39 protein-coding genes and 1 rRNA gene (1 of these 40 running past the window's edge) are annotated in these 40645 nt (G+C 71.9%); 12 read left to right on the top strand and 28 right to left on the bottom strand.

The window, feature by feature from the left end; genetic code table 11:
- Positions 1-148: 148 nt before the first annotated feature.
- A 5S ribosomal RNA gene (gene rrf, locus ACFYXU_RS06770) occupies positions 149-265 on the top strand.
- A gap of 88 nt (positions 266-353) precedes the next feature.
- Complete coding sequence (locus ACFYXU_RS06765; RefSeq protein WP_389456712.1) at positions 354-2336, top strand: pentapeptide repeat-containing protein; 1983 nt, start codon at positions 354-356, stop codon at positions 2334-2336.
- A 6-nt stretch (positions 2337-2342) separates the two neighbouring features.
- On the opposite strand, the gene ACFYXU_RS06760 is transcribed toward ACFYXU_RS06765, so the two are convergent.
- Genes ACFYXU_RS06760 through ACFYXU_RS06745 form a run of 4 tightly spaced genes read right to left on the bottom strand, consistent with a single transcriptional unit; the run spans position 2343 to position 5901 of the window.
- Positions 2343-3011 (bottom strand): response regulator, encoded by a 669-nt coding sequence (locus ACFYXU_RS06760; RefSeq protein ID WP_389456710.1) that lies wholly within the window; start codon positions 3009-3011, stop codon positions 2343-2345.
- The gene (locus ACFYXU_RS06755) at positions 3008-4180 is read right to left on the bottom strand and encodes a sensor histidine kinase (protein ID WP_389456708.1); all 1173 of its coding nucleotides are present in this window, start codon (positions 4178-4180) and stop codon (positions 3008-3010) included. Before ACFYXU_RS06755 ends, ACFYXU_RS06760 begins: the two co-directional genes overlap by 4 nt.
- Positions 4181-4228: 48 nt before the next feature.
- Positions 4229-5002 carry an ABC transporter permease gene (locus ACFYXU_RS06750; protein ID WP_384562382.1) on the bottom strand — a complete coding sequence of 258 codons (774 nt, stop codon included), beginning with the start codon at positions 5000-5002 and terminating at the stop codon, positions 4229-4231.
- Positions 4999-5901, bottom strand: coding sequence for an ABC transporter ATP-binding protein (locus ACFYXU_RS06745; RefSeq protein WP_389456706.1), 903 nt, complete (start codon positions 5899-5901; stop codon positions 4999-5001). Before ACFYXU_RS06745 ends, ACFYXU_RS06750 begins: the two co-directional genes overlap by 4 nt.
- A gap of 143 nt (positions 5902-6044) precedes the next feature.
- Between ACFYXU_RS06745 and ACFYXU_RS06740 the strand changes: the two genes are divergently transcribed.
- Positions 6045-6632 carry a GNAT family N-acetyltransferase gene (locus ACFYXU_RS06740; RefSeq protein WP_389456704.1) on the top strand — a complete coding sequence of 196 codons (588 nt, stop codon included), beginning with the start codon at positions 6045-6047 and terminating at the stop codon, positions 6630-6632.
- Here ACFYXU_RS06740 and ACFYXU_RS06735 read toward each other — a convergent pair.
- From ACFYXU_RS06735 to ACFYXU_RS06710, 6 genes are all read right to left on the bottom strand, one after another.
- The gene (locus ACFYXU_RS06735) at positions 6615-8198 is read right to left on the bottom strand and encodes a type VI secretion protein (protein ID WP_389456702.1); all 1584 of its coding nucleotides are present in this window, start codon (positions 8196-8198) and stop codon (positions 6615-6617) included. The genes ACFYXU_RS06740 and ACFYXU_RS06735 overlap by 18 nt on opposite strands.
- Positions 8199-9593 (bottom strand): ATP-binding protein, encoded by a 1395-nt coding sequence (locus ACFYXU_RS06730; protein ID WP_329849754.1) that lies wholly within the window; start codon positions 9591-9593, stop codon positions 8199-8201.
- A 20-nt stretch (positions 9594-9613) separates the two neighbouring features.
- Entirely contained in the window at positions 9614-11167 is a 1554-nt protein-coding gene (locus tag ACFYXU_RS06725; RefSeq protein WP_361392591.1) for an SCO6880 family protein, read from the bottom strand.
- Complete coding sequence (locus ACFYXU_RS06720) at positions 11164-12495, bottom strand: hypothetical protein (protein ID WP_389407634.1); 1332 nt, start codon at positions 12493-12495, stop codon at positions 11164-11166. Before ACFYXU_RS06720 ends, ACFYXU_RS06725 begins: the two co-directional genes overlap by 4 nt.
- On the bottom strand, positions 12485-13324 hold the full coding sequence (locus tag ACFYXU_RS06715) for a hypothetical protein (RefSeq protein ID WP_389407633.1): 840 nt from the start codon (positions 13322-13324) through the stop codon (positions 12485-12487). Before ACFYXU_RS06715 ends, ACFYXU_RS06720 begins: the two co-directional genes overlap by 11 nt.
- A gap of 99 nt (positions 13325-13423) precedes the next feature.
- Positions 13424-13732, bottom strand: a complete 309-nt coding sequence (locus ACFYXU_RS06710) for a hypothetical protein (protein ID WP_024757447.1) — start codon at positions 13730-13732, stop codon at positions 13424-13426.
- 349 nt (positions 13733-14081) lie between these two features.
- Here ACFYXU_RS06710 and ACFYXU_RS06705 point away from each other — a divergent pair, with 349 nt between their 5' ends.
- Both ACFYXU_RS06705 and ACFYXU_RS06700 read left to right on the top strand, forming a co-directional pair.
- On the top strand, positions 14082-15080 hold the full coding sequence (locus ACFYXU_RS06705) for an NlpC/P60 family protein (protein WP_389407632.1): 999 nt from the start codon (positions 14082-14084) through the stop codon (positions 15078-15080).
- Positions 15081-15304: 224 nt separating this feature from the next.
- Positions 15305-16027 (top strand): phosphatase PAP2 family protein, encoded by a 723-nt coding sequence (locus ACFYXU_RS06700; protein ID WP_376509783.1) that lies wholly within the window; start codon positions 15305-15307, stop codon positions 16025-16027.
- Between the two features lie 106 nt (positions 16028-16133).
- Here ACFYXU_RS06700 and ACFYXU_RS06695 read toward each other — a convergent pair whose 3' ends face one another.
- Positions 16134-16289: a hypothetical protein gene (locus ACFYXU_RS06695; RefSeq protein ID WP_361392601.1), complete on the bottom strand. Its 156-nt coding sequence runs from the start codon at positions 16287-16289 to the stop codon at positions 16134-16136.
- Between the two features lie 130 nt (positions 16290-16419).
- On the opposite strand from ACFYXU_RS06695, the gene ACFYXU_RS06690 reads away from it, so the two are divergent.
- Positions 16420-17268, top strand: coding sequence for a hypothetical protein (locus tag ACFYXU_RS06690; protein ID WP_376509781.1), 849 nt, complete (start codon positions 16420-16422; stop codon positions 17266-17268).
- Between the two features lie 118 nt (positions 17269-17386).
- Positions 17387-17572 (top strand): hypothetical protein, encoded by a 186-nt coding sequence (locus ACFYXU_RS06685; RefSeq protein WP_329849766.1) that lies wholly within the window; start codon positions 17387-17389, stop codon positions 17570-17572.
- A gap of 24 nt (positions 17573-17596) precedes the next feature.
- On the opposite strand, the gene ACFYXU_RS06680 is transcribed toward ACFYXU_RS06685, so the two are convergent.
- On the bottom strand, positions 17597-17950 hold the full coding sequence (locus ACFYXU_RS06680; protein ID WP_229844235.1) for a metal-sensitive transcriptional regulator: 354 nt from the start codon (positions 17948-17950) through the stop codon (positions 17597-17599).
- 193 nt (positions 17951-18143) lie between these two features.
- On the opposite strand from ACFYXU_RS06680, the gene ACFYXU_RS06675 reads away from it, so the two are divergent.
- Together ACFYXU_RS06675 and ACFYXU_RS06670 are read left to right on the top strand one after the other, a co-directional pair.
- Positions 18144-18764 (top strand): DUF47 domain-containing protein, encoded by a 621-nt coding sequence (locus ACFYXU_RS06675; protein ID WP_015035093.1) that lies wholly within the window; start codon positions 18144-18146, stop codon positions 18762-18764.
- 5 nt (positions 18765-18769) lie between these two features.
- A complete protein-coding gene (locus ACFYXU_RS06670; protein WP_329849770.1) occupies positions 18770-19768 on the top strand; it encodes an inorganic phosphate transporter in 999 nt (332 codons plus the stop codon).
- A 108-nt stretch (positions 19769-19876) separates the two neighbouring features.
- On the opposite strand, the gene pstB is transcribed toward ACFYXU_RS06670, so the two are convergent.
- From pstB to mshD, 11 genes are all read right to left on the bottom strand, one after another.
- On the bottom strand, positions 19877-20653 hold the full coding sequence (pstB, locus tag ACFYXU_RS06665; RefSeq protein WP_329849772.1) for a phosphate ABC transporter ATP-binding protein PstB: 777 nt from the start codon (positions 20651-20653) through the stop codon (positions 19877-19879).
- A 25-nt stretch (positions 20654-20678) separates the two neighbouring features.
- A complete protein-coding gene (gene pstA, locus ACFYXU_RS06660; RefSeq protein WP_389456700.1) occupies positions 20679-21752 on the bottom strand; it encodes a phosphate ABC transporter permease PstA in 1074 nt (357 codons plus the stop codon).
- Positions 21749-22723, bottom strand: a complete 975-nt coding sequence (gene pstC / locus ACFYXU_RS06655; RefSeq protein WP_329849774.1) for a phosphate ABC transporter permease subunit PstC — start codon at positions 22721-22723, stop codon at positions 21749-21751. Before pstC ends, pstA begins: the two co-directional genes overlap by 4 nt.
- Positions 22724-22849: 126 nt before the next feature.
- On the bottom strand, positions 22850-23992 hold the full coding sequence (gene pstS / locus ACFYXU_RS06650; protein ID WP_376509773.1) for a phosphate ABC transporter substrate-binding protein PstS: 1143 nt from the start codon (positions 23990-23992) through the stop codon (positions 22850-22852).
- A gap of 613 nt (positions 23993-24605) precedes the next feature.
- On the bottom strand, positions 24606-25013 hold the full coding sequence (locus ACFYXU_RS06645; RefSeq protein WP_389407630.1) for an NUDIX hydrolase: 408 nt from the start codon (positions 25011-25013) through the stop codon (positions 24606-24608).
- Positions 25010-25996: a CHAD domain-containing protein gene (locus ACFYXU_RS06640; protein WP_329849778.1), complete on the bottom strand. Its 987-nt coding sequence runs from the start codon at positions 25994-25996 to the stop codon at positions 25010-25012. The genes ACFYXU_RS06645 and ACFYXU_RS06640 overlap by 4 nt, the downstream gene beginning before the upstream one ends.
- Positions 25983-28238 (bottom strand): RNA degradosome polyphosphate kinase, encoded by a 2256-nt coding sequence (locus ACFYXU_RS06635; protein WP_389407629.1) that lies wholly within the window; start codon positions 28236-28238, stop codon positions 25983-25985. Before ACFYXU_RS06635 ends, ACFYXU_RS06640 begins: the two co-directional genes overlap by 14 nt.
- Before the next feature lie 211 nt (positions 28239-28449).
- Positions 28450-29418 (bottom strand): hypothetical protein, encoded by a 969-nt coding sequence (locus tag ACFYXU_RS06630; RefSeq protein ID WP_389407628.1) that lies wholly within the window; start codon positions 29416-29418, stop codon positions 28450-28452.
- Positions 29415-30263 (bottom strand): ABC transporter ATP-binding protein, encoded by an 849-nt coding sequence (locus ACFYXU_RS06625; RefSeq protein WP_376509767.1) that lies wholly within the window; start codon positions 30261-30263, stop codon positions 29415-29417. Before ACFYXU_RS06625 ends, ACFYXU_RS06630 begins: the two co-directional genes overlap by 4 nt.
- Positions 30260-30643, bottom strand: a complete 384-nt coding sequence (locus tag ACFYXU_RS06620; RefSeq protein WP_376509806.1) for a GntR family transcriptional regulator — start codon at positions 30641-30643, stop codon at positions 30260-30262. Before ACFYXU_RS06620 ends, ACFYXU_RS06625 begins: the two co-directional genes overlap by 4 nt.
- A 168-nt stretch (positions 30644-30811) precedes the next feature.
- Entirely contained in the window at positions 30812-31738 is a 927-nt protein-coding gene (mshD, locus tag ACFYXU_RS06615; protein ID WP_361392630.1) for a mycothiol synthase, read from the bottom strand.
- Positions 31739-31890: 152 nt separating this feature from the next.
- Between mshD and ACFYXU_RS06610 the strand changes: the two genes are divergently transcribed.
- Both ACFYXU_RS06610 and ACFYXU_RS06605 read left to right on the top strand, forming a co-directional pair.
- A complete protein-coding gene (locus ACFYXU_RS06610) occupies positions 31891-33720 on the top strand; it encodes a bifunctional metallophosphatase/5'-nucleotidase (RefSeq protein WP_389407627.1) in 1830 nt (609 codons plus the stop codon).
- A 111-nt stretch (positions 33721-33831) separates the two neighbouring features.
- Positions 33832-34695, top strand: a complete 864-nt coding sequence (locus ACFYXU_RS06605; protein WP_389407626.1) for a phosphatidylinositol-specific phospholipase C — start codon at positions 33832-33834, stop codon at positions 34693-34695.
- A gap of 7 nt (positions 34696-34702) precedes the next feature.
- Here ACFYXU_RS06605 and ACFYXU_RS06600 read toward each other — a convergent pair whose 3' ends face one another.
- The 5 genes from ACFYXU_RS06600 to ACFYXU_RS06580 form a co-directional block, all read right to left on the bottom strand.
- Positions 34703-36088 (bottom strand): sensor histidine kinase, encoded by a 1386-nt coding sequence (locus ACFYXU_RS06600; RefSeq protein WP_389407625.1) that lies wholly within the window; start codon positions 36086-36088, stop codon positions 34703-34705.
- 8 nt (positions 36089-36096) lie between these two features.
- Complete coding sequence (locus tag ACFYXU_RS06595) at positions 36097-36822, bottom strand: response regulator transcription factor (protein WP_361392642.1); 726 nt, start codon at positions 36820-36822, stop codon at positions 36097-36099.
- A 32-nt stretch (positions 36823-36854) separates the two neighbouring features.
- Positions 36855-37949, bottom strand: a complete 1095-nt coding sequence (locus tag ACFYXU_RS06590) for a S1C family serine protease (RefSeq protein WP_389456696.1) — start codon at positions 37947-37949, stop codon at positions 36855-36857.
- 149 nt (positions 37950-38098) lie between these two features.
- Positions 38099-39127, bottom strand: coding sequence for a LacI family DNA-binding transcriptional regulator (locus ACFYXU_RS06585; protein WP_329849791.1), 1029 nt, complete (start codon positions 39125-39127; stop codon positions 38099-38101).
- 24 nt (positions 39128-39151) lie between these two features.
- Entirely contained in the window at positions 39152-39961 is an 810-nt protein-coding gene (locus tag ACFYXU_RS06580) for a response regulator transcription factor (RefSeq protein ID WP_361392648.1), read from the bottom strand.
- Positions 39962-40198: 237 nt separating this feature from the next.
- On the opposite strand from ACFYXU_RS06580, the gene ACFYXU_RS06575 reads away from it, so the two are divergent.
- Positions 40199-40645, top strand: partial view of an alpha/beta fold hydrolase gene (locus ACFYXU_RS06575; RefSeq protein WP_361392651.1) — the 5' portion only. The gene runs 372 nt beyond the window's last position; the window shows 447 of its 819 coding nt (coding positions 1-447); its start codon is at positions 40199-40201; its stop codon lies beyond the right edge, outside the window.

Below are 40645 nucleotides of genomic sequence, written 5' to 3'. Positions count from 1 at the left end.
CGGATGTGGAAGCCCAGTAATGGGTGGAGCTGACCGGTACTAATAGGCCGAGGGCTTGTCCTCAGTTGCTCGCGTCCACTGTGTTAGTTCTGAAGTAACGAACACGCCCCCCTTTCGGGTGGTGCGGCGGTTCATATCTTCATAGAGTTTCGGTGGTCATAGCGTTAGGGAAACGCCCGGTTACATTCCGAACCCGGAAGCTAAGCCTTTCAGCGCCGATGGTACTGCAGGGGGGACCCTGTGGGAGAGTAGGACGCCGCCGAACAATTTTTAGCCTCAACCCCTGGACCTTGTCCGGGGGTTGAGGCATTTTTGCGTTCTGGGACAGATGCGAGAGCAGGGGGCACGCAGACGTGGATTTCGCGTCCTGGAGTGACTGGGTCCGGGCCGTGCTGGGGGTGTGCGTCACCGGTCTGGTGATCGTGCTGCTCTGGCGGGGCGTCACGTGGGGGGCCGGCTACCGGGATCCGCACCGGAGGACCGGCCAGCGGATCCTTCTGGTGCCCCGCCGGCTGGTGCGGGGGAGAGTGGAGGCGCTGCGGCCCTCCGTACGGGCCGTCGTGGCCCTGCGGCGACACCAGGGCGTGCCGAGTGCCCTGCCGCTGAACGAGCTGCTCGTGCGCCTGGTCGAAGCCGACCGTGCGGCGAGGGTGCTGCGGTGGGGCCGACGCGTGTGGGCCGCGGTCGTGCCCGGGCTGCTGCTGGTCGGAGGGCTCGTACTGGGTGCCTGGGTGGTGGCGTACGCGGACGTCGCCGCCGGTCGCGGCCTGTGGTTCCTCGCCCCCGACAACGTCTTCGGCTCGCTCTTCGGTGAGCGGGGGCTCACCGAGGGAAGCGAGGAGTGCACCGGCTGGTCCCTCCTGCTCGGCTGCGAACCGGAGGTCGTCCCCTGGTGGTCCGGAGCGGAGTCCGGCTTCGTCTTCGGGGTCGCCGTGGGGCTCGTCGTCGGCGCCTGGTGGATCCGGCGGGCCGCCATGCGCGACTTCACCCGCTGGGCACGGCAGGAACCGCCCCTGTCCGCCTGCCTGGTGGCACTCGGCGCGTGCCGCGCGGCGCTTCGCACGCCCGCACCCGAGGCGTCCGTCCTCGACGAGGCGGTCGCCGAACTACGGGCGGCAATCCAGGATTTCGCTCGGTGGGGGCCGCCCGCGGACGCCGAGCGGCGGCGCGAGCTGGAGGAGCACGCCGGGCGGGTCGCCGCGACGCTGCACGAGGCCTCGGGGCGGGTGCTGCGGGAAGGGGTGCCGGTGGCGCTGCCCGCGCTCGTACGGCTGCTGGCGCAGCTCCAGGACCGGCTGCACGCCTCCCGGTGGCTCGCGTTGCTCGACGCCTCGCTCCTCGTCGCGGCGCCGGCTCCGCCACCCGGGCCCGTCCCGGGTGCGGCGGCCTCCGCGGAGGGCGGGCGCTGGCAGCGGTACATGGCCCTGGCGACGGCCCTTCCGGCGATCCCAGCGCTGCTGGCCCTGGCGTTCACGGCGGTGACGATCACTCAGGCGCGGGACACCCTGCGGATCACCGAGCGGGGGCAGATCGCGTCGAGCTACAACGACACCGTGGCCAATCTGGGCGACGACTCGGTCGACGTCCGGACCAGCAGCATCTTCGCCCTGAAGCGGATCATGGAGGAGTCGCCCCGTGAGCAGCCGGCGATCGTGGAGATCCTGTCCGCCTATGTGCGGGACAAGGCCAAGATGCCGTCGAAGGCCAAGGCGGAGGCCCTGCGTCGACAGCCCGGTACGCGGCCGCCCGAGGACGTCCAGGCGGCTCTGAAGGTGCTGGGAACCCGTCCGCAGGGGGTGGAGGGGGAGGGCGTTGTGGACCTGCGGCGGACCTTTCTGGTGGGTGCGGATCTCACCGACGGGGAGTTCGCCACGGCGGACTTCCGCGGGGCGGATCTGACGTTCGCCCTCCTTCACGGGGGGTTCCAGGGCGCTCCGTTCGTCGGTGCGAGGCTGCGTGGAGCGGGGCTGAGCGACGGGCGTTTCTCGCAGGCTGACTTCAGTGGCGCCGACATGGTCGGTGTCGTCTGGGACGGTGCCGACTTCGAGGGCGCGAACCTGGAGGGTGCCGACCTCACGAGGGCTTCGTACGACCCCGCCGTCGGAGAGTCGTCCGTCGACCTCTCCGAGGTGGTCCTCTCCGGGGCGAACCTCACGGACGCCGATCTGACCGGCGCGCGGCTCGTGGATGCCGACCTCGGTGAGGACAGGGAGAACAAGCTGCCCGCGGCGAACCTGACCCGGACGGACTTCACCCGTGCCGATCTGAGGGACGCGCGTCTCGACGGTGCGGACCGCAGGACCGCCGTGTGGACGGACGCCAGGACGGGGAGCTGAGGCGGGTCAGGTCGCCGGGGTCACCAGGCCCGTGTCGTACGCGAGGATCACCGCCTGCACCCGGTCGCGGGTGGCGGTCTTCGCGAGGACGCGGCCCACGTGGGTCTTCACCGTGGACTCCGCGAGGTGCAGGCGTTCGGCGATCTCCGTGTTGCTCCAGCCCCTCCCGATGACCGTGAGGATCTCGCGTTCCCGGTCGGTGAGGGTGGCGAGGCGGGGGTCCTCGGCCGGGGGCGTGGCGTTCGGACGCGGGAGGTGCTGGACGTAGGCGTCCAGGAGGCGGCGGGTGAGGCTCGGGGCGACGACCGCGTCGCCGGCGGCCACCGCCCGGATGCCCGCGAGGAGTTCCTCGGGCTCGGCGTCCTTCACCAGGAAGCCGCTCGCGCCGGCGCGCAGCCCGTCGTACGCGTACGCGTCGAGGTCGAAGGTCGTGACGATCAGGATCCGGGTGCGGGCGCCGGTGGCGACGACGCGGCGCGTGGCCTCGATGCCGTCGAGGCCGGGCATCCTGACGTCCATCAGGACCACGTCGGGGTGGTGCCGGTCGACCAGGCGGATCGCCTCGGTGCCGTTCGACGCCTCGGCGACGACCGTCATGTCGTCCTGGCTCTCCAGCAGCATGCGGACGCCGAAGCGCTGCATCGGCTGGTCGTCGGCGATGAGAACGGTCGTCACGAGGGGGATTCCTCCAGGGGGATGCGGAGCCGTACGCGCCAGCCGTCGCCCGTGGGCAGGGGGCCGGTGTCGAGTGTGCCGTCGTAGCGGGCCGCGCGCTCGCGCATGCCGGTGAGGCCGTGGCCCCGGCCCGGTGCGCGCGACGGCGTGCCCGTGTCGGTGACGAGCAGTTCCAGGGCGCCGGAGCCGTACGACAGGCGGACGGTCGCCGTGGCGTCCGGGCCCGCGTGCTTCAGGGTGTTGGTGAGGGCTTCCTGGAGGACGCGGTGGACCGTGAGCTGGGCGCCCGCGGAGAGCGCGGGGGCCGCCGGGGGGAGGTCGGCGTGGACGAGCAGGCCCGCTCTCCGTACCCCCGCGATGAGGGGTTCCAGGTCGGTCAGGGTCGGCTGGGGGGTCCGGGCCGCGGTCTCGTCGTCCTCGTGCAGGACGCTCAGGAGGCGGCGGAGTTCGGCGAGGGCCTGGCGGCTGGTCGTGCCGATGGCGTCGAGGGCCTGGGCGGCGCGCTCCGGGTTCTTCGGCGCCGCGTACCTTCCGCCGTCCGCGAGGCTCGTGATGACGGAGAGGTTGTGGCCGATGATGTCGTGCATCTCGCGGGCGATCCGGGTGCGTTCGGCGGTGGCGGCGAGGCGGACCTCGTGGGTGCGTTCGTCCCTGCGGGCGCGGAGCGCGATGCCGAGCAGCGCCACGATCGCGTACGCCCACAGGGCGGGGACGACGCGCTGGTCCCAGGACTCCGACGGGAAGCGGACGGCGCCCGTGACGAGGGGCGGGGCGATGAGGGCCAGGGCCCAGAGGAGGGCGCGCGGCGGCCGGCCGAGCGCGATGTGGAAGAGCGGGAGCATCTGGAGGTAGGCGGCCTGGAGGAAGGCGCCCGAGCCGTCGCCGATCAGGGCCGCGCAGGCCATCACCGCGAGGGCCGTGAGCGGGCGGCGGCGGCGCCAGTGGAGCGGGAGGGCGAGGAGCAGGCTCAGGGTGACCACGAGCCAGACCGGGACGGACGGGTCGCGGGCGGTGTTCCGCCAGCCGCCGGCCGCGTCCACGAGGGCGGCCACCGTCCAGGTGGCGGTGACCGCCGCGTCCCACACCCAGGGGCGCCGGGCGTCCAGGGCCCGGACCCGGCTCCCGAGCCGCTGGGCGTACCGGCTCGGGCCGGTCGTCTCCGTCGTCATCCCGCCCCCACCTCTGTCGTCATCCCCGCCGTCGGCCCGTCACCATCCTCATACGTCGCGGCGCTTGAGGAACAGCGCGGGTACGGCGAGGGCCGCGGCCGCCCACAGCAGGAGGGCGAGGAGCGCGGCGCCGGGCGAGGCGGCGCCGGGGAGCGGGGTCGCGGAGCCGAGGGCGCCGGCCGCCTGGGTGGGGAAGTACCGCACGGCCGTGTCCATCGCCTCGTACGGGAGCATCCCGAGGATCTCCGGGACGATCAGGACCCCGCCGACGAAGGCGCCGATGGCGCCCGGCACCGAGCGGAGGGCGGCGCCGAGGCCGAGGGCGATCACGCCGAGGAGGGTGACGCCGGTGGCGTTGCCCGCGACGGCGGCGAGGACTCCGTCGTCGGTGAGGGAGGCGGCCTGGTCGGTGTCGGAGAGGAAGACCTGGGCGGTGAGGAAGGTCAGGAGGGCCGTGAGCAGGGAGAGGGTGAGGACGGTGGCCGTGTAGACCGCGGCCTTCGCCCACAGGACGGGCAGGCGGCGGGGGACGGCGGTCAGGGAGGCGCGGACCATGCCGGTCGCGTACTCGCCCGCGGTGACGAGGATGCCGAGGACGGCGAGGGCGATGGCGCCGAGCTGGGAGCCGTACAGGGTGAGGACGACGGTGTCGACGTCGGAGTCGCCGCCGCCGGAGGTGTACGTGGCGCCCATCAGGATGCCGACGCCGAGGAGGAGGGCGGCGGAGGTGAGGGCGGTGATCCAGGTGGAGCGTACGGTCCACAGTTTGTGCCACTCCGAGCGGAGCACGCGCGCGGGGGTGAGGGACGGGGTGGTGGTCATGCGGGGGCTCCCTGGTACTCGACGGCGTCGCGGGTGAGGTCCATGAACGCCTGCTCCAGCGAGGGCGCCTGCGGGGTGAGTTCGTGGAGGGGGACGGCGTGGGCGGCGGCCGTGCGGCCGATCTCCGGTGCCTCCAGGCCGGTGACGAGGAGGGTGTCCGGGGTGTCCGAGGTGATGCGGGCGCCGGGGAGCAGCGTGCGCAGGCGGTCCGCCTCGGGGGTGACGACCTTGACGCCCGCGCCGCCCGAGGACCGTACGAGCTGCTCGACGGTGGTGTCGGCGAGGAGCCTGCCCCTGCCGATGACGATCAGGTGGTCGGCGGTGAGCGCCATCTCGCTCATGAGGTGGGAGGAGACGAGGACGGTGCGGCCCTCGGCCGCCAGGTTCCTGAGGAGGGTCCGGATCCAGAGCACGCCTTCCGGGTCGAGGCCGTTGACCGGCTCGTCGAGGATGACGGTGGACGGGTCGCCGAGGAGCGCGGCGGCGATGCCGAGGCGCTGTCCCATGCCGAGCGAGAAGCCCTTGACGCGTCGGTGGGCGACGTGGGTGAGGCCCGCGAGGGCGAGGACCCGCTCCACGCGCGTGCGGGGGATGCCGTGCGTGTGGGCGAGTGCCATGAGGTGGTGGTGGGCGGAGCGGCCGGGGTGGACGGAGCGGGCTTCCAGGAGGGCGCCGACGTGGGTGAGCGGGTCGCGGTGGGCGGCGTAGGGGCGGCCGTCGACGGTGGCGTGGCCGCGGGTGGGGGCGTCGAGGCCGAGGATCATGCGGAGGGTGGTCGACTTGCCGGCGCCGTTGGGGCCGAGGAAGCCGGTGACGGAGCCGGGGTGGACGGTGAAGCTGAGGTCCTGGACGACGGTGGTGTCCCCGTACCGCTTGGTGAGGTTCTCTGCGCGGATCATGTCGTCGACGCTACGGAGCGGGCGGTGCCCGGGCGTCGGACCGGGGGCGGGTGCGCGGGGTGCGGCGTAGTACCCCGGTACGACGGGGGTGGTGTGGGGAAAAGGCCTTGTCCGGGGGTGCGGGGCTCGTCAGGATCTGTCGCATGGACTATTCGATACGCGTGATCCGCGCCGCGGAGTGGGAGAAGACCCGGGAGATCCGCCTGGCGGCTCTGCGGGACCCGATCGCCCATCTCGCCTTCCTCGACACCTACGAGGCCGCCGTCGAGCGGCCCGACGCCTTCTGGCGGGAGCGGGCGGAGGGGGCGTCCGAGAGCGGGGACGGGAGCGTGCGGCAGCTCGTCGCCGAGGGGACGGACGGCAGTTGGGCGGGCACGATCTCGCTGCTCGTGGAGCGGCCCTCGGACGAGGTGCGCTTCGGTGACGCGCCGAAGGTCGACCAGACGCACATCGTCGCCGTGTACGTGCGGCCCGAGGCGCGCGGGACCGGTGTGATCGACGCGCTGTTCCGGGCGGGGGTGGAGTGGTCCTGGACGCTCACCGAGCCGGAGGTGGCGCGGGTGCGGTTGTACGTGCACGAGGAGAACGCGCGGGCCGCGGCCTTCTACCGGCGGTTCGGGTTCGTCGCCACCGGGGAGCGGGTGCCGGTGCCGGGGCACGACACGGCGATGGAGGACGAGTACGAGCTCCTGCGGCCGGGGTCGGCCGTCGGTTCAGGCGCGGGAGCCTAGCCCCTGCGACGGGCGCCGTCCGGTGTGCGGGGCGCCGGCCCAGGCGGTGTCGGGCCAGCGGGTCATCGCCTGCTGCTCGGAGCGCATCAGGGCGACGGTCGGGAGGCCCTGGGTGGGGCCGGCGGCGAGGAGGTCCGGGAGCTGGGGGAGCGGGGCCACGGCGGCCACGTCGTCCAGGACGAGGGTCAGTGGTGGGTCGAGCCGACCGTCGGATGACCGTGCGGCCATGCGGCGGCCGTGCTCGACCACGCTTGCGGCGAGGGCCGTGAGGAGCGGCATCGCGCCGGGGTGGGTGCGGGGATCCTCGATCGCCTCGCCCACCACGTAGAGGGTGCCCCCTTCGGCGACGAAAGATGCCAGCGCCAGCGAATCCGTTCGATTCGGTGTGCACGCTTCCCTGATGTGGATCGAGGAGAGGGCGGCCAGGGCACGGGCCGTCAGTTCCTGGGCGAGGCGGCGGCTTTCCGGGTGTGCGGTGAGGGCCGACTCCAGGAGGCCCGCCAGGCCGGACGCGGCCTTCGGGTGGCTGCGGAGGATCCGTACGGGCTCGTGGGCGCCGGCTCCCTGCGCCCAGCGGTGGACCTGCCGGAAGGGGCGGCCGTCGACGGCGGCGGCGTGCAGCCAGCAGCGCAGGAGGGTCTCCGCGGTGTCGGCGGTGGCGGCGTCGAGGCGGGAGTGGGGGCGTACGGGGGCGAGCAGGGCGGTCGCGCGGTCCTGCGCCACGGCCGGGTCCTCGCAGTGCTCGGAGGGCGACCAGTGGAGCCGGGCCGGGGTGTCGCAGAGGTGGCCGGTGTCGTGGACCAGGACCGGGCCGAGCTTGCCGCGGGCGTCCTTGGTGGCGGACCAGACGGCGGGGTCGGAGGTGACGACGAGGGCCGGTCCCTCCGCGTCCAGGATCGCCTGGACCGCGACGGGGCGGCGGGTCTCCGGGGGGCCGTAGACGGTACGGGGGGTGGCTATGGGGGCCGGTGGGGCGGTCAGGGGCGCGGGGGCGGGTTCCGGTGTCGGTACGGGCGCGGTCGCCGGTACGGGTGCGGGTTCGGGTGCTGGTACGGGCGCCGGAGCCGGTGCCGGTGTCTCGTGTGCGCCGGGCGGTTCCGGTGCGGGCTTCTCCGACGGGTGGCGGGGGGCCGGGGGCGCGGTGGGCTCTTCCCGTCCCCGGGCGGGTTCCTCGCGTACGGGGGTGGGCGTCGTGCCGTACGTGCCCGCCTTGCGGTGCGCACGGACGGCGCGCCAGCGGGTCACCGTGCCCAGGACGAAGATCGCGAGGACCATGAGGATCATCGCCTCGCCGATCAGCAGGCCCCAGAAGAGGCCGTACCCCGACAGCTGGCCCGGCGGGGTCGCCGGCCAGGCGGCCGCGAGGTCCGTCGGGGCCGTCGCCAGGGAGCGCAGGGCGGTCGGGGTGCCGGTGAAGTCGACCCCGTCCGGCCAGGCTCCGTGGGCGAAGACGCCCGAGAGTCCGGTCGCCGTCCACGCCAGGACGGTGAGGCAGAGGAGGAGGGCGAACAGGCTGAGGAGCAGCCCGTCGGAGACTCCTCCGCCTCCCTTCCGCGCCTGTTCCATCTAGGCCACCGTCGACTGCGAAGTGCCGTTCATCTGCTGCTCGATGAGGATCGCGCGCTGTTCGGTCTCCCACTCCAGCTCCGGGTCCGTGGCGGAGGACTCGGTCATGGCGCGGTCGGTGTAGACGAGCGGGCGTTCCTTCTCGGTGATGAGGTGTTTGACCACCTGCACGTTGCCGTTGACGTCCCAGACCGCGATGCCGGGGGTGAGGGTCGGGATGATCTCGACCGCCCAGCGGGGCAGGCCGAGGACCCGGCCCGTGTTGCGTGCCTCGTCGGCCTTCTGGGCGTAGATGGTCCGGGTGGAGGCCATCTTGAGGATCGCCGAGGCCTCCTTGGCCGCCGCTCCGTCGACGACGTCGGAGAGGTGGTGGACGACGGCGACGAAGCTCAGGCCGAGGCGGCGGCCGAACTTCAGCAGGCGCTGGAACAGCTGGGCCACGAACGGGCTGTTGATGATGTGCCAGGCCTCCTCGACGAGGAAGATGCGCTTCTTCCGGTCGGGGCGGATCCAGGTGTGCTCCAGCCAGACGCCGACGATCGCCATGAGGATGGGCATGGCGATGGAGTTGCGGTCGATGTGGGAGAGGTCGAAGACGATCAGGGGCGCGTCGAGGTCGATGCCGACCGTGGTCGGGCCGTCGAACATGCCGCGCAGGTCGCCGTCGACGAGGCGGTCGAGGACGAGCGCGACGTCCAGGCCCCAGGCCCGTACGTCGTCTATGTCGACGTTCATCGCCTCGGCGGATTCGGCCTCCGGGTGGCGGAGCCGCTCGACGATGTCGGTGAGGATCGGCTGCCGGTCGGTGGTGTGCTCGGTGACGTACGCGTGGGCGACCTTGAGCGCGAAGCCGGAGCGCTCGTCGAGGCCGTGGCCCATCGCCACCTCGATGATGGTGCGGAGCAGCGCGAGCTGGCCCGTGGTGGTGATCGAGGGGTCGAGGGGGTTGAGGCGGATCCCGGAGTCGTTGGCGACCATGGGGTCCAGGCGGATGGGGGTTATCCCCAGCTCCTGGGCGATGAGGTTCCATTCGCCGACGCCGTCCTCGCCCTGGGCGTCGAGGACGACGACCTGCCGGTCGCGGAAGCGGAGCTGGCGGAGCACGTACGTCTTCTCCAGGGCCGACTTTCCGTTGCCGGACTCGCCCAGGACCAGCCAGTGGGGGGCCGGGAGCTGCTGGCCGTACAGCTGGAAGGGGTCGTAGATGTAGCCCTTGCCGCTGTAGACCTCGCGGCCGATGATGACGCCGGAGTCGCCGAGGCCGGGTGCGGCGGTCGGCAGGTAGACGGCCTGGGCCTGGCCGGTGGAGGTGCGGACGGGCAGGCGGGTCGTCTCGACCTTCCCGAAGAGGAAGGCGGTGAAGGCTTCGGTGAGGACGGACAGCGGATCTCGCATGGCTCTGTGCCCCTTCGGCCCTAGCGGCGGATGCCGGTCGCGAACGGCAGGGTGTTCACGAAGGCCCGGTGGTGCTCGCGGTCGCACCACTCCAGCTTCAGGTACGACTTGCCGGCGGAGGCCCTGATCGTGCGCTTGTCCCGGGCGAGGGCCTCGGGCGAACGCGACGACACCGTGATGTACCCGACGAGGTTCACTCCTGCCGCGCCGCTGGCGAGATCTTCACCCCGCTGGTCGAGCCGGCCGTGGGCGGCGATGTCGCGGGGGTCGACCGTGCGGTTCATCTTGGCGGCGCGGCTGGCGTCGGCCTGGTCGTTGGTCTTCTCGGTGAGCATCCGCTCGATGGCGACCTCGGTGGGCTCCAGGTCCATGGTGACGGCGACCGTGCGGATGACGTCGGGGGTGTGGACGAGGAGCGGGGCGAGGAAGTTGACGCCGACCGGGGTCATCGGCCATTCCTTCACCCAGGCGGTGGCGTGGCACCAGGGGGCGCGGGTGGAGGACTCGCGGGTCTTGGCCTGGAGGTAGGTCGGTTCCATGGCGTCGAGCTCGGCGGGCCAGGCGTTGCGTTTCGTCATGGCCTGGATGTGGTCGATCGGGTGGTCCGGGTCGTACATGGAGTGCACGAGGGAGGAGAGCCGGGACTGGCCGAGGGGCTGGCGGACGCGGATGTCGGCCTCGGCGAGGCGGGCGCAGATGTCGGTGAGCTCGCGGGCCATGACGACGGCGAGGCCGGCGTCGCGGTCGAGCTTGCGGGCGCCGGAGGCGTGGCGGGCGGCGCGGGCCATGGCGTTGGCCTCGGCGGCGAGCTCGCGGGTGTAGTGCATGCAGGCGACGAGGTAGGCGCGGTGCTGCTCGCTGGAGGTGGAGACCATCGACTGGAGCTGGTCGTAGGACTCCTGGAGCCACGGGGGCGCGTTCTGGTCGCCACGCTGGCCGACGTCCTTGGCGTGTGCGTCGGGGTCGGCGGGGAGGGTGCGGGCGAGCATCTGGAGGCGGGTGACGAAGCCGTCGCCGTTGGCGACGTGCTTGAGGAGGGTGCCGAAGCGGTCGACGAGGGCCTCCTGGTCCTCGCTGTCGCGCAGGCCGACGCCGGGGCCCTCGATCTCGATGGCGGCGGTGACGGTGCGGCGGTCGGCGTGCAGGAGGACGGCGATCTCGTCCGGGCCGAAGGGGGCGGCGAGCCAGCCGACGCGGCCGATGCCGGGGGGCGGGCCGACCTCGACCTCGCGGCCGTCGAGGCGGGTGCCGGCCTCGTTGGCGACGGAGCGGTAGGCGGTGCCGCGCTTGAGCATCCGCTTGTAGCTGCGGTTGATCTCGAACCACTTGTAGAAGGTGCGGTGCTTGTACGGGAGGTACACGGCGGCGATCGCGAGCATGGGCAGGCCGGCGAGGAGGGCGATCCGCAGGGGGAGGGCGGGGACGAGGAGGCCGCTCATCATGCCGAGGAAGGCGCCGACGATGATCAGGGCGATCTCGCCGGTCTCGCGGTTCTTGCCGACGATCGCGTTGGGCCGGGCGCGGCCGACGAGATACGTGCGGCGGGGCGCGACCGGCTGGGACTGGGTCGTCAACGCCCTGCACCTCCAGAGTTCTTGCGGTTGCCGTGCGGGGTACCCGCGGTGGGACTGCTGCTACGGGGCGGGGGCGTGGCGCCGCCGCCGGTGCCGCCACCGCCGCCTCCGCCGCGGCTGCTGTGGGCGGCCATGCCGCCGGAGAGCGGGTTGGCGGGGCGGGGGCCGGAGCCCTGGGAGCCGCCGCCTCCGCCGCTGTCGCGGGTGCTGTGGGTCTTGATGCCCTGGGAGACGAGGGAGGCGGGGGAGGAGATGACGGCGGCGGCCGTGTTCTCGCCGGCGCGGTGGAGGCGGTTGTCGCGGGAGGCGGCGATCTCGTCGCCGAAGCCGGGGACGAAGCGGTAGATCATCGCGGAGGCGAAGATGGCGAGCAGGATGATCGAGAGGCCGGAGACCACGGCGGAGACGGAGTCGGGGCCGGAGCCGGAGGAGAGGGCGCCGGCGAGGCCGAGGACGATCACGATGACCGGCTTGACCAGGATGATCGCGATCATGATGCCGGCCCAGCGGCGGACGTGGCCCCACATGTTCTTGTCGACGAGGCCGGAGTAGACGACGACGCCGAGGAGGGCGCCGACGTACAGCAGGACGGCGCGGAGGAACAGTTCCAGGTAGAGCACGCCGGCGGCGAGGACGGTCACCAGGGACACGATGATCAGCATGATGGGGCCGCCACCGATGCTGTCGCCCTTCTGGAGGGCCTCCTTGAAGCTGCCGAAGAAGATGTCGGTCTGCTGGCCGGTGCCGGAGGCGATGACCTCGGTGATGGCGTCGGTGGCGTTGACGACGGTGTACAGGATCAGGGGCGTGAACGCGGAGGCGAGGACCGTCAGCCAGAGGAAGCCGATGGCTTCGGAGAGGGCGGTGGTGAGGGGGACGCCGCGGACGGCCCGCTTGGCGACGGCGAGGAGCCAGAGGAGGAGGGTGAGGAAGGTGGAGGCGGCGAAGACGATGGCGTAGCGGCCGAGGAACTGCATGTTCGTGAAATCGACGTCGGCGGTCTCCTTGACGGCCTTGGAGAGGTAGTCGACGGTGGCGACGGCGGCGTCGGCGAAGCCGCGGGCGAGGGAGGAGAGGGGGTCGAGGGAGGCGGGGTCGGTGACGGTGGTCTTGTCGGCGCCACCGCCGGATCCGGCACGGCCGTTCTCGCAGTAGTCCCGCGCGGGGCCGCGGATCAGGTCGCAGGGGTTGTTCCGGCCGCTCGGGCTCGGTGTGGGAGTGGGCGTCGGCGCGGCGAACGCGCGGCCGGCGAAGAGCACGACGGCCGTCTGCGCCGCGCCGAGGGCGGCGGCGATCCTGGTCCCGCGGGGAAGGCGCTTACCGGGCATAGGTGAAGCCTCCGAACTGACCGACCGCGTCGCTCATCTCCTCCGCCGTGGAGGCGCGCTGATCCCGGCCGACGGGCACCGGGCCGTCCTTCTGGCTGAAACCGGTGACCTTCCAGTCGCCGTCGACCCACTGCAGCTCGTACGAGCCGGTGTACCAGGCTTCGGAGACGGGGTTCTTGGAGCCGTCACCGGCCATGCCGAACAGGGACGAGAACCACACCGACACGGTGGCCTTGGCGTCCGAGTAGTTCTCGACCTTCGATCCCACCGGGACGATGCGGGAGATGAACGTCAGGCCCTGCGGGGTGGTGCCGTCCTCGTGGAGACCGATCCGGCCGAGGAAGCCCTTGTCCGCGTAGACCTTGTCGAGGTCGGCCTGACGCGCCGCGGCGACGGCGGGGGCGTACACGGTGCGGACGATCTCGCTCCGTGCCGGGCCGGAGAACATCTCCGCCGAACCCAGCGCCACCGCGTAGTTCGTCGCCGCGCTCTGGGCGCCCTGGTCGTCGTGGGCGTAGCCGGTGGGGATCTGGCCGTTCTTGCCGGTGACCGGGCGGACGCCGGTCGCCGAGGTGGGGGCCGTGCTGCCCGGGGTGCCCGCGCGGGGGCCCGCCGTGTCCGTCGGTTCGGTCTCGCCGCGGTTGGCGAAGGCGATCGCGGCGACGAGGAGGACCACCACGCCCACGACCGTGATGAGGGATCGGGAGCTGCGGACGGGGCGGCGGGCGCCGCCGTAGACGTCGCCGCTGTTGCCTTCGGGCAGGCGGGTCCGGGTCTGGCCCGAGCCGCCCGCGCCGCCGAAGCTGTCGTGCTCGTCGCCGGGACTCATGCCGGGTGCGCCCCCTCACTCGTTCGCGGGTACGGCCGTGCTTCAACATGACTGGGCATCAGGGAACGCATTCTCAGGAGGGTCGGGTCCGACGGGAGATCAGACGGCCATCCCGTACACGATGGTGAACAGCGTCCCCAGTGATCCGATGATGAAGACGCCGGTCAGACCGGCGACGATCAGGCCCTTGCCCTGTTCCGCGCTGAACGTGTCGCGGAGGGCGGTGGCGCCGATGCGCTGCTTGGCCGCTCCCCAGATGGCGATGCCGAGGCAGAGCAGGATGGCCACGGCCATCACGACCTCGATCATCACCTTGGCCTCGTTGCCCAGGCTCCCGAAAGGTCCCCAGTTGGGGGCGATTCCACCGATGATGGTGGTGATGTCGCCCTTCTCGGCCGCCAGGTACATGTAACTCACCGCCCCTGTTGGGTACTTGGTCGCCCCTGCCGGACGGCATGGGTCATCGCCCTATCTTCGCTGATGAAACCGCCCACGTGCGACGGCTTGGCGGCTCTCTTTACCCGATCCCCGCACACTTGACCGATCTGACCGTCTTGACCTGCGGTGGTGTGGCCGGTTTCCATGCGAAGAAGCGTATGGTCACTCTGTGTATCACGGAGAGTGACTCCGGGCAATGATTGTCGTTGTTGCACTCTTGGGGCGGTGTCGGACGGCGTCCGCCTAGACTGGCTCGCGGGGCGTACTGCCATGAGCCGAGGGGTGGTTGACGGTGCGTAGGGCTGGCAAGGCGTGGCTGATGGCCGGCGGGGCCCTGGGGGTCTGCCTCGGCTTCGTCGCGCTGCTCGTGGTCGGTACGTACTCCGCGGCCGCCGGGATCGCCGGCGGCGCGGCCGGCAAGGGCGGCTCCGTGGCGCTCGCCAAGGGGGCCGTGCCCGAGCTGTACCAGGGGCTGGTGCAGCGGTGGGGGAACCTGTGTCCGGCCATCAATCCGGCGCTGCTCGCCGCCCAGCTCTACCAGGAGAGCGGCTGGAACCCCCGGGCCGTCTCCCCGGCCGACGCGCGCGGCATCGCCCAGTTCATCCCCGGCACCTGGGCCGGGCACGGCATCGACGGCGACGGGGACGGCGACCGGGACATCTGGGACCCGAAGGACGCGATCGCGTCGGCCGCCTCGTACGACTGCGAGATCGCCGGCTACGTCAAGGACGTGCCCGGCGACCCGGCGGACAACATGCTGGCCGCCTACAACGCGGGCGCGTACCGGGTCATCCGGCACGGCGGGGTGCCGCCCATCAGCGAGACCCAGAACTACGTGCGCATCATCCGGTCGCTCGAGAAGAGCTTCGCCCGCCCGGTCGGCCGCGTCGCCCCCTCGCAGCAGGCCGCGGCCGCGATCTCCTACGCGCAGGAGAAGCTGGGCACGCCCTACCTCTGGGGCGGTACGGGCACGGCCGCGCAGAACGGGCGCTTCGACTGCTCCGGCCTCACGCAGGCCGCGTACGAGACCGTCGGCGTGACGCTGCCGCGCGTCGCCAACGACCAGTACAACGCCGGGCCGCACCCCGCCCGGGACGAGCTCCTCCCGGGCGACCTGGTGTTCTTCTCGGACGACCTGACGAACTCCCGGGCCATCCGGCACGTCGGCATCTACGTGGGCGGTGGCTACATGATCGACGCCCCGCGCACGGGCGCGGTGATCCGGTTCGACCGGATCGACACCCCGGACTACTTCGGGGCCACCCGCGTCACCCGCGAGGGCGCGGCGGCGCTGCCCACCCATCTGCCGCAGGCCTAGCGGCAGGAGACGGACCGTCGGGCGTTCTTCGGGGCTTATCGGGCATGGCTGGAACTCTCCGTCATGCACAGGCCCTGAGCTGCGGTGCACCGTCACTCTTCGATAACGTCAGCATGATCCACCGGAGAGAGCGGAACGTACGCCTCAGGCGGTTCGTTCCCCCGATCCGACCGCTCTGACCACGGGGGTTGGAAACCAGACACGAGAGCAAGGGGCCGCAGCAGATGGCTGGACTCGCATCGGACGGCTCGAACCCCGATGTCGGCCTGCTCTACGACATCAACGGACTGGCCAAGGCCGCTCCGCCGTGGTTCGACCGCGTCATGGAGTTCGTCGGCGAGTACGGGATCGTGCTCGCGATGGTCCTCGTCGTGCTCTGGTGCTGGTGGAGCGTCCGCCGGCGCGGCACCGCCACCGACTCCGTCGCGGCCGTCGCCGGGCTCGTCTGGGCCCCGCTGGCGGCCGGCATCGCCCTCCTGGTCAACATCCCCATCCGCGACTTCGTCGAGCGCCCCAGACCCTTCAGGGACCACCAGGGCCTGGAGGTCCTGGTCGACGGGAAGACCGACTTCTCCTTCGTCAGCGACCACGCCACGCTGGCGATGGCGCTCGGCGTCGGCGTCTTCGTCGCGCACCGCCGCTTCGGCCTCGCCGCCATCGGCCTGGCGCTCGCCGAGGGCTTCGCGCGCGTCTACATGGGCGTCCACTACCCCACGGACGTGATCGGCGGCTTCGCGCTGGGCACGGCCGTGGCCCTGCTGCTCGCCCCGGTCGCGCTCGCCCTGCTCACGCCCGTCGTCTCCGCCGTCGCCGGATCCGGCCGCGGCGCCCGGCTCGTCCGCTCCCGCCGGGCCGACGCGGCACGCCGCCCGGAGGCCTTCGGCATCGCCGAACCCCGCCTCGGCGGCCCCGCCCCGACTACCGGCCAGAAGGACCTCGCCGCCTAGGGCGTGCCGTCACACTCTCGTCTGCCCCCCGGGCGGCGACGGGACTTTGATGACACGCCCCGGGCCTGCCTCGCCCGGTGCGTGGCACGTCCGGCGGGAGCGCCCCCTAGGAGCCGTTCGCGCGGAGGTGTTCCGTCGCGTCCGAGCGGGCCTTGTCGCGGGATCTGCGGGCCGGGCCCGTCCAGCCGCAGCTGCACCGTGCCAGCGCGAACGAGCCGCGCTCCGTCGTCGTCGTGGTGTGGGCGGAAGCCTGCGCGTGCACCCCACCACGGTACTGCGCGTGACGCGACGCCCCGCCCGTCGTTATGCGGATCGGGTGTCCCCGGGACCCGAGGGTCCCGGGAAGGGCGGGTCCCGGGCGAACAGCGGTGAGGCGTTGGGGGTTGGCGGCGATGGTGGAGCACCGGTACGGGCGTCCGCACGGACGGGGCGGAGGGGCGTTCGCCGTCACCGCCGTCCTGGTCGGCTCCCTCGTCGGGACCGTCACGGTCACGGGCTGCGCGGCCCCCGACGACCCGAAGGCGGCGGCGGCCACCGACCCCGCCCTGGCCGTACGGGACGCCGCCGACGCGCTGGCGAGGGCCGGCACCTCCAAGGCGGGCACCTCCATGGAGATGGCCTCCGGCGGGACCCGGGTCACCATCCGGGGCGAGGGAAGCTACGACTTCCGGCGCCGCACCGGACGGCTCCAGGTGCTGCTGCCGAGGGACCCGGCCGGGACGAGCGAGCACCGGCCGATCACCGAGCTCCTCACCCCCGGCGCGCTCTACATGAAGAACCGGGGCGCCGGGGTGCCCGCCGACAAGTGGGTCCGGGTCGACACCACGACCCTCGACGACGGCAACCTCGTCACCGGCGGCGCCACCGACCCGGCGGCTGCCGCCGAGCTGCTGCGGGGCGCCCGCGAGGTCGTCTACGTCGGCGAGGTCGAACTGGCAGGGGTGAAAGTCAGCCACTACCGGGGGGTCGCCGACATCGCCCGCGCCGCCCGGGCCGCCTCCCCGCAGCTGCGCGGGGCGCTCACCGCGGCGGCGAAAGGGTTCGCCGACGACACCGTGCCCTTCGACGCCTACCTCGACGGCGAGGGGCGGCTGCGGAAGGTGCGCCACCAGTTCAGCTTCAGCAACCAGGGCCGGACCGTCGCGGTCGCCTCGACCACCCTGCTGTACGGCTTCGGGGTCCCCGTCGAGGTCGTGCTCCCGGACCGCCGGGACATCTACGCCGGGAAGATCAAGGCCTGACCTGGCCCGCTCGCGGCGCTGACCATCGGCAAATGGTCCGGACGTGTCATGCGCGGTCCGTGGCCCCGTCCCTACGCTGGGAGACCGCTGGGAGACCGACGCCGGCAGGAAGAGGTGGATGCGCGTGGCCCCGCCCGGTACAGCAACCGTGCCCGCAGACCCGGACTGCGTCGCCCTCGCCGAGATCGAGCTCTGCGGAGAGCTGATCATCGCGGCGTCGGCCGCCGACGGGGAACGGCTCAGCGACGACCGGATCGACGAGGTCCTGCGGGTGGCGGCGGAGCGGGCCGCGGAGGAACGCTGAGGGTGCGGTCCCGCCCCGCCCGCCTCAGGTGCGCATCATGCGGGCGATGGCCTTCGTGGCCTCCTCGACCTTCTCGTCGATGCCCGAGCCGGTCGCCGCCGCGTCCGCGACGCAGTGCCGCAGGTGCTCCTCCAGGAGCTGGAGCGCGAAGGACTGGAGCGCCTTCGTGGAGGCGGAGACCTGCGTGAGTATGTCGATGCAGTAGACGTCCTCGTCGACCATCCGCTGCAGACCCCGGATCTGGCCCTCGATCCGGCGGAGCCGCTTGAGGTGCTCGTCCTTCTGCTTGTGGTAGCCGTGCACGCCGTGACCGTGGTCGGCCGGCTCGACGGCCTCGACGGCCTCGGGGGTGACCTGGTCCGCCTCGGTGGTCGTCATCGCGTCCTCCCGTTGTCCAGAAAAGGGGGTGTATACCCCTCGTGGGTATATGGTACCGATCCCCGCCGGTCCGGGCGGGGGCCCGTGCAGTTCACTGTGCCTGATGGGCGACACTGAGAGACGCCGGTTAGCCGTGGCCGGATGATGCGCCTAGCATCAGCCTGACCGAAACCCAGCACCCCGAGGACCTCACGTGCGATTTCGTCTGACCCCCAGGGAGACGAGCTTCTACGACATGTTCGCCGCGTCCGCGGACAACATCGTCACGGGCTCGAAGCTCCTGATGGAACTGCTCGGAGCGGAGCCTTCCGCCCGGGCCGAGATCGCGGAGCGGATGCGGGCAGCGGAGCACGCCGGTGACGACGCCACCCACGCGATCTTCCACCAGCTGAACTCCTCCTTCATCACGCCGTTCGACCGCGAGGACATCTACAACCTCGCGTCGTCCCTCGACGACATCATGGACTTCATGGAGGAGGCCGTCGACCTGGTCGTCCTCTACAACGTCGAGGAACTCCCCAAGGGCGTCGAGCAGCAGATCGAGGTCCTCGCGCGGGCGGCGGAGCTGACCGCCGAGGCGATGCCGAACCTGCGGACGATGGCCAACCTCACCGAGTACTGGATCGAGGTCAACCGGCTCGAGAACCAGGCCGACCAGATCCACCGCAAGCTGCTCGCGACGCTCTTCAACGGCAAGTACGACGCCATCGAGGTGCTGAAGCTCAAGCAGATCGTCGACGTGCTGGAAGAGGCGGCCGACGCGTTCGAGCACGTGGCGAACACCGTGGAGACCATCGCGGTCAAGGAGTCCTGAGCTTCGTGGACACCTTCGCTCTGATCGTGACCATCGGTGTCGCGCTCGGCTTCACGTATACGAACGGCTTCCACGACTCGGCCAACGCCATCGCCACCTCGGTGTCGACCCGGGCGCTCACGCCCCGGGCGGCGCTCGCGATGGCGGCGGTCATGAACCTCGCCGGTGCCTTCATGGGCAGCGGCGTCGCCAAGACGGTCAGTGAGGGGCTCATCGAGACCCCGACCGGCGACAAGGGGATGGGCATCCTCTTCGCCGCGCTCGTCGGCGCGATCATCTGGAACCTTGTCACCTGGTACTTCGGACTGCCGTCCTCCTCCTCGCACGCCCTCTTCGGCGGCATGGTGGGCGCGGCGCTGGCCGGCGGCACCGAGGTGATCTGGGGCGGCGTCCTGGACAAGGTCGTCATCCCGATGTTCGTCTCCCCGGTGGTCGGCCTCGTGGTCGGCTACCTGGTCATGTGCGCGATCCTGTGGATGTTCCGCAAGGCCAACCCGCACAAGGCCAAGCGCGGCTTCCGGATCGCGCAGACGGTGTCGGCGGCCGGCATGGCGCTCGGCCACGGTCTCCAGGACGCGCAGAAGACCATGGGCATCGTGGTGATGGCCCTGGTCATCGCCGACGTCCAGCAGGCGGGCGACGACATTCCGGTGTGGGTGAAGATCGCCTGTGCCGTGATGCTGTCGCTCGGCACGTACGCGGGCGGCTGGCGCATCATGCGCACCCTCGGCCGCAAGATCATCGAGCTCGACCCGCCGCAGGGCTTCGCGGCGGAGACGACCGGTGCGTCGATCATGTTCGGCTCGGCGTTCCTGTTCCACGCGCCGATCTCGACCACGCACGTCATCACCTCCGCGATCATGGGCGTCGGCGCGACGAAGCGCGTCAACGCGGTCCGGTGGGGCGTCGCCAAGAACATCATCCTCGGCTGGTTCATCACCATGCCGGCGGCCGCGCTGGTCGCCGCGCTGAGCTACTACGTGGTGCAGCTGCTGTTCGGCTGAGTGGTTCCGTACGGAAATGGGCCCGGCTCCCCTGTGGGGGAGCCGGGCCCTTCGTCATTACGGTGGCACCGCCATGCAGCACCGTAAGACGGTCTGGGGGAGCGCGGTCTAGCCGAAGCGGCCGGAGATGTAGTCCTCGGTCGCCTGGACGCTCGGGTTGGAGAAGATGCGCTCGGTGTCGTCGAGCTCGATCAGCTTGCCGGGCTGGCCGACGGCCGCCAGGTTGAAGAAGGCCGTGCGGTCCGAGACGCGGGCCGCCTGCTGCATGTTGTGCGTCACGATGACGATCGTGAAGCGCTCCTTCAGCTCGCCGATCAGGTCCTCGATGGCGAGGGTGGAGATCGGGTCGAGGGCCGAGCAGGGCTCGTCCATCAGCAGGACGTCGGGCTCGACCGCGATCGCGCGGGCGATGCACAGACGCTGCTGCTGACCGCCGGAGAGGCCGGAGCCCGGCTTGTTGAGGCGGTCCTTGACCTCGTTCCAGAGGTTGGCGCCCTTGAGCGACTTCTCGACGATGTCGTTCAGCTGGGACTTCTTGTACTTGCCGTTGAGCCGCAGGCCCGCCGCCACGTTGTCGAAGATCGACATGGTGGGGAAGGGGTTGGGGCGCTGGAAGACCATGCCGACGGTGCGGCGCACGGCGACCGGGTCGACGTTCGTCCCGTACAGGTTCTCGTCGTCCAGCATCACCTTGCCCTCGACGCGGCCGCCGGGGGTGACCTCGTGCATGCGGTTCAGGGTGCGCAGGAAGGTGGACTTGCCGCAGCCGGAGGGGCCGATGAAGGCCGTCACGGAGCGGGGCTCGACGGTCATCGAGATGTCGTCGATCGCCTTGTGGGTGCCGTAGTAGGCGGACAGGCCGCTGACGTCGATGCGCTTGGCCATGTGAATCACTTCCAATGTGCCGCGGTCAGCGGCCGGTCTTCGGGGCCTTCCAGCGGGCGATGCCGCGGGCCACCAGGTTGAGGATCATGACGAAGGCGATCAGGACGAGCGCGGCGGCCCAGGCACGGGCCACGGCGGCGTCGGTGCCGACCGCGTACTGCTCGTACACGTAGAGCGGCAGGGAGGACTGGGCACCTTCGAAGGGGTTCGGGTTGATGAGCTTCGTACCGAACACGAGGAGCAGGATCGGGGCCGTCTCACCGGTGATGCGGGCCACCGCGAGCATGACGCCCGTGGTGATGCCGCCGATCGCGGTGGGCAGGACCACCTTCAGGATGGTGCGCCACTTGGGGATGCCGAGGGCGAGGGAGGCCTCGCGGAGCTCGTTCGGGACGAGCTTGAGCATCTCCTCGGTGGAGCGGACCACGACCGGCACCATCAGGATGGCGAGGGCCATCGCGCCGGCGAAACCGGAGGGGCCGAAGCCCAGCATCAGGTTCCAGGTGGCGAGGATGAAGAGGCCGGCGACGATCGACGGGATGCCCGTCATGACGTCGACGAAGAAGGTGACGGCCTGGGAGAGCCTTCCGCCGCCGTACTCGACGAGGTAGACGGCGGTGAGGAGGCCGATCGGCGCGGCGATCAGGGTCGCGATGCCGACCTGCTCGATGGTGCCGAGCAGCGCGTGGTAGACGCCGCCGCCGGCCTCGGCGTCGAGGACGCCGTTCATCGAGTGGGTCAGGAAGTAGCCGTCGAGGACGTCGAGGCCCTTGCTGATCGTGACCCAGGCGAGGGAGAGCAGCGGGACGACGGCGAGGACGAAGGAGACCCAGACGAGGCTGGTGGCGACCCGGTCCTTGGCCTGGCGGCTGCCCTCGACCTTGGTGGTCACGGCGAAGGTGACGAGGACGAAGAGCAGGGCGGCGAGCAGGCCCCACTGGACCTTGCTGTGCCAGCCGGCGGCGGCGCCGATGCCGATGCCTCCGGCGATCGAGCCGGCGGCGATGGCGGCCGGGGTCCAGCGGGGGAGCCGGGCGTGCGCGAGCGGCCCGCGCTGCGGGGCGGCCGTGACCGGACGGTCCTGTATGGCGTGGCTCATGCCGCGGCCCCCGAGTACTCCTTGCGGCGGCCGATGATCCAGCGGGCGGCGCCGTTGACCAGCAGGGTGATGACGAAGAGGACGAGACCGGAGGCGATCAGGGCGTCCCGGCCGAACTCGTTGGCCTCGTTGAACTTGGCGGCGATGTTCTGCGCGAAGGTGCCGCCGCCCGGGTCGAGGAGGTGGCCCGAGAGGACGAAGCTGGGCGAGAGGACCACGGCGACGGCCATGGTCTCGCCGAGTGCGCGGCCGAGGCCCAGCATGGAGGCGGAGATGATGCCGGAGCGGCCGAAGGGCAGCACCGACATGCGGATGACCTCCCAGCGCGTGGCGCCGAGGGCGAGGGCGGCTTCCTCGTGCATCCGGGGGACCTGGAGGAAGACCTCGCGGGTCACGTTGGTGATGATCGGCAGGATCATGATCGCCAGCAGGATGCCCACGGTGAAGAGGTTGCGGGCGACGCCGTCCTGGGACTTGTCGAAGATGTACGTCCAGCCCAGGTACTGGTCGAGCCACTGGTTCAGGCCGCCCAGGTACGGGACCAGGAAGATCGCGCCCCAGAGGCCGTAGATGATGCTGGGCACGGCGGCGAGCAGGTCGACGACGTACGCGAGCGGCTTGGCGAGCCTGCGCGGGGCGTAGTGCGAGATGAAGAGGGCGATCCCGATCGCGACGGGCACGGCGATGAGCATCGCGATGATCGAGGAGACGATCGTGCCGAAGGCGAGGACGGCGATGCCGAAGACCGGGGGGTTGTTCGCCGGGTTCCACTCGAAGGTGGTGAAGAAGTTGGTGCTGTCCTTCGAGATGGCGAGGACGGCACGGTAGGTCAGGAAGACCGCGATCGCGGCCATGATCACGAGGAGGGTGATGCCGGAGCCTCGGGAGAGGCCGCTGAAGATGCGGTCCCCGGGGCGGGTCGCGCTCTTGGCGCGCCGGCTCCTTTGTATGTCTGGTGTGGTGGTAGCCATCTGTTCTTCTCCGGTCTGCGGGTCCCGTGCGTCCCTCGGTCGAGGGGGGACGGGGCCCTGGCGGCGGTGCACCGGATGCCGGGGCCGGCCCCTCCAGGACGGTGGGGGGCCGGACCCGGCCGGGGGTCAGGACAGGGTGGGGACGATCGCGCGGACCTTGGCCGCGATCTCGGCCGGGAGCGGGGCGTAGCCGGCGTCGGCGAGGACCTTCTGGCCCTCCTCGCTGGCGGTGTAGGTGAGGAACGCCTTCAGGGTCGGCAGGGTCTCCGCCTTGTTGCCCTTGTCGCAGGCGATCTCGTACGTGACCAGGGTGAGCGGGTAGGCGCCCTCGGCCTTGGTCGTGTAGTCGAGGGAGAGGGCCAGGTCGCTGCCGGTGCCCTTGACCTTGGCGGCGGCGATGGCCTTCGAGGCGTTCTCCGTGGAGGCGGCGACCGGGGCGGCGGCACCGGTGTTGATGCTGACCGTGGAGATCTTGCTGGCCGTGGCGTAGGAGAGCTCGAAGTAGCCGATGGAGCCCTCGGCGTCCTTGACCGCGGTGGCGACACCGGAGGAGCCGTTGGCGGCCTGGCCGCCCGGGGCGGGCCACGACTTCGTCTTCGGGTCGTACTTCCAGTCGGCCTTCGCGGTGGCCGAGAGGTACTTGCCCAGGTTCTGCGTGGTGCCCGACTCGTCCGAGCGGTGGAAGGCCTGGATGGTGGTGTCGGGGAGCTTCGCGCCCGGGTTCAGCTTGGCGATCGCCGGGTCGTTCCACTTGGTGATCTTCGTGTCGAAGATCTTGGCGAGGGTGGGGGCGTCCAGGACCAGGTTGTCCACGCCGTCCAGCTTGTAGCCGATGGCGATGGGGCCGCCGACCATCGGCAGGTTGACGCCCTTGCCGCCCTTGCAGATCTTCTGCGACTCGGCGACCTCTTCGTCCTTCAGGGCGGAGTCGGAGCCGGCGAAGGTCACCTGGCCCTGGTTGAACTTGGTGATGCCGCCGCCGGAGCCGATGGCCTGGTAGTTGACCTCGACACCGGAGCAGGCGGCCTGGAAGTTCTTGACCCACAGGTCCATCGCGTTCTTCTGCGCGCTGGAGCCGGCGGCGAGCAGCTGGCCCTTGGCACCGTCACACGCGATGTTCGACGCGGCGGCGGAGGTCTTGGTGCCGCCGTCCTTGGTCGGGGTCTCCGTGTTGTTGTCCGAGCCACACGCCGAGAGGACGAGCGCACCGGAGACGACGAGGGCACCGATCGCGGAGGCGCGAAGCCCGTTCTTGCGCGAAAGCTTCACTTTCGGGTGTTCCTTCCAGAAGCCGCCTTGTCGCGGGGCGCGGACCGGGTGTCCTGACCGTTGTACGGCGGCGTGTGTCGGTTGGTGGGTGCGTTGCTGTGCTCCGTGCACCCTGTAAGGCCGAAATTAGGCAGATCAGGTGAAGCGGTCTGCGGGGGAGAGTGAACGGGAAGTGAACCGTGCCGGAAGCCCGGGTGCGGGGGCACGTCCGTGGGGGCGGATGGGCTGTTGCGGGCCCGCGCCCGCGCCCGGCCGTTGTGGGCCTGCGCCCCACCGTTGTGGGCAGGCGTTCCGCAAGGGGCGGAACGGGTGGGCACAACGGACCCGCGCCCTTCCGGCGCCAGAGGCTGCTGTGCCTGGCCCGCACCGCCAGGTGCGGCACATGGTGGTGCGGGTCAGGGCGCGGACGCGGAGGCGCCGCGAGAGGGCGCCGTCCCGTGTGCCCACCCGTCCCGCCCAGCGGGACGATTGCCCACACGGGGCGTGGGCGGCGGGCCCACGCGCGGCGCGGGCCCGCCGAGGTGCGGGCGCACGCCGGGGTGGGTGGATGGACCGCCCACGCGGGCCCACGCGCGGGCGCGGCCCGGGGCGGGTCTAGGGCCGCGCAAGCCGGTCAGGTCGGGGTGGTGGTCAAGGCCGTGTCCAGGAGGGTGCGGTCTCGGTGTTGGGTGAGGCGGTGGCGGGCCGACGACGGGGGGAGCCAGAGGAGGGCGTCGACCTCGCGGGTGGGGACGAAGCCGCCGTCCAGGGCGCGGGCCGACCAGTACGCGACCTCCTTGGGGCGGCCGGCCACCCAGTAGTGCGCCGTGGGCAGGCGGGCGCCGAGCTCGCAGCGGCGGCCCGTCTCCTCCAGGACCTCGCGGAGCGCGCACGCCTCCGCCGTCTCGCCGCGCTTCCGCTTGCCCTTCGGGTGCGACCAGTCGTCCCACTTCGGCCGGTGGACCAGGGCGATCTCGATGCCCTGGCCGGAAACCGACGGCCGCCACAGGACGCAGCCCGCGGCCAGGATGGGGGTGGTCATGGGACCGGGGCCGTCGTTCTGCGCCAGGCGCGCTGGAAGGAGAAGCGGGCCGCTTCCACCTCGTGGCGCTGGTCGGCGTGCAGGACGCCCAGGGCGTAGGCGGTGGCCGGGGCGATCCGCGGGGTGCGGGCCGCGGTGGCCGCCGCCGTCGCGGCCTCGGCGGCGTCGCGGTGCCGGTCCAGGGCCCGGGCCGCCTCGTAGAGGACGGAGTCGGGTTCGCCGCCGGTGTGCAGGGCCTCGGTGGCGTACCGGTGCAGACGCAGCAGGGCCCGGGTGTGGTGCCAGGGCGCGTCCTGGCCCTCACCGGCGGCGAGGGCGAGGGCTTCCGCGTTGTACGGGTGGGCCGCCCGGTTCAGCGGGAGTGCGGCGACCGCGTCCTGGAGGCGTCGCGCGGCGAGGTCGGCGGGGGCGTCGATGACCTCGACGGCCGGGGCCGCGCCGGCGGGTCCGAGGGGCACCTCGGAGGCGAGGAGCGCGACGGCGTCGGCGATCGCGTGGAAGCGGGCGGAGCCGAGGGCCTGGAGGGAGGCCGAGTGGGCGCGCGTGCGGGCCAGGGTCAGCTGGCGTTCGAGGAGTGCGCCGGCGCGGGCGGCCCCGACCGTGAGGCCGGGTCCGCCCTCGGTGTTCCGGGCCGCGGGGACCGGGCCGCTGCCGTTCGACAGCCGGGACAGCGCGTCCACCAGGCGGACGAGGCGGGAGGTGCAGGCCTGCTCCAGGGCCAGGGTTCCCGAGAGCCAGGCGAGCTCGGTGCGCAGCTGGTCGGCCCAGGCGGTGTCGAGCAGCGGGCGGAAGGTGTGGAGGGTGCCGCCGATCCGGCGGGCCGCGGCCCGCAGCGTACGGGCCGCTTCCTCCGCTCCGGCCGTGTCGGAGCCGCTCTCGCCGTGCAGGCGCAGGCCGCGGAGGAAGTCCGCGGCCCGCGCGTGCAGGTAGGGGGCGAGGACCTCGCCCGCCGTGACGTCCTGCGAGTGGTCAGGGTTGTGCACGCCGGCGCCTCCGCGCGTCGATGAGCATCTCCTGGACGTGCCGCAGGGGCCGGCCCTCGGGGTCGGTCGCGTGCCGCGTCCAGTTCCCGTCGGGGCCGAGGTGCCAGGAGGAGGTGGTGTCGGACATCCCGGTCTCCAGGAGCCGGGTGAGTGCGGCCCGGTGGGCCGGGTCGGAGACCCGTACGAGGGCCTCGATCCGGCGGTCCAGGTTGCGGTGCATCATGTCGGCGCTGCCGAACCAGACCTCGGGTTCGCCGCCGTTGCCGAAGGCGAAGATCCGGGAGTGCTCCAGGAAGCGGCCGAGGATCGAGCGGACCCGGATGTTCTCCGAGAGGCCGGTGACGCCGGGGCGCACGGCGCAGATGCCGCGGACCCAGATGTCGACGGGGACGCCGGCCCGGGAGGCCTGGTAGCAGGCGTCGATGATCGCTTCGTCGACCATCGAGTTGACCTTGATGCGGACGTACGCCGGGCGGCCCGCGCGGTGGTGGGCGATCTCCTTGGTGATCCGGGAGACCAGTCCGTCGCGGAGCGACTTGGGGGCGGTGAGCAGGCGCCGGTACGTCTCGCGGCGGGAGTATCCGGAGAGCCGGTTGAACAGGTCGGAGAGGTCCGCGCCGACCTGCGGGTCCGCGGTGAGCAGGCCGAGGTCCTCGTAGAGGCGGGCCGTCTTCGGGTGGTAGTTGCCGGTGCCGACGTGCGAGTACCGGCGCAGCAGCTCGCCCTCCTGGCGTACGACGAGCGACAGCTTGCAGTGGGTCTTGAGGCCGACGAGGCCGTAGACGACGTGGCAGCCGGCCTCCTCCAGCTTCCGCGCCCACTTGATGTTGGCCTGCTCGTCGAAGCGGGCCTTGATCTCGACGAGGACGAGGACCTGCTTGCCGGACTCAGCGGCGTCGATGAGGGCGTCGACTATCGGGGAGTCGCCGGAGGTCCGGTAGAGCGTCTGCTTGATCGCGAGGACGTCGGGGTCGGCCGCCGCCTGCTCCAGGAAGGCCTGGACGGAGGTGGAGAAGGAGTCGTACGGGTGGTGGAGCAGCACGTCCCGTTCGCGCAGCGCGGCGAAGACGTCCGGCGCGGACGCGGACTCGACCTCGGCGAGGTCGCGGTGGGTGCCGGCGACGAACTTGGGGTACTTCAGTTCCGGCCGGTCCTGTCCGGCGATCCCGAAGAGGCCGGTGAGGTCGAGCGGTCCGGGCAGCGGATAGACCTCGGCGTCGGAGACCTTCAGCTCGCGGACCAGCAGGTCGAGGACGTAGGGGTCGATGGACTCCTCGACCTCCAGGCGCACCGGGGGCCCGAAGCGGCGCCGCATGAGCTCCTTCTCCAGGGCCTGGAGCAGGTTCTCCGCGTCGTCCTCCTCGACCTCCAGGTCCTCGTTCCTGGTCACCCGGAACATGTGGTGCGCGAGCACCTCCATGCCGGGGAACAGCTCCTCCAGGTGCGCCGCGATCACGTCCTCCAGGGGGACGTAGCGCTGCGGGGAGGCCTCCAGGAAGCGGGAGAGCAGCGGCGGCACCTTCACGCGCGCGAAGTGGCGGTGGCCGCTGACCGGATTGCGTACGACCACGGCGAGGTTGAGGCTCAGGCCGGAGATGTACGGGAAGGGGTGCGCCGGGTCCACGGCGAGCGGGGTGAGGACCGGGAAGATCTGCTGCCGGAAGAGCGTGAAGAGCCGGGCCTGCTCCTTCTCCGTGAGCTCGGGCCAGCGGATCAGGTGGATGCCCTCGTCGGCGAGGGCGGGGGCGACGTCCTGCTGGTAGCAGGCGGCGTGCCGGGCCATGAGCTCGCGGGAGCGCGTCCAGATCAGGTCGAGGACCTCGCGGGGCTGGAGGCCGGAGGCGGACCGGGTGGCGACGCCGGTGGCGATGCGGCGCTTCAGGCCGGCGACGCGGACCATGAAGAACTCGTCCAGGTTCGAGGCGAAAATCGCGAGGAAGTTCGCCCGTTCCAGGAGGGGTGTCGTGGGGTCCTCGGCGAGCTCCAGGACGCGCTCGTTGAAGGCGAGCCAGCTGCGTTCCCGGTCGAGGAAGCGGCCCTGCGGCAGCTCGGCGCCGAGTGCGCCGTCGTCCTTGAGCGTGTCGGGATCGGAGTCGAGCTCGGCGTCGAGGTCGGTCACGACGGTCCCGTTCGCCACGTGCGCGCGGTGGGTGGTGAGGGAACCGAAGGAGGACGTTCCGGACGACGGGGCGGACGGCGTGGCGGAGGGCTGGACCGGGACCTCGGCGGGCTGCTGGCTCATGGCCCCATTGTTCCGCGCGGAGGGGTGGTCGGGCGCGTCGGAGCGGGCCGTGGGGGAGGGAAGTCTCCCTTTGGGGAGGGCGGACACGGAGCGCTTCATTGCGTGAGCGTCGCAAGCGCTTCTGAATGGCCGGTAACGACGACATGACGTACGGGAATCGGGGGCGGGGCCCTTGTCGGGGCCCCGCCCCCCTTTCCGGGCCCTTGCCGCCCTACGGGTGGCGGGCGCGCAGGACGCGGAAGGCGGTGAGGACGGCGAGGGCGGCGAGGGCGAGGAGGATGCCGGTCTCGACGAGCTGGAGGGGCCAGAAGTGGGTGGACGGGTGGAAGTCGACGAAGTCGGCGACCCCGCCGCGCCCGATCATGCAGTCGCGCGCGGTCTCCGCCCGGGTCGAGCAGTACTCCCAGCCCACGCGGTCGCCGGAGGCGGTGACCATGCCGTTGCCCAGCACCCAGGCGTCGGACACGCGCAGGGACAGCTCGCGGCCGGTCAGGGTGTCGGCGGGCCACAGTCCGGGCCGCAGCCAGGCCAGGGCGAGCAGGAGGCCGGTGGTGGCCGCGACGGTCACGCCCATGGCGACGACGGTCCGCCGCACGAGGAGGCCGACGAGCGTCCCGAGGGCGGTGCCCAGGAGGGCGTGGGCCACGGGCAGGGTGCCGATCGAGGCGTAGATGGTGGGGTCGTACCAGTACGTCGGGAAGTCGTTGGAGGGTCCCGTCGACCACGACCAGTGGAAGACGAGGCTCAGCAGCGGGACGCAGGTGACGACGAGGGCGGTCGGCACCGCGAGTGTGGCGGTGAGCCAGCGCGCGGGGCTGACGGACTGCGTCCACGCCATCTTGTACGTGCCGGTCTCCAGCTCGCGGGCGATCACCGGGCCGGCGACGACCGCTCCGAGCAGCACGGGCAGGGCGATCATGCCGAGGCCGACGTACTCCACCAGGTGGCGGGCCAGCCACCGGTCGTCGGTGTACTCGCGGACGGCCTGGAAGCAGGACCGGTCGGTGCTGTCGACGGCGCAGTGCGCGGCCCGCAGCGCTTCGGCGGCGCCGTCGGACCACAGGCGCGCCGTGATCAGCACGGCGGCCGCGGCGACGGCCAGGGCCAGGGCCGTCCACAGTGCCGGACGGTGCTGGCGGACCGTCACCCAGTAGGGGCCCCTGAGCGCGAGGGCGGTCATGCGGAGGCTCCTTCGAGGGTGCGCGAGGCGCGGAGGTGGGCGAGGAGGAGCTCCTCCAGGGAGGGCGCGGTGGCGGTCCAGGGGCCCTCGACCGGGCCCTTCCGCCGTACCAGGGCGGTGAGCTGACGGCCCGTGGTGCGGGAGTCGACGACGGCGTGCGGGGCGAGGTCGCCGACCGGGCCGGTCAGCAGGGTGTGGGCGGCGATCAGTTCGTCGATCTGCCCGTCGAGCCGGATGCCGCCGTCGTGGACGAGGAGCAGGTGGTCGCAGGTGCCCTCCAGTTCGGTGAGGACGTGCGAGGACATGACGACGGTGGTGCCCCGTTCGGCGGCGTCCGCCATGAGCGCGCCCATGAGTTCGTGGCGGCCGAGCGGGTCGAGGTCGGCCATCGGTTCGTCGAGGAGCAGCACGTCGGGCCGCTTTCCGAGGGCGAGCGCGAGGGCGAGGCGGCTGCGCTGGCCGCCGGACAGGGAGCGGACCCGGGCCCCGGGGTCCAGCGGTCCGGCCGCGACCAGTTCCTCGGCGACGGCCCGGTCCCAGCGGTCCGGGTTGAGCTCGCGTCCCATCCGCAGGGTCTCGGCGACGGTGAGGGAGCCGTACAGGGGCTTGTCCTGGGCGACGTACGCGACGCGGTCCCCCTCCGGCGCCACGATCCGGCCCTCCGTCGGGCGCAGCAGGTGGGCCGCCACGGCCAGCAGGGTCGACTTTCCCGCGCCGTTGGGGCCGACGACGGCGACGATCCGTCCGGCGGGCAGCGTGAACGTGCAGTCCCTTAAGGCCCAGGTTCCGCCGCGGCGGCGGTAGCGCAGGCCGAGGCCCTCGGCCTCGATGACCGGGTCGGTCATTCGTCCCCCTCGAAGTGTTCCTTCAGTACGGCGGTGAAGAGCGCGGCGACGTCGTCCCGTTCGAGCCCGGCGGCGCGTGCCCGGCGGGCCCAGTCGGTGAGTTCGCCGCGCAGCGGCGAGTCGGCGGGGCCGGTGCCGAGGGTGGCGCGGACGAAGGTGCCGAGGCCGCGGCGGGCTTCGACGAGGCCGTCGCGTTCGAGCTCGCGGTAGGCCTTGAGCACCGTGTTGGGGTTGATGGCCGTCGCCTCGACGACCTCGCGTGCGGTGGGCAGTCGGTCGCCCGGCTCCAGGAGGCCCATGCGGAGGGCCTGTTTCGTCTGCTGGACGATCTGGAGGTAGGTGGCGACGCCGCTGCGCCGGTCGATGCGGTACTCGACCACGATCCCTTCCACCACCCTTTCACTAATCAAGTAGTGAAAGGGTGGTGGAAAGAAGGGGGCGGTGTCAACCGCCCCCTTTCATTGGGGTGTTCAGGACGTCGGCGCGCTCCGTGTGTTCAGGACGCCGGCGTCCCGCGCCGGTTCAGGACTCCGGTGTCAGGCGCGTGTTCAGGACTCCGTGCGGTACATCAGGTCCACCTCGTGCGTCGTGAAGCCGATCCCCTCGTAGACCCGCACCGCCGCCGTGTTGTCCGCGTCCACGTACAGCATCGCGGTCGGCAGCCCCTGCGCCGCCAGGTGCCGCAGGCCGATCGCGGTCAGCGCCTTGCCGAGACCGCCGCCCTGCGCGTCCGGCAGGATGCCGACCACGTACACCTCGCCGAGCTGCTCCTCGGCGTGCGTCTTCGTCCAGTGGAAGCCGATCAGGCGCCCGTCCCGCTCGGCGAGGAAGAAGCCCTTCGGGTCGAACCACGGCTCGGTCTTCCGGTCGTCCAGGTCCCGCTGGGTGAGCGAGCCCTGCTCCGGGTGGTGCGCGAAGGCGGCGGCGTTGACGGCGAGCCAGGCGGTGTCGTCCGCGCCGGGGTTGAAGGTCCGTACGGTGACGCCCTCGGGCAGCACCGGCTCCGGGATGTCGAGCGGCACCAGGGGGCGGCGCAGCTGGCGCAGTTCGCGGAAGAGCGTCAGGCCGAGGACCTGGGCGAGGTGCCGGGCGGCGGACTTGCCGCCGTGGGCCCAGACGCGCAGTCGCTTGCCGGAGGCGCCCAGCAGGGCGGTGCCGAGCGCCCGGCCGTGGCCCCGGCCCCGGTGGGAGGGGTGCACGACCAGCTCGGCGGCCGGGGCCTCGATCGGGTCGGTCTCCTCCAGCTGGGCGTAGCCGTAGAGCTGGGGGCCGACGGTGAGGAGGAAGTGCCGCACGCCCTCGCGCCGGCCGTGCCGCAGGTAGAGCCGGCCCTGCTCGGACACGGCGTGCAGGCCGTCGGCGTGGTCGGCGGCCTCGAGCAGCTCCAGTACGTCCTGGATCTGCTCGGGCGTGAGCTCGTCATACGTGTGGATCTGCCGTCCCGGTTCGAGGGCCGGTGCCGTGTCGGAAGTCATGGCTACGAGCCTACGGCGACAGTTCGTCAGCCAAGGGCAACTGTCTTGTAACCCGCTCCCCCCTGTTGCGCTACGCGCGTTGACTCTAGGCTGCACGCGCAACGGGGAAGCAGATCAAGGCCGCGAATCGGGGCAAGGGGACTAGGGGAGAGATGGCAGCGACACCGAGGAAGAACAAGACGGCACGGCGCATTCTCGCCGCCGGTGCGGGGCTCGCGACCGTCGGGGCGCTCGTCGCCGCGATGCCGTCGGCCGGGGCGGCCGGTGACTCGTACGCCGCCGGGCACGGCAAGGGCAAGGGCTGGGGGCGGATGGTCGACGTCCAGCTGCTCTCCTTCAACGACCTGCACGGCAACCTGGAGCCGCCGGCCGGCTCCTCCGGCCAGGTCACCCGGACCAAGCCGGACGGGACGACGGAGAAGGTCGACGCCGGTGGCGTCGAGTACCTGGCGACGCACCTGCGCCAGGCCCGCCAGGGGAACCGTTACTCCGTGACCGCGGCGGCCGGCGACATGATCGGTGCCTCTCCGCTGCTCTCCGGGCTCTTCCACGACGAGCCGACCATCGGCGCCCTGAACAAGCTGGACCTGGACGTCACCTCGGTCGGCAACCACGAGTTCGACGAGGGCGCGCGCGAGCTGGCCCGGATGCAGAACGGCGGCTGTCACCCGACGGCCGGCTGTTTCGTCCCGGGCAAGAAGTTCAAGGGCGCCGACTTCCCGTACCTCGCGGCCAACGTGACGAACGAGAAGACCGGCAGGCCGCTGCTCGACCCGTACTTCATCTGGGAGAAGAACGGCGTCCGGATCGGCTTCATCGGCGTGACCCTGGAGGGCACCCCGAACGTCGTCACCGCCGAGGGCGTCAAGGGCCTGAAGTTCGGCGACGAGGTCGAGACGATCAACAAGTACACGAAGATCCTGGAGCGCAAGGGCGTCAAGTCCATCGTCGCCCTGGTGCACGAGGGCGGCCTGCCGGCCTCGCAGTCCGTGAACTACAACTGCGACGGTGACGGCGACGGTGAGGGCGAGGGCGTCTCCGGCGCGATCGTCGACATCGCGAAGAACGTCTCGCCGCAGGTCGACGCGCTGGTCACCGGCCACACGCACCAGGCGTACGTGTGCACCATCCCGGACCCGGCGGGCAAGCCGCGTCTGGTCACCTCGGCCTCGTCGTTCGGCAAGCTGTACACGGACACCACGCTGACCTACGACCGCCGCACCAGGGACATCGTCCGCACCGCGGTCGCCTCGGCCAACCACGTCGTCACGCGTGACGTCCCGAAGGCCCCGGACATGACGAAGCTGATCGAGGACTGGAAGACGATCGCGGCCCCGGTCGCGAACCGCCCGCAGGGCTACATCGCCGCCGACATCAACGGCCGCGGCTCCACGGCGTACGAGAAGCCGCTCGGCGACCTGATCGCCGACGCGCAGCTGGAGGGCCTGGCCCCGGCGGACAAGGGCGGCGCGCAGCTGGCCCTGATGAACCCGGGCGGCATCCGCTCCGACCTCGTGTACAAGGCGTCCGGCGCCGAGGGCGACGGCGTGGTGACCTACGGCGAGTCCTTCACCGTGCAGCCCTTCACCAACATGATGAACGTGGTCGACCTCTCCGGCGCGAACCTGATCGCGGCGCTGAAGCAGCAGGTGAGCGGCTCCAACGAGAGCTCGATCAAGATCCTCCAGGTCTCGAAGGGCCTGACCTACACGCTCGACATGACGAAGACGGGCGCGGCCCGCGTCGTCGACGGCTCGATCAAGCTGAACGGCGTGGCGATCGACCCGTCGAAGACCTACCGCGTCGCGATGAACGAGTTCCTCGCGGGCGGCGGCGACGGCTTCGCGGCCCTGGCCACCGGCACGAACAAGCTGGTCGGCGCCTCGGACCTGGACGTCTTCAACGCCTACCTGGCGGCCCACTCCACGGCGGCCGCCCCGCTCCCGGTCCCGGCCGCGGACCGGATCACGGTCGTCCAGTAGCCGATCGGGCACCCCGGAGGGGGCGGCGCGCCGTTGCGACGGGGCGCCGCCCCCTCTGCCGTGCGTGCGGCACCCTGGTGGTGTTGTGGTGTACCTGTCATAGTCCGGGGCATGGAGCGACGACGTCTACTCATCGGGGCCCTGGGGGCCGGAGCCGCACTGGTCGTCGGGGCGCACGGCGCCTCCGCCGCCTCCGCCGTGGACCCGCGCGCGTGGCTGGGCGGCCACGGGGACGGGACCGACCTGCGGCGGCTCACCATCCCCGGCACCCACGACTCCGGCGCCCGCTTCGGCGGCCCCTGGAGCGAGTGCCAGAACACCACCATCGCCCAGCAACTGGACAGCGGCGTCCGGTTCCTGGACGTGCGGTGCCGGGTGACCGGAGGCTCCTTCGCCATCCACCACGGCGCCTCCTACCAGAACATGATGTTCGGCGACGTCCTCGTCGCCTGCCGGGACTTCCTCGCCGCGCACCCCTCCGAGACCGTCCTCATACGGGTCAAGCAGGAGTACTCCGAGGAGTCCGACGCCGTCTTCCGCGGGGTGTTCGACGACTACCTCGACCGGCGGGGATGGCGCCCGCTCTTCCGCATCGGGGACACCCTGCCGCTCCTCGGCGAGGCCCGCGGGCGGGTCGTGCTCCTCGCCGACAACGGAGGCCTCCCCGGGCTGCGGTGGGCGGACCCGGCCGTCTTCGCCGTCCAGGACGAGTACAACGCCCTGCCCGACGCCAAGTACCCGAAGATCCAAGCCCACTTCCGCGCCGCCGCCACCCAGCCCGGCCGGCTCTACGTGAACTTCGTCAGCACCGCCGCCTACCTCCCGCCCCGCTGGAACTCCGACCGCCTGAACCCCTGGGTCCACGGCTTCCTGGACAGCGCCGAACTCGCCGGCCGCGTCGGCCTCGGCATCGTCCCGCTCGACTTCCCGAACACCCGCCCCGGGCTCGTCGACGCCCTCCTCCGGCACAACTAGGAGCCGCTCACAGCTCCGGCGGCGGTGTCGGAGCGCCCGGCAGACGGAGGGTCGCCACCGTGCCGCCCCCCGGCGCCGGGGCCAGCGACACCGAGCCGCCCGCCTGCTGCACCGTCCGCGCCACGATCGACAGGCCCAGGCCCGAGCCCGGCAGGCTGCGGGCCGACGGGGAGCGCCAGAAGCGGTCGAAGACGTGTGGGAGCTCGTCCGGCGGGATGCCGGGCCCGTGGTCGCGGACGGTCAGCTCGCCCCGCATCAGGGTCACCTCGACCGTGCCCCGGGGCGGCGAGAACTTCACCGCGTTGTCCAGGACGTTCACCAGGGCCCGTTCCAGGGCCGGTGCCTCCGCCCGCACGTACCAGGGCGCCAGGTCCGTCACGAAGTTCAGCTCGGGGCCGCGCAGCCGCGCCCGGTCCAGGGCCGTCCGCAGGGTCGTGTGCAGCGGGACCACGCCGAGCGGGCCCGGCCGGTCCGCGTCCGGGCGGGCCAGCTCCTGGAGGTCGCCGATCAGCGCGGCCAGCTCCGTCATCTGCGCCTTCACCGAGGCCATCAGGGCCCGCCGGTCGTCCGGCGGGATCGCCCGGCCGGTCTCCTCGCTGCGGGCGAGCAGCTCGACGTTGGTGCGCAGGGACGTCAGGGGCGTCCGGAGCTCGTGGCCGGCGTCCGCGATGAGCTGCGCCTGCCGGTCCCGGGAGGTCGCGAGCGCCGCCGTCATCGCGTTGAAGGAGCGGGACAGCCGGGCGATCTCGTCCTCGCCCTCCACTGGGATCCGCACGGCCAGGTCCTCCGTCGCGGCGACGTGCTCGACCGCCTCGGTCAGCCGGTTCACCGGTTCGAGGCCGGTCCGCGCGACCCACAGCCCGGCCGCGCCCGCGCCGACGACGCCGATCCCGGAGACCAGGAGCAGCACCCAGCCGAGGGTGGACATCGAGTTGTCGATCTCGGAGAGCGGACGGGCGATGGAGACCGCCCGCAGCCCGGCGGGGCTGGCGTCCGAGTAGGTCCAGACCCGCATCTCGCGCCCGGCGTCGTCCTTCACGGTGTGCAGGACGTACTCCAGCTGCCCGCGCGCCACCGCGAGGTCCGCGGACCCCGCGGGGATCGGCGCCTCGCCCGAGGTGCACACGAAGCCGTTGTCGAGGATGACCTGCACGGTGTACGAGCCGCCCACCGGCGGGGGCGTCGTGCCCGCGCGGCAGTTCCCGAGCAGCGTCTGCACGCTCGCCGGGTTCAGGGTGGTGTTGCGCAGCGAGGAGTCCAGCTCGTTCTCCAGCTGCGCCCGCGTCAGGAACCAGCAGGCCAGCGACACGGCCGCGACGGCGACGGCCACCGCTACGGCGGTGAGCAGCGCCAGCCGCGACCGCAGCGGCCGCGAGCGGAACCAGTTCCTCATGCGGCCCGTCACTCCCCGCCTCCTCCGCGCAGCGCGTAGCCCACGCCCCGGACGGTGTGGACGAGCCGCGGCTCGCCGCCGGCCTCGGTCTTGCGCCGCAGGTACATCACGTACACGTCCAGCGAGTTCGAGCTGGGCTCGAAGTCGAAGCCCCACACAGCCTTCAGGATCTGCTCCCGGGTCAGGACCTGGCGCGGGTGCGCCAGGAACATCTCCAGGAGGGTGAACTCGGTCCGGGTCAGCTCCACGGTCCGCCCGCCCCGGGTGACCTCGCGCGTGGCCAGGTTCATCCGCAGGTCCTCGAAGGCCAGGACGTCGTCCTCGACGGGGGCGGCGGACGCGACGGCGTAGGAGCTGCGGCGGAGCAGGGCGCGGATGCGGGCGAACAGCTCGTCGAGCTCGAAGGGCTTCACCAGGTAGTCGTCCGCGCCGGCGTCGAGCCCGGTGACCCGGTCGCCGACGGTGTCGCGGGCGGTCAGCATGAGGATCGGCACGGTCGAGCCGGCGGCCCGGATCCGGCGGGCCGCCGTCAGCCCGTCCATGCGGGGCATCTGGACGTCGAGGACGACGAGATCGGGGGCGTACGACTCCATCGCGGTGAGGGCGTCGAGGCCGTCGACCGCGTCGAGCGTCGCGTACCCCTCGAAGGCGAGGCTGCGGCGCAGGGCCTCCCGCACGGCGGGTTCGTCGTCGACGATGAGGATGCGCTCGGCTTCGTTCTGCTGTCCCGTCATGGGCTCAGCGTCGCACGCCTCCGGTACGCCGTTCAGCTGCCGCCGCCCGCGCGGAGGGTGTTCAGGTCGGCCTTCACCGTGTCGACCGGGATGGCGAATCCGAGGCCGACGCTCCCGGCGGTGGAGCCGCTCGAAGAACTGGGCGAATACATGGCCGAATTGATTCCGATGATCTCGCCGTTCATATTGATCAAGGCGCCGCCGGAATTCCCGGGATTGAGCGAGGCGTCGGTCTGGATCGCCTTGTACGTGGTCTTCGACGCACCGGTGTCGCCGTTGAACCGCTGTCCGCCGAACTCGAACGGCCAGCCCTGGCTCGGGTCCCACTGCTGCCCGCCGCCCTGCTGCTGCTCCTGGCCGCCGCCGCCCTCGTCCTTGGCGACGGTCACGTCCCGGTCCAGGGCGGAGACGATGCCGCTCGTGACGGTGCCGGTCAGTCCCTCGGGGGAGCCGATCGCGACGACCTCGTCGCCGACCCTCAGCTTCGAGGAGGCGCCGAGGGTGGCGGCCTTGAGGCCCGAGGCGCCCTGGAGCTTGATGAGGGCGAGGTCCTTGTCGGGGTCCGTGCCGACGACCTCGGCCCGGTAGGTCTTGCCGTCGTCGAGCTGCACGGTGACCGCCGTGGCACCGGAGACCACGTGGTTGTTGGTGATGATCTCGCCGTCGGAGGTGATGATCACGCCCGATCCGGTGGACTTGCCGGAGTTCGAGGTCGCGGAGATCTCCACGATGGAGGGGGAGACCGCCTGGGCGACCCCGGCGACGGTGCCCTTGCTGCCGGAGGAGACGTTGGTGCCGCTGACGGCCGGAGCGGCGGCGCTCACGCCGGAGGGGTCGGAGACGAGGTGCTGGACCAGGGTCGCCGCGCCGCCGCCGACGGCGGCGGCCGCGATGGCCACCGCCGCCATGAGCCCGACCCCGCGCCGGGCGCGACGGCGGGGCGAGGGGCCGGGGGCGGGGACGGGGGAGGCGTGCGGCGGGTCCGTCGGCGGCGGCACGTGCCCGGCCGAGGGCCAGATGGTGGTGCCCGGCTCGGTGCTGATCGGCTGCGTCGGCTCGTACGGCGGCCTCGGCGGCTGCGGCGGGTAGTACGGCTGCTGCGGCTGCTGCTCCTGGAAGTCCGTCATGGCTATGACTTTCGGACGGTTTCATGAGAGCGGTCTGAGGACCGGCTGAGAAGCCCGACAGAAGCCTGTATGCCCGATATAAGGAAGCGGGTTTCCCCGGCTCGGCCAGGGCCCGGACGGAGGCCGGTACGGAGCGCCGTACCGGCCGCTCAGCCCCCGTCGCAGCCGCAGGAGCGGCGGACCACCAGGCCCGAGGGGAAGAGCTTCACCCGCTCGCGGCGCGAGCCCGAGACGCGGACCGAGTCGTCGAGGACCAGGTCCACGGCGGCCCGGGCCATCGCGGGCCGGTCCGAGGAGACCGTGGTCAGCGGCGGATCGGTGAGCGCCGCCTCCTTCACGTCGTCGAAGCCCGCGACGGCCAGCTCCTCCGGCACCTCGATGCGCAGTTCGCGCGCGGCCCGCAGGACGCCGAAGGCCTGGTCGTCGGTGGAGCAGAAGATGGCCGGCGGGCGGTCCGGCCCGGCGAGCAGCTTCAGCGCGACCTGGTAGGCGTCGTAGCGGTTGTACGGCGCCTGGAAGAGACGGCCCTCGATCGGGAGGCCCGCCTCCTGCATGGCCCGCCGCCAGCCCTCCTCGTGGTCCGCGACCGGGTCGCCGACGGCCGGGGTGTTCGGGACGCCGCCGAGGCACGCCACGTACGGGTGACCGTGCTCCAGGAGGTGGCGGACGGCGAGCTGGGCGCCGCCGATGTCGTCGGTCACGACGGCCACGTCGTCGATCGCCTCGGGCCGCTCGTGCAGCAGCACCACGCGCGCGTCCCAGGCCTCGATCTCGCTGGCGGCCTGCTCGCTCATGCCCTGGCTGACCAGGATCAGCCCGGAGACCCGCATGCCGAGGAAGGCCCGCAGGTAGTGGACCTCGCGCTCGGTCCGGTAGTCGGAGTTGCCGACGAGGACCATCTTCCCGCGCTCGGCCGCGGCCTGCTCGACCGCGTGCGCCATCTCCGCGAAGAACGGCTGCCGCGCGTCCGGGACGATCATGCCTATGAGGTCGGTGCGGCGCGAGGCCATCGCCTGGGCCACCCGGTCGGGCCGGTAGCCCAGCTCCTTGATGGCGGCGAGGACACGCTCGCGCGTGGCCGGGGCGACCGGCCGGGGTCCGTTGTTGATGACGTAGCTCACGACCGCGGTAGAAGTACCCGCAAGTCGCGCTACGTCATCCCGCGTCACCTTGGCCACGCGCGGCAGTCTACGCGGGGTGACCTACCTACCGGCAGGTCGCATTGTGGCATCCGCCACGTTCCTGTCCTCCGAGGGGGTGACGCCCTCCGTGGCGTCCTTGACGCGGGCGCTCGCGCGGGCCTCCTCCTTGGCGCGGGCCTCCTCCGCCGCCCGCTCGACCTTCTCGGGCGTGACGAAGCGGTAGCCGACGTTCCGGACGGTGCCGATGAGGGACTCGTGCTCGGGGCCGAGCTTGGCCCGCAGCCGCCGCACGTGGACGTCGACCGTGCGGGTGCCGCCGAAGTAGTCGTACCCCCACACCTCCTGGAGGAGCTGCGCGCGGGTGAAGACCCGGCCCGGGTGCTGCGCCAGGTACTTCAGCAGCTCGAACTCCTTGAAGGTCAGGTCCAGGACCCGGCCCTTGAGCTTCGCGCTGTACGTCGCCTCGTCGACCGACAGGTCGCCGTTGCGGATCTCCATCGGGGAGTCGTCGGAGACGATCTGCTGGCGGCCCATCGCGAGCCGGAGCCGGGCCTCGACCTCGGCCGGACCGGCCGTGTCGAGGAGCACGTCGTCGATGCCCCAGTCCGCGGTGACGGCCGCGAGGCCGCCCTCCGTCACGACGAGGATCAGCGGACAGCCGGGCCCGGTGGAGCGCAGCAGCTGACACAGCGAGCGGACCTGGGGGAGGTCGCGCCTGCCGTCGACGAGGATCACGTCCGCGCCGGGGGTGTCCACGAGCGCCGGACCCTCGGCCGGGGCCACGCGCACGTTGTGCAGCAGCAGACCGAGTGCGGGAAGCACCTCGGTCGACGGCTGGAGGGCGTTCGTCAGGAGCAGCAGAGAACTCATCGCGCCGCACCTTCTTCGGTCGTCGTCGATCCGTCGTGCGTCGATCCGTCGTGCGTCGTCGTTCGCTCGTCCATGACGTCGGTTCCTCCTCGGTCCCTGCGAGGACGTCTATGTGTGCTCACGTGTGGCTCTCGCGCCCTGAGAGCTTTTGTTCATCCGTCCGTAACAACGGTCGGAAAACGCAAAAGGACCCGGGGGCTGCGTTGCCCGGATCCTCTGGCAAGCAGAATAGCCCACATGAGTTCCGAGGCAGAGGGTCGATTTCACATCCTGGATGTTTCCTCGCTCACTTCCGTCCACCGCCCGATGACCCGGCGCGCAATGCTGCGTACCGATGACGGTGTCCGGATCGAGGCGGTTTACGAACCTTCCGGGGCCAGTGTCACCGATACGGCGGTCGTCGTCGCGCACGGCTTCACCGGGTCGGCCGACCGGCCCGCCGTCCGGCGCGCCGCCCGGGTCCTCGCGGAGCGCGGCGCGGCCGTCGTCACCTTCTCCTTCCGCGGCCACGGCCGCTCCGGCGGCCGCTCCACCGTCGGCGACCGCGAGGTCCTCGACCTGGCCGCCGCCGTCCGCTGGGCCCGCGAGCTGGGCCACGCGCGCGTGGTGACCGTCGGCTTCTCCATGGGCGGCTCGGTCGTCCTGCGGCACGCGGCCCTGGCGCGGGGCACGGAGGCCCGCGCC

The sequence above is a fragment of the Streptomyces sp. NPDC002232 genome (assembly GCF_042890295.1).
In the GTDB taxonomy this organism is placed as follows: domain Bacteria; phylum Actinomycetota; class Actinomycetes; order Streptomycetales; family Streptomycetaceae; genus Streptomyces.
The sequence above is the reverse complement of the archived record's forward strand: the minus strand, read 5'-3'. Positions and strand labels throughout refer to the sequence as shown.

Coding starts and splice junctions, on each gene's coding strand:
- ACFYXU_RS06755 (WP_389456708.1), bottom strand. CDS start 4,180: ATGACGACGGAGACGACCGGCCCGAGCCGGTACGCCCAGCGGCTCGGG.
- ACFYXU_RS06750 (WP_384562382.1), bottom strand. CDS start 5,002: ATGACCACCACCCCGTCCCTCACCCCCGCGCGCGTGCTCCGCTCGGAG.
- ACFYXU_RS06745 (WP_389456706.1), bottom strand. CDS start 5,901: ATGATCCGCGCAGAGAACCTCACCAAGCGGTACGGGGACACCACCGTC.
- ACFYXU_RS06740 (WP_389456704.1), top strand. CDS start 6,045: ATGGACTATTCGATACGCGTGATCCGCGCCGCGGAGTGGGAGAAGACC.
- ACFYXU_RS06735 (WP_389456702.1), bottom strand. CDS start 8,198: ATGGAACAGGCGCGGAAGGGAGGCGGAGGAGTCTCCGACGGGCTGCTC.
- ACFYXU_RS06730 (WP_329849754.1), bottom strand. CDS start 9,593: ATGCGAGATCCGCTGTCCGTCCTCACCGAAGCCTTCACCGCCTTCCTC.
- ACFYXU_RS06720 (WP_389407634.1), bottom strand. CDS start 12,495: ATGCCCGGTAAGCGCCTTCCCCGCGGGACCAGGATCGCCGCCGCCCTC.
- ACFYXU_RS06715 (WP_389407633.1), bottom strand. CDS start 13,324: ATGAGTCCCGGCGACGAGCACGACAGCTTCGGCGGCGCGGGCGGCTCG.
- ACFYXU_RS06710 (WP_024757447.1), bottom strand. CDS start 13,732: ATGTACCTGGCGGCCGAGAAGGGCGACATCACCACCATCATCGGTGGA.
- ACFYXU_RS06705 (WP_389407632.1), top strand. CDS start 14,082: ATGGCCGGCGGGGCCCTGGGGGTCTGCCTCGGCTTCGTCGCGCTGCTC.
- ACFYXU_RS06700 (WP_376509783.1), top strand. CDS start 15,305: ATGGCTGGACTCGCATCGGACGGCTCGAACCCCGATGTCGGCCTGCTC.
- ACFYXU_RS06690 (WP_376509781.1), top strand. CDS start 16,420: ATGGTGGAGCACCGGTACGGGCGTCCGCACGGACGGGGCGGAGGGGCG.
- ACFYXU_RS06685 (WP_329849766.1), top strand. CDS start 17,387: ATGCGCGTGGCCCCGCCCGGTACAGCAACCGTGCCCGCAGACCCGGAC.
- ACFYXU_RS06680 (WP_229844235.1), bottom strand. CDS start 17,950: ATGACGACCACCGAGGCGGACCAGGTCACCCCCGAGGCCGTCGAGGCC.
- pstB (WP_329849772.1), bottom strand. CDS start 20,653: ATGGCCAAGCGCATCGACGTCAGCGGCCTGTCCGCCTACTACGGCACC.
- pstA (WP_389456700.1), bottom strand. CDS start 21,752: ATGAGCCACGCCATACAGGACCGTCCGGTCACGGCCGCCCCGCAGCGC.
- pstC (WP_329849774.1), bottom strand. CDS start 22,723: ATGGCTACCACCACACCAGACATACAAAGGAGCCGGCGCGCCAAGAGC.
- ACFYXU_RS06645 (WP_389407630.1), bottom strand. CDS start 25,013: ATGACCACCCCCATCCTGGCCGCGGGCTGCGTCCTGTGGCGGCCGTCG.
- ACFYXU_RS06635 (WP_389407629.1), bottom strand. CDS start 28,238: ATGAGCCAGCAGCCCGCCGAGGTCCCGGTCCAGCCCTCCGCCACGCCG.
- ACFYXU_RS06630 (WP_389407628.1), bottom strand. CDS start 29,418: ATGACCGCCCTCGCGCTCAGGGGCCCCTACTGGGTGACGGTCCGCCAG.
- ACFYXU_RS06625 (WP_376509767.1), bottom strand. CDS start 30,263: ATGACCGACCCGGTCATCGAGGCCGAGGGCCTCGGCCTGCGCTACCGC.
- mshD (WP_361392630.1), bottom strand. CDS start 31,738: ATGACTTCCGACACGGCACCGGCCCTCGAACCGGGACGGCAGATCCAC.
- ACFYXU_RS06610 (WP_389407627.1), top strand. CDS start 31,891: ATGGCAGCGACACCGAGGAAGAACAAGACGGCACGGCGCATTCTCGCC.
- ACFYXU_RS06605 (WP_389407626.1), top strand. CDS start 33,832: ATGGAGCGACGACGTCTACTCATCGGGGCCCTGGGGGCCGGAGCCGCA.
- ACFYXU_RS06600 (WP_389407625.1), bottom strand. CDS start 36,088: ATGAGGAACTGGTTCCGCTCGCGGCCGCTGCGGTCGCGGCTGGCGCTG.
- ACFYXU_RS06595 (WP_361392642.1), bottom strand. CDS start 36,822: ATGACGGGACAGCAGAACGAAGCCGAGCGCATCCTCATCGTCGACGAC.
- ACFYXU_RS06590 (WP_389456696.1), bottom strand. CDS start 37,949: ATGACGGACTTCCAGGAGCAGCAGCCGCAGCAGCCGTACTACCCGCCG.
- ACFYXU_RS06580 (WP_361392648.1), bottom strand. CDS start 39,961: ATGAGTTCTCTGCTGCTCCTGACGAACGCCCTCCAGCCGTCGACCGAG.